We start from the raw sequence: 47,488 nt of genomic DNA, 5'->3' as shown, positions 1-47,488 counted from the left end.
CCGGCACAGCTCACCGCAGTCGTACGCACACCGCGGATCCTCGACGGACGCAACGCGCTCGACGTGCCGCAGTGGCGCCGGGCCGGTTGGACCGTGCGCGCACTCGGCCGCTCCCACCACTGAGACCGACACGAACGTATCGCCGCGCAGGACGAGCCCGCCCTTGCATGCCGATTGCTCTGACCGAGGAAAGTAGAATCCGTGTCAACGACAGAAGTCACAGTCCCACTTCACGATCGCATTAAACTCGAGAAGGTGATGAATCGGGGCCAGCAGCGGTGGTACCGGATCATCGTCGCCATCTGGGTGATATTGAACGCCTACTACTGGATCTGGTGGACGCAGGCGGGAAATGTCGGGGATGTGACGCTCTTCGTCATCCTCTCGCTGGCCATGTTCTACGTGTTCACGCTCTTGCCGTCGGCGTACCTGTTCTTCCTCGGTCGGATGCGTCATCCAGTGCCCGTCGGCGTGGCACGAGCCCATGAGAAGGGCATCCTCCAACGGGTCGCAGTGATCAGTCTCACGGTTCCGGGGGCCGAGTCCGTCGAGATCGTGAAGCGCCAGATGCTTGCGATGAAGCGAATCCGCTATCCGCACGACAGCTGGATTCTGGTCGACAAGGAGCACTCACCCGAGATCGCAAAGCTCGCGGCCGAGCTCGGGCTCAACTACTTCTCTCGGCACGACGTGGCCACATGGGGCGCGGAGCAGGTCCTCGCGTGGAACCAACCGCAGGCCCCCTTCGCCGCGAAGACCAAAGCCGGCAACGTGAACAGCTGGCTCGACGCCTTCGGTGGAGCGTACTCGCACTTCACCCAGCTCGACATCGATCACGAGCCGGTTCCTGCCTACCTGGATCAGGTCCTCGGCTATTTCGTCGACCCGGCCGTCGCATGGGTACAGGCCCCGAGCGTCTACGGCAACCACGAGCAGTGGACCGCCCGTGGCTCGTCCGAACAGGAGCTCGTCCTCCAGGGTCCGCTGCAGATGGGCTTCTTCGGCTTCAGTCGCACCCCCTTCATCATCGGTAGCCACTGCACCTACGACGTGAAGGCGATTCAATCGATCGGCGGCTTCCAGCCCACCCGCGCCGAGGATCATCTCGATACGGTGTGTCTCGCGGCGGAAGGCTACGAAGGCGTCTACATGCCGGAGATCCTGGCGACGGGTGACGGGCCCGAGGACTTCAAGACCTACCTCGCCCAGCAGTTCGCATGGGCATACTCGATGATCCAGGTACTGTTCTCGCACACACCCCGACTGATCCGCGAGTACACGCCTCGCCGAGGCCTGCAGTTCCTCTTCGTGCAGACCTGGTACACCTTCTGGTCGTTGTCGATGCTGGTGCTCTTCACTGCCCCACTCATCACCCTGGTGTTGGACGACCCGATCGCGAACGTGAACTACTGGGCATTCCTTGCCCACATCCTTCCGGTGTCGTTTGCGGCGAGCGCGACATGGTTCTGGAGCCGCCAATGGCAGTTCCCGCAGAATCTCAGGCTTTCCTGGCGGGGCGTCCTCCTGCATCTGGCACGATGGGTGGTCGTGCTCAGCGCGTTCATCCAAGTGGTGTTCCGCGTCAGGAAGCCGTACATGATCACGGTGAAGGGCATGGGCGCGAAGGGGATTCCTCGCTTTCCCCTCTCCGTCCTCGTGCCATACGTCGCACTCGTCGGGTTACCGCTGGGCGCGTGCTGGTTCTACCTCGGTGTCTACGGCGGAGGACCATCGCAGGGGTACCTGTTCTTTGCGCTCAAGGGCGCAGTGCTGTTCTGGTTGATGCTCGTCGTTCTCCTGGCCCATGACGTGTACTCCGTCACTCGGTCCGGAGTGCCGCTTCTGCAGACGCTGCAGGCCCGCGGCCGGGCGCTCATCACGGTTCTCTCGTTGACGGTTCTCGTGACTGTGACCGCGATGAGCTCGGCGGGACTCATCGTGGAGGCCCTGACAGCGTGAGCTCCTGGACCGTCGACGTAGCTGATCACCACTCACGGCTCGGGGGCCGGAAGGTCCGCAGAGCGGGCAGCGCGCAGCCGTGATCGTCGAACAACGTGAGGTTGGCGTACGGGTTGGGAGAGCCCGGCCCCCAACCGACCCCGTCGAGCCAGGCGGGTTCCCACACGAAGAACCCGAGGCCCCGGCCGCCGGGGACCTGCTGCAGGACCGCGCGGAGCGCCTCGAAGTACGCCGCCTGCCCGTCCGCCGTGGCCGGGTACGTCTCGGCGTCCGGCAACTGTTCCTCGCCCGTGCAGAACCGATCGGGCTGGCCGCGCGGATTTTCCAACGTCCACGGGTAGGAGGTCTCGGCGATGACGATGTCCTTGTCGTACCGCGCGGCGAGACTCGCGACGTTGCTCTGCAGACCGGCGAGCGGGCCGTGCCAGAACGGGTAGTAGGACAGGCCGATGACGTCGAAGCGGATGTCCTCGGCGAGGAGCCGGTCGTAGAACCGGCGGGCTCTGACGTTGTCGCCACCGCACTCTGTGTGGATCATGATCGTGGGTCGGTGGGCGTCCAGCGCGCCGGCGAGGGCGCCCGTGATCCCGGCGCGCAGCAGCGTCGTGAACCCGGACCAGGAATCGCCGTCCGGATGCCCGATCCGCCCGATCGGCCACAGGAATCCGCCGGCGATCTCGTTGCCGATTTGGAGCATGCTCACCGGTGTGCCCTGTTCGGCGAACCGCGCGACGACGTCGCGCGTGTAGCTGCGCACGGACTCCGCGAGGGTGCCGAGCGGCTGGCCCCGCCACGCCGCCGGGATGCTCTGGTTCGCCGGGTCGGCCCAGGTGTCGGAGTAGTGCAGGTCGACGAGGAGATGCAGGCCGGCCTCCCGCGCCCGCCGCGCCAGTACCAGAGCGGAGCCGAGGTCGCTCCAGCCCGGGATCGGGTCCACCCAGATCCTCAGCCGGACGTGGTTCGCGCCGTGCCGCGCGATGATCCGCTCGACCGGTTCGTCCGGCCCGTCGTCTCTGGTGGTGTTCCCGACCCTCTCCTCGAGCAGCGTGAACGACAGATCCGCTCCTCGGACCCGCAGGCTCCGGGACTCGCTCAGGACGGACCTCGATCCGCTCGGACGGACAGATGCACGATCGTCACGCGGGTGACGCCCCTCGAGTCTCCCGCGGGCGGCGGCCCCGCACCAGGCCGCGGGCCGAGCGTGGAACCGCACCGCGGGTCGCCGCCATGACCCGGGGTGACGCCCGGTCGGATCCCCAGCCGCGTGTGCTGTCGCGGCGACGACTGTTGTCGGCCATGTCCCTGCTGCCGCCGGCGGCGCTCGTCCCGGCGTGCACGGGGACGACCCCTGGGGGAACGCCCTTCGCGTCCGCCGGCCCGACCCTGCCCGCGATCCGGGGCGCCGACCTCTCGTTCCTCCTGCAGCAGGAGGCCACGGGCAGCACGTTCCGGGACGGCGGTCCGGACCAGCCGGTCGAACGGCTGCTGGCTGCGCGCGGTGCGAACCTCGTCCGGGTGCGGGCCTGGGTGGATCCGCCCAGGGGATACAGCGACCTCGGCTCGGCGCTCACGCTCGCCCGTCGCGCGCATGCGTCGGGCCAGGGGGTGTTGCTCGACCTGCACTACTCCGACTTCTGGGCCGACCGGTTCAACCAGGCCACTCCGACGTCCTGGGCGTCGCAGGACCTGAGTGAGCTGACCGCCACGGTGCGGTCCTACACCCGCGGGGCGGTCGCCGCGTTCGCCGAGCAGGGCACCCCCGTGCAGACGGTGCAGATCGGCAACGAGGTGACCTGCGGGATGTTGTGGCCGCTGGGGCAGGTCTACGGCGACCGGCACGAGCACTGGGACGGCTTCATCCAACTGCTTCGCGCCGGGCTGGACGGCGCGCGCGAGGCGGCGACCGGCCCGCTCCACACGGTGATCCATATCGATCGGGGTGGCGACCAGGGCGGAGCACGCTACTTCTTCGACCACATCGTGGAGGCGGGGGTGGACTTCGACCTCATCGGGTTGTCCTACTACCCGTTCTGGCACGGGCCTCTCGTGTCGCTGCAGCAGACCCTCGGTGACCTCGCGATCCGGTACGGCAGGGACATCGTGGTCGTCGAGACGTCCTACCCCTGGGTGCTGCCCACCGGCGACGGGGTCACCTACCACGCGGCCCGCGCCGACCAGCTCCCGGACGGGGACCGGTTCCCGGCGACGCCGCAGGGACAGGCCGCGTACTTCGAGGCACTGCGAGGGGTCCTGCAACAGGTTCCCGGCAGTCGCGGCCTGGGCTTCGTGGCGTGGGAGCCGGCTTGGCTGCCCGGCGTGGGCTGGGCCGACGGCGAGGACAACCCGTTCGGCAACCTCACCATGTTCGACCGGCAGGGCAACGGGCTGCCCTCGCTCGCGGCGTTCCGCCCCTAGGCGGGCGCCGACGTGAACGGGGCACGACGCGTTCGTGGGCGGCGTACGGGGCCGGCGGCGCGCGCAGCGAGCTCGTTGGCCTCCGCGGCGAAGGCGGCGTCCGCGGCTCGCGGGGCCTCAGAGCTCGACTCGCCGGGGCCGAGGACGCGGCTCCCGAGCAGCTCGTCGACGCGGCCGAGGGCCGCCGAGTAGCGGCAGACAGCGCGCCGACTCGTGGGGCCCTCATCGGGCTGAGGCCCGCCGCACATCATCGCTGTCAGCGGAGATCGAGGGCGGCGGAGAGGATCGCGTCCGCGTCGAGGCCGTGGTGGCGGTAGACGGACTCGAGGTCGCCGGACTGGCCGAACGTCGTGACGCCGAGGTGCGTCGCCCGCACCTGGTTGATGCCGGCCAGGAACGCGAGGGTGTGCGGGTGGCCGTCGAGGACGGTGACCAGCGGTGCGGCCCGGCGTCCGGGGAACGCCGCGTCGAGGATCCAGGTGTCGGCCGAACCCCTGCCGGCGCGGGCCTGCACGGCGTCGAACAGCAGGCCCGGGCTCGTCACGCACACGACGTCGACGGCCGTGCCCTGCGCCTCCAGCCGCTCCGCCGCCGCCAACGCCTCGGGCACCACGGCACCCATCGCCGCGATCGTCACGGCCGGCCCGTCCGACGAGGACCGCCGGATCGGGTACGCGCCCGCCACCACCTGCTTGCGGCGGCGCTCGCGGGCGGCGGGATCAGCCGGCACCGCGGCGAGGGACTGGTCGATCGGGCGGGTCGAGAGCCGCAGGTACGCCGAGGTCCCGTCCGGCTTGCCGAGCCGCCCGAGCGACGCCAGCAATGTCCACTCGGTGTCGATCGCGAACGCGGGCTCATAGGTGATGCAGCCCGGCTGCTCCAGGCCCACGGACGGCGTGGTGATCGACTGGTGCGCCCCGCCCTCCGGCGCGAGCGACACCCCGGACGGCGTCCCGACCAGGATCGACTGCCCGCCGGCGTAGATCCCGAACGACCAGGGCTCGAGCGCGCGCTCGACGAACGGGTCGTAGAGCACCCCGATCGGCAGCAGCGGCTGGCCCCACCGCGACCACGTCGCGCCGAGCTCGCCCAGCGCCCCGACCAGGTTGCCCTCGGCGATCCCGAGCTCCAGGTGCTGCCCGGTCGGCTTCTCGCGCCAGTGCAGGATCGTCTCGGGGTCGTCGTCGAACCAGTCCTTGCGTTCCGCCGGGGACCAGACGCCCACCTTGTTGACCCAGCCGCCGAGGTTGGTCGACGACGAGACGTCCGGGCAGAGCGTCACCACCCGCCGGGCGGCCTCGGGCGCGGAACGGGTCAGGTCCAGGAGCGCGCGCCCGAGCGCGGCCTGCGTGGTCGCCTTTCCCGACGGCGTCCGGCCGATGTCGGTGGGCAGCGCCGGCACCGGGACGGGCGCGGGATCCGCGCGCCGCAGCCTCGTCGCGACCTCGCCGCAGAGCTTGCCCGCCGGCGTCGCCTCGTCGAACGCGACCCACGGCGCGTCGAGGCTCATCCCGACCCGCTCCGCCAGCTCCCCCATCTGCTCCGCCGAGAGCAGCGACGAGTGGTTCTGGGGGTGCCCCTCCGACGCCAGCCCGTTGCCCTTCACCGTGTACGCGAAGATCACGGTCGGCCGGGTGTCGTCGATGGCCTCGAAGGCGTCCCCGACGGCGCGCATGTCGTGTCCGCCGAGGTTCCGGACGGCCGCGTGCAGCATCTCGTCGTCGAGGGAGTCCACGAGGGCCTGCAGCTCGTCGGAGTCCGGAAGACGGTCCCGGATCTGCCCGGGCGTGCAGCGCAGGAGCCGCTGGTACTCGGGGTTGGGCATCTCGTCGATCCGCCGGCGCAGCGCGTCGCCGCCGGGCCGTTCGAAGAGCTCGTGCAGCAGCCGCCCGTACTTGACGGTCAGCACCTGCCAGCCGGCCGCGGCGAACATGCCCTGCAGCCGCGTCGCGCCGATGTTCGGGACGACCCGGTCCAGCGACTGGCGGTTCAGGTCGACGATCCAACAGACCTCGCCCAGGTCGTTGACCATCGGGTCCAGGATCGCCTCCCAGACCGCGCCCTCGTCCAGCTCCGCGTCCCCGACCAGCGAGTACTGCCGTCCGGTGCCGACGGACTCGCCGAGCGTCGTCACGTAGCGCCGGGCCAGCGCGCCCCAGATCGGGGCGGTCGCGCCGATGCCGACCGAGCCCGTCGAGTAGTCGACGGGATCGGGGTCCTTCGAGCGCGACGGGTAGCTCTGCAGCCCACCGAACTCGCGCAGCGTCGTCAGGTAGGACTCGTCCAGCTCGTCGAGCAGGTGGTTGATCGCGTGCAGGACGGGCGACGCGTGCGGCTTGACCGAGACGCGGTCCCCGGAGCGCAGGTGCTCGAACCACAGCGCGGTCATGATCGTGACCAGCGACGCGCTCGACGCCTGGTGCCCGCCGACCTTCAGCCCGGTCGGGTTCGGCCGGACCCGGTTCGCGTGGTCGATGATGGCGGTCGAGAGCCACAGCACGCGCTGCTCGATCTCCCGCAGCACGCCTAGCCGCTCGTCGTCGAGTCCCATCACGACCTCCCCATCAGTGCGCAACCTGCCCGGACACCCCACCACCGAGCGTACGAGTGCACAAGCGGGCGCCGCGAGACCGTGCAGAATGCCCACGAGACGCGATCGCGATCGGGAGAAGGCGGGCAGGATGCGCACCACCATCGACGAGCTGGACGCCCGGTTGCTCCTGGCGCTCGGCGAGAACCCGCGCGCCACCGTGCTCGCGCTGGCCGAGCGGACGGGCCTGTCCCGCAACACCGTGCAGGCCCGGCTCGCCCGCCTCGAGGAGCGCGGGGTGCTCACGACCTTCGAGCGACGCGTCTCCCCGGCCGCTCTCGGTTACCCGCTCACCGCCTACGTGACGGTGACCGTGCTCCAGCGGATGCTCACCCCCGTCGCGGACGCGCTGGCGGCCGTCCCCGAGGTGCTCGAGGTGCTCGGCATGACCGGGGAGGGGGATCTCCTCGTGCAGTGCGTCGCGCAGGACGCCGACGAGCTGTACCGGATCGCGGGCCGGCTGCTGGCGATCGACGGCGTGGAGCGGACGACGACCGCGCTCGTCATGCGGACCCTCGTCGAATACCGGATCGCCCCGCTGCTGAAGGGTCTCGCGGGCCCCTGACCGGCCGCGTCATGCTCCGCGCGCCGCCGTCGTGGACGGTGGACGGCGTTCGGGGGAGCCGCCTCGGTGCCGGCGTCCGGAGCCCTCCATGAAGACCCTGATCGACGTCCAGCTGCGGCGCCGCCACGACCTCGTCCCGAACCTCGTCGAGACGGTCAGGGGGACGCCGCGCACGAGCCCGGGACCTTCGAGTCCGTGACCGCCGCCCGCACCGCGGCGATGAACGCGACCGGCCCGGCGCAGCAGGCCGCCGCCGAGAACGAGCTGACCAACGCGCTGAGGAGCCTCTTCGCCGTGGCGGAGGCCTACCCGCAGCTGCAGGCGGGGCGGAACTTCGCCGAGCTGCAGGGGGAGCTGAGCGACACCGAGAACCGGATCGCGTATTCACGGCATCGCCCTCGACGACGGTCGCTCCCGCCCGCTGACGTCGTACGCGGACATCGTGATCTAGCGGCTGCGCCGCATGTACGCGGAAACCGTTGCCCTGGCGACGGTTTCCGCGCACGAGCCCTTACCGTTCCGGAATGGCTCCCCTGCTGCCGTCGACCGAACGCACCCTGCTCGCCCGCGTCGCCCGTGCCCAGCGCGACGGGCGGTGCCCCTCGCTGGTCGCGGGGGTCGTGCGGGACGGTGCGCTGGTGTGGTCGACGGGCCGGGGTGACGTCGGCGAGCCGCACACGGACGTCCAGTACCGGCTGGGGTCCATCTCCAAGACCGTCGCGGCGATCACCCTGCTCCGGCTGCGGGACGAGGGCATCCTCGACCTCGACGACCGGCTCGACCAGCACCTCCCCGGCACCCCGCTCGGCGAGCGCACCCTCGGGCAGCTGCTCTCCCACCTCGGCGGGGCCGGGTCCGAGAGCCCCGGCCTCTGGTGGGAGCGGACACCCGGCGGGTCGCTGGACGAGCTCGGCCTGACCGACTCCGACCGGGTGCTGCCCGCGGCACGCCGCTTCCACTACTCCAACCTCGGCTTCGGCCTGCTCGGCGAGCTGGTCGCGCGGTCCCGCGGCCGGTCCTGGGACGAGGTTGCGCGGGACGAGGTGCTCCTCCCCCTCGGCATGACCCGCACGACGCCCCGCCCCGACGGCCGCGCGGCCCAGGGCTACGCGGTGCACCCCTGGGCGGACGTGCTGCAGGTCGAGCCGGAGCACCACGGGGGCGTCATGGCGCCGGCCGGGCAGCTCTGGGCGACCGCGACGGACCTCGGCCGGCTGGGTGCATTCCTGCTCGGCGACTCCGACGGTGTGCTCTCCCCCGACACGGTCGAGGAGATGACCCACCCTGCCGGGATCGACTTCTCCTCCCCCGGCTGGTCGTCGTACGGGCTGGGGGTCCAGGTCCAGCGCCTGAGCCAGGAAGGTCAGTCCGGTGTGACTCTGGTCGGGCACGGCGGCTCGATGCCGGGGTTCCTCGCCGGCCTCTGGGCGGACCGCGAGGAGGGCACCGCTGCCCTGGCCCTGGCGAACGTGACGTCCGGCCTCGACAGCGCCCTGCCGTCGCAGCTCCTCGCGGACGTCCGGTACGCCGAGCCCCGCGTCGTCGACGCCTGGTCGCCGAGCGGGACCGCGGTCCCGCTGGAGCTCCTCGGACCGTGGTATTGGGGCCCGTCGCCCTACGTCCTGCGCGCGATCGCGGGAGGGATGCTGCATCTCGGCGGTCTCGGGCGGCCGGGCCGCTCGTCGCGGTTCCGGGCGCGCCCGGACGGCACGTGGGTGGGCCTCGACGGCTATTTCTCGGGCGAGACCCTGCGCCTCGGCGAGGACTCGCTGAACCTCGCGACCTTCGTCTTCACGCGCACCCCGTACGACCCCGCGGCACCCGTCCCGGGAGGGGTGGACGAGCGCGGTTGGCACACGCCGTGACGTTCGGGTAACGATCCGGAGCCTGACCCAGCTCCCATCGGCGCAGGTCAGGTGGGTGTTTCTGCAGCTCGTCCCGCTGCGCAACCCGATGCGAGGCGCGAAACAAGCGGGGCCCCCGGTTGACGACGCCCGGAACGGGGCCGAAGGTGACGGGGCCAACGGACAACCCGGTCCGACGTGCGTATTCGCCCGTAGGCCCCGATCGACGTGAGGGGGACGCCCGCTCCGGCGGGAACGCCGCATGAGTCTCAAGGAACCCACCACCGGCCCGGCCTCGTCGGATCCACCGGAGCCGTCCGGGCCCGCCGAGGGAGCCGTGAGCGAGGCCGAGCAGCGCAAGCCGACCGACCGGATCGTCTTCGGCCTCGCCGCCGTGCTCGTCGTCGCGTTCATCGCCTGGGGCGTCTTCGGGACCGACTCGCTGAGCAACGTCTCCTCGGCCGCGCTCAGCGGCGTCATGAGCGGCGCGGGCTGGTTCTTCATCCTGACGGCCAGCGGCTTCGTGGTCTTCGCCCTGTGGCTGGCGGTCAGCCGCTACGGCAAGATCCCGCTGGGCCGTGACGACGAGCGGCCGGAGTTCCGGACCAGCTCCTGGGTCGCCATGATGTTCTCCGCGGGCATGGGCATCGGCCTGATGTTCTTCGGTGTCGCGGAGCCGTTGGCGTTCTTCACCGATCCCCCGCCGGGCACCGCGCTCCCGGGCACGTCGGAGGCCCTCGACACGGCCATGGCGACCACCCTGTTCCACTGGACGCTCCATCCCTGGGCGATCTACGCCGTCGTCGGGCTGGCCATCGCCTACGGCACCTTCCGCAAGGGCCGTAGCCAGCTCATCTCCGCCGCGTTCGCCCCGCTGCTCGGCACCCGGCGCACGGAGGGCCCGTTCGGCAAGGCGATCGACATCTTCGCGATCTTCGCGACCCTGTTCGGCTCGGCGGCGTCCCTCGGCCTCGGAGCACTGCAGATCGGCGGTGGGCTCAAGGCGGGCGGCTGGCTCGACAACCCCACCACCGGTCTGCTGGTCGCGATCATCGCCGTGCTGACGGTGGCCTTCATCGCGTCGGCGGTCAGCGGTGTCGCCAAGGGCATCCAGTGGCTGTCGAACATCAACATGGTGCTGGCGGCCGTGCTGGCGTTCTTCGTCTTCGTCGCCGGTCCGACGATCCTCATCCTCAACCTGGTGCCCGGCGCGATCGGCCACTACTTCGCCGACCTCGCGTCGATGGCCGCGCGCACCGGGGCCGACGGGGCGCCCACCGCGGAGTGGCTGCAGAGCTGGACGGTCTTCTACTGGGCCTGGTGGATCTCCTGGACGCCGTTCGTCGGCATGTTCATCGCCCGGATCAGCAGGGGCCGCACGATCAAGCAGTTCATCACCGGCGTCATCCTGATCCCGAGCACGGTCAGCCTGATCTGGTTCGCGATCTTCGGCGGCGCGGCGATCGCGCAGCAGCAGGCGGGCAACGATCTGGCGTCGGCCGGCACCGAGGAGCAGCTCTTCGGCCTCCTGCAGTCCTTCCCGCTCGGCTCGGTCCTCAGCGTCGTGGCGATGCTGCTCGTGGCGATCTTCTTCGTCTCGGGTGCCGACGCCGCCTCGGTCGTCATGGGCACGCTGTCGCAGAAGGGCTCGATCGAGCCCAGCCGCGGCATCGTGATCTTCTGGGGCACGGTCATGGGCGCGATCGCGGCGGTGATGCTGCTGATCGGCGGCAAGGACGCGCTGGCCGGCATCCAGAACATCACGATCATCATGGCGCTGCCGTTCGTGATCATCATGGTGCTGCTGTGCGTGGCCCTCTACAAGGACCTCCGCAACGATCCGCTGATCCGCCGCGACGACCGCTCGCAGGAGGCCATCGAGCAGGCCGTCGAGTACGGAATGAAGGAGCACGACGGGGACTTCGTCCTCAACGTGAAGCCGCTGACCATGGACGAGGGCGCGGACGAGGCGAACGCCCGCGGCCACACCGTCCTCCCGGGCGACGGCAGGCGGAACACGTCCCAGACGTAGGACCCGAGTGGCAGGAGAGCCACTTTCCCGCCGGATCCCGGCGGGAGAGTGGCTTTCCTGCCGTCAGGGGCCGGATGATCGCATCCTCCGGTCGGCGGTGTTGTGGGGCCCCCTTGCGCGCGTGCGGGAGGAGCCTGCCAAGGTGGACGACGATGCGTCTCGTGTTCGCCCCAGGGGACGACCAGGGGTACGCCGGCGCGAGGGACCGCCTCCTGGAGGCCTTCCTCACCTGGGCCCGCCGACAGCGGGTCGACGCCGACGTGTTTCTCGTCGCGGCCGCCCTGGACTACAAGTACGGCCTGGACCGCAGGCTGGGTCGATGGACCCGTGCCCACGTCGCCGACGCCCTCGGCATGTGGTTCCCCCGGCACGTCACCGTGCTGGACGCCGAGGAGGTCCCGACGGCGTTCCACGCGCTGATCGACTTCCTCGCCGCCTGCGACGGGCTGGACAACCGCTCTGCGTCGCCGGCCGCTCTGCACGCCCAGGTCGTGGACAGCACCCCCGCGCTGCACGACGGGATCGCGGACGAGCGGAACTACGACCTCGGCAAGTTCTGGGGCGTACAGCTGCGCCGCCACGGCGTTGACCCCGCGGACCCGGGCGCGGTGCAGCGGTTCCTGAACTGCGCCCGCTCGGGCGAGGTGGACATCGACCACGGCGCGCTCGCCGAGATCACCCGGCGCGAGGAGAGCTCCTCCCCCGAGCCCGAGCCGGCGCCCGAGCTGCCGCCCGTCCTGCTGCCCAGCGCCGCCTCGATGGTGGCGGCGGCGGAGGAGAGCGTCGCGCTGGACCTGCTGCGCAGGCTCACCCGCTGGGTGCGCGTGCAGCGCCGGCTCACCCGCGAGGGACGCCTGGTGCTCGCCGACGCCCTCTCCCTGGCCGACGAGCTCGGCCTGGACCAGCTCTACCGGGACTCCGCGCGCACGAGTGACGACCTGCCCGAGACCTCGTTGATGCTGCACTGGGCGAAGGCGGCGCGGCTGGTCCGCACGGTGCACGGCCGCCTGGTCCCGGTGAAGAGCGCCGCCCCGGTGCTGAACCGGCCCATCGAGCTGTGGCGACGGGTGTTCGGCTCGGTCGGCCGCCTCGGGGACCACCTCGGCGGCACGGACGTCTTCGGTGCGCCGTCGCTGTTCGGCATGTCCCTGGCGGACGCGTTCCCGATCCTCTGGCTGGAGCTCTACGCCGCCGGGGGCGGCCCGGTCCCCGTCGAGCTGTTCCACCGGCTGGTCCGCGAGGCGGTCAACACCGAGTGCGGCTGCGTCGTCGACGACCTGGCCGGTGACGTCGAGCAGCGCCTCTGGCGCCGCGACGTGACGGCCCTGCTGGACGCCCTCGAACTGCTGGGCGCGGTCGAGCTGGGCGAGACCCTGGACTCCGACGAGCTCGACGACCTGGTGGACCTGGCCGGCCGGGACGACCCGGACCCGACGCTGGTCTCGCTCACCCCGATGGGCCTGTGGGCGGTGCACGAGACGCTCGTGGACCAGGGCCTGCACGCGCCGCTGCCGGGCGAGCTCGCGGACGAGGACATCGAGTACGTGTGCGTGCGGATGTCGACGGTCCGCGCGGCCGTCGCGGAGGCGGAGCTGGGCGCGTGGGTCGCCGCGCGCGAGGCCCCCGTCGCCGCCCGCGAGCTCACCCGCTTCCTCGCCCGGACGGACGACCCGGTGCACCGCCGGCTGGCGCTGCACGCGCTCGCGCGCACCGGTTCCGTCGGCCTGACAGCGGCGAAGCGGCTGCGTGCCCGCGGTGGCGACCTCGGGCAGGCGGCGGCCGCGTGGCTCGCGGCCCCGCACCGGATGCCGGCGGTGCCGCAGGCGGGTCCGCCCGCGGAGGAACCCCAGGCGGACCTGCAGCGGAGCTAGTTCCTAGGGCACGAGCGCGGCTGGAGCCCGGCGCGGTTCAGCGCGTGGATCGCGGACGCCTGGACCCGGCTCCTGCTCGACGATCCCGGAGCAGGAGCGGGGGACGCCGGCGTCAGGGCGTGACGACGACCTTGCCCAGCACCGTCCGGGTGTCCAGCTGCGCGACGGCCTCGCCCGCCCGCTCCAGCGGGAAGGTGCCGCTGACCGGCGGGTTCACCGAGCCCGCCTCGAGGAACGGGATCAGCCGGTCCCACTCGGCGCGCGTGTAGCCCGGGCGCGGCATCGCGTAGGCGCCCCAGCCGACGCCCCGGACGTCGATGTTGTTGAGCAGCAGGCGGTTGACCTTCACCGTCGGGATGTCCCCGGCGGTGAAGCCGATCACGAGCAGCCGCCCGAGCGGGGCGAGGGAGCGCAGCGAGTCGGTGAAGCGGTCCCCGCCGACCGGGTCGACGACCATGTCGACGCCCTTGCCGCCGGTCAGCTCCTTGACCGCGTCCTTGAACCCGTCCGCCAGGACGGCCTCGTGCGAGCCGACCGACTTCACGAACTCGGCCTTCTCGGGCGTCGAGACGACGGAGATGACCCGGGCGCCCAGGGCCGCGGCGAGCTCGATGGTCGCCGTGCCGATCCCGCCCGCGGCGCCCTGCACCAGGACGGTCTCTCCCTTCTGCAGCCGGCCCCGGGTGATCAGTGCGAACCCCATGGTCAGGTAGTTCATCGGGAGGCACGCGCCCGCCTCGAAGGACACGTTGCCCGGCAGCGGGAACACGTTCCCCTGGTCCACGGCGACGAGCCCGGCGAACGCGCCGATCGCGCTGCTGAACGCCACCCGGTCCCCGGCCGTGAACTCCGAGCCGTCCGGGGCCTCGCGCACCACGCCCGCGCCCTCGCCCCCGAGGACGAACGGCGGCTCCGGCTTGTACTGGTACAGGCCCTTGGTGAGCAGCAGGTCCGGGAAGTTCACCCCGGCCGCCTTCACCTCGACGAGCACCTGTCCGTCACCGCGGGTCGGGTCCGCGACCTCGCCGACCTCGACCGCACCCGGACCCTCGAGCCGGACCACCTGGACTGCGCGCACTACGGGACTCCCTCGTCGTCGTCGACCACGTCATGCACCCGCATCGAATCACGGAACCGCGCACCCGTGGACGTGACGTCTACACCGAAACGCTCGCCGACGGCAGGTGGGCGTGCGAGTGCCGGACGATCACGGCGGTCCCGGTGAGCGCGACGAGCGCCAGACAGCCGAGCAGGACCGGGTAGCTCGCGACCCCGCTGAGCACCGCGAGCAACGACGGGACGAGGAAGCCGACGTAGGCCAGCGCGTAGTAGGCACCGGTCAGCCCGGCGAGCTCGTCCGGCCGCGCGAGGCGCTGCAGCTCCAGCAACCCCGAGACGACGGCGATTCCGTAGGCGGCGCCGAGCACGGTCGCGGCCCCGAGCGCGAGCCACGGCGAGCGGACCTCCGCAGCCACCGCGCTCACCGCCAGCCCCACGGACATCACGACCATGGAGACGACGACGGCGCGGGCGCTCGTCGTCCGGTCCAGGCGTTTGGCCAGGGGTTGGACCAGCGCGCCGGCGCCGAGCGTGCAGACCGTCACCAACGTCGAGTAGGCCAGCCCCCACGTCCCCAGCCGGTCCCCCACGAGCTGCGGCAGGATCGCGTAGGCCACGCCCGAGGCGCCGAAGACCCACGGCGCCATGGGCATGATCACCCGGCGGAACCGCGGGTGCCGGACGCCGGTGAGACGCCCACCGCCGGCGGCGGCGATGCGGGTCTCCGGAGCGCGCGTCAGGAACGGGAGCGCGACGGCCGTCAGCACGACGTGGACGAGGTACGGGAACGCCATCGGCCCCCCTGCCCACACCCGCGGACCCCACTGGGCCAGCACCCCGGCCACGCCCGCACCCAGCGCGAACCCGAGCGTCAGCCACAGCGCCGCCCGGCGGGCACCGGCGCCCGGGCCGGCGTCCGCGCCGAGCTCGGAGAGCTCCTTCACCCACGTCGAGCCGACGGCCATCGCGACCGCCACCCCGACGCCGGTCACGAACCTGCCCACCGCGATCCACCCCGCGCCGAGCGCGCCGAGCGCCAGCAGCAGGCTCGCGACCAGCGACAACACCGTGCCGGCGAGCATGACGGGCTTGCGGCCGTGGCGGTCGGAGAGGCCGCCCGCCAGTAGCAGACCCGGGACCAGCCCGAGGACGTAGGCACCCAGCAGCGCGTCGACGGTGAGGACGGACCAGCCCGCCTCCCGGTACATCACCAGCAGCGGGGTGAACTGGTTGCCACCCCAGCCGCAGCAGAACATCGCCGCCGCGACGGCCTTCCACCTGCCGCTCACCGCCGGTGGGTCCCGTCCAGGTGGGCGCGCAGGGCGAGGGCGAACGCGGCCTCGTCGCCCCGCTCGACGATCCCGATCAGCTCCGCGTGCTCGCGCAGCACCACGGGGATCTGATCGGGGACCGGACCGAGTGCGTCGACGCTCATCCGCCGCTGCCGGTCCGCGAGGGTGGCGTAGAAGCGCATGGTCAACGTGTTGCGCCCGGCGGCGACCAGCGTCCTGTGGAAGGCCTCGTCGGCCTCGGCTACGCCGTGCAGGTCCGCCACGTCCGCCCGCTCCTGCTGGACGCGCAGCGCCTCCCGCAGCGCCTCGACGGCGGCCGGGACGAGCTCCGGCCGGCGCAGCAGCCGACGGACGGCGGCGATCTCGACGGCCTCCCGGGCGTCGAGCACGTCCTCGGCCTCGCCGGGCGGCACCGGCACCACGACCGCGCCCCGCTTCGGGATCAGCTGCAGCAGGTCCTCGGCCTGCAGCCGCAGGAACGCCTCGCGCACCGGGGTCCGGCTCACGCCGAGCCGGTCCGCGATCTCGCCCTCGCTGAAGAGGTGCCCGCCGGGCAGCGCCCCGGTGAGCACGAGTTCCTTGGTCAGCGCGTACGCCCGGTCCGCAGCCGGGGGCGCCTTCTCCTCCGCGTCGGTCACGCGGGAAGGCTACGCGCTGAGATGCAAGCTTGTATCCAAGGGTGGTCAGAGGGGCGCGGCGTCTCCGTAGCGAACGACGGGCGCGCCGCCGGAGAGCTCGTCGCAGAGGTCGGAGAGCCGGCTGTCGATGCGCTGCTGGACGCGTTCGAGGGCGTCCAGCTCGCACATGACCTCCAAGGCCGTGCGCGGGCCGTCGAGGCCGCTCAGCGCCCGGCGGAGCTCGGTGCGCAGGTCTCCGATGCGGGTGCGGCAGTCCTCGGCGGTATGCCGGTGGGCGTCGAGCCGGGCCTGCTGGGAGGCGTCGAGGGACGAGGCGAGGGAGTCGATGCGGTCCTGCAGCCGGTGGGGATTCACGGGCGGGGGTCTCCTCGGGTGCTTGACGAGGGTCCGTGCGGCCGTGACGGCCGTCACGTGACGACGGACACAACGACCGTAACCGATCGGCCGGACGCCCGACAGCGGAAAGCCGGAAAAGGACCCTTCGGAGACGACGCCGCCCCCGCACGCGAGAGGCGTGCGGGGGCGGGACGGAGTCGTCGCGGCAGTGGTCAGGCGGAGCGGCGGTCCCGCTGCTCGGGGATGGCCGGGCGGACGCCGCGCTGCTGCGGGATCGCGGTCGGCAGGGCGCGCGTCGCGGGGGTCTGCTGGCGCGGGATACGCGATTCGAGGTACGCGCGGTGACGCTCGGCGACGAGGTCCGTCGTCAGGTGGAAGTGGCCGTGCCGCGAACGCTTGCAGACGTAGGCGCGCTGCGGGCGGGCACCGAGCTCCTCGAGCTCGCGGGCGGCGGCCTCGGCGGCGTCCCGGTCCGAGTAGATGACCTTGCCATCGGCTCCGCGGCCCTGCCGGCGCGGTGCCGCGCCCTCCAGCTCGGCGCGGCTCGGCTTGCAGAAGACCGGGCGGCCGGCCGGCAGCAGACGGGCGTACTTGAGCAGCACCTTCGCCCGGGCGACGTCCCGGACCCCCGCGTCCACGCGGCGCACGACGCCGTTCGCGTCCACGACACCCTCGGGTCCGATCGGGCCGGGCGAGACGTCGTCCGCCGGTCCTGCGTAGCTCTCGTCCACTGTCGCCTCCACGAGTCCGTTGCTTGTGGATCGTCCGGACGATCCTCTCCTGTTACGGCTGGGCGTGGGGGTCCCACGATCGTGTCATTGTCGACCCCCAGAACACGCAGAGTCACGTTTCCGGGGTCCCACATGGCCGTGCGTGAGCAGGGAGACTGTCCGCGTGTCCCGCTGGGTGCTCCACGTCGATCTCGACCAGTTCCTCGCGGCGGTCGAGCAGCTCCGGCACCCGGAGCTCGCCGGCCGCCCGGTGATCGTCGGCGGCTCCGCGGACCCCACGGACCGGGCGGTCGTGGCGACGGCGAGCTACGAGGCGCGGGAGTACGGCGTGCGATCGGGTATGCCCCTGCGGCTGGCCGTGCGCAGGTGCCCGGACGCGGTCCTGCTGCCCGCGGACAACCCGACCTACGAGGCCGCATCCGCCGAGGTGACGGCCGTGCTGCGGGAGTTCCCGGTGGTCGTCGAGGTGATCGGCTGGGACGAGGCGTTCCTGGGCTGGGACGGCGCGGGGTACGAATCGCCTGAGGAGCTGGCGTTCGCGGTCCGGGCCGAGGTGAAGGAGCGGACCCGGCTGTCCTGCGCGGTCGGGATCGGCGACAACACGCTGCGCGCCAAGATGGCCACGGGCTTCGCCAAGCCGGGCGGGATCCACCGGCTGACCGCGCACAACTGGTTCTCGACGCTCGGCGACTCCCCCACCGAGGCGCTGTCCGGGATCGGCGTCAAGACGGCCCGCAAGCTCGCCGACCTGGGGTTGCACACCGTCACCCAGCTCGCCGAGGCCTCCCCCACGGCCGTCGGGCGGACCCTCGGGCCGCGGATGGGGCCCTACTACGTCTCGCTCGGCCGCGGCATGGGCCGGACCGAGGTCGAGGGCACGCCGTACGTCCCGCGCTCCCGTAGCCGCGAGACGACCTTCCGGGAGAACCTCGACGACTGGTCGCGGGTCCGGGAGGAGGTCTCCGCCCTGGCCCAGCGCGTGGCGGACGACGTCCTCGAGGAGGGCCGGGACGTCGCCCGGGTGGGGGTGAAGGTGCGCTACGCCCCGTTCCTGACCAGGACCCGCAGCATCACGCTGCCGGAGGCGACCCGGGACGCCGCGGTCCTGGGGGCGGCGGCCGCGGAGGTGCTGGGGTGGTTCGACCCGGCGAAGCCGGTGCGGCTGCTGGGGGTGCGGGCGGAGTTCGTGGAGCCCTGAACGGCGTCGTGATCCGACCGGCCACCGATCGGCCGCCGACTTTTGTCGGGGGTCGGTGCCACTCTCGTCGCACCATCACCCGAGTCGTCCACCGCGGAGGCCGCGATGCCCTTCCACGACACCCCCTGGCCCACCGGAACGCCCTGCTGGGTGGACCTGGCCGTACCCGATCTGGCCAGGGCCACGGAGTTCTACGGCGCCGTCGTCGGCTGGTCGTTCGTCGACAGCGGCGAGGAGTTCGGACACTTCCAGGTCTGCCAGCGCAACGGTCGGGCCGCGGCCGGGATCGGCCCCGTCATGCAGGAGGGCCAGCCGAGCGTCTGGACGCTCTACATGGCGACCGAGGACGCGGACGCCATCGCGAAGCTCGCCGCGGACAACGGGGGCACCGTCCTCGCCGGGCCGATGGACATCCCCGGCAACGGCCGGATGGCGGTCGTCCTGGACCCGACGGGATGCGCCTTCGGCCTGTGGCAGGCGCAGGGCCAGAACGGTGTCGAGATCTACAACGAGCCGGGGTCCCTGGTCTGGGAGGACGCCCGGCTCCAGGACGTCGCCCGGGCCCGCGAGTTCTACACCGCGCTCTTCGGCTACACCTACGAGCCGGTGCCCGGCCTGCCGCTCGACGAGTACGGCACGTTCCACCGGGGCGGGGATCCGCTCGGCGGGATGGGCGGGATGATGGGCGCACCCGACGGAACGCCCGGGCACTGGATCGTCTACTTCGGAGTCGAGAGCGTCGACGCGGCCGTCGCGGCGGTACAGGAGCGCGGCGGGCAGGTGATGATGGGTCCGGAGGACACGCCCTTCGGCCGGATGAGCGTCGTCGTGGACCCGTTCGGGGCGCCGTTCGCGCTACACCAGCCACCCGAAGGCGGCTGAGGGTCAGCGGCGGCCGCACGGTCCAGGCGTCACCGCGGATCGACGTCGATGCGGAGCACCTCGGCGTCGATCGCGTCCGGGGCGTCGACCACGAAACCCGTCCGCGCGGGCAGCGGCGGGAAGAGGCGCACCGCGTAGGCGGCGATCGTGCGGCAGCCGATGCCGTCGACCGCCGCGCCGACGGGGCCGCCGACCAGGGGGACGAGCTTGCCCAGGTTGACCACGCCCTTCTGCCCCGCCTTGGTGACGAGCCGGAAACCGGCCCGTTTGTTGATCTCGATCAGGGCCCGTCCGGGGATGCGCGCGAACGCCGCCGTCGTCGACTGCCGGCCGATCTCGATGCCGGCCTTCTTCAGAACCTCGGTGCCGCTGCTGCCGAGCAGCGACACGAGGACGGCACTGCGGACCTCCTCGGAGTCCACGTCGTACCCGCGCAGGTGCGCGATGCCGGCGGCCATCCGCCCGGAGAGGATGTAGAGCCCGGCGAGGGCGGCCGGGATGGCGACGGGCAGGGTCGCGACGCCACCCAGGCCCGTCACGAACCCGGACGCCGCGGCGAGCCGGGTGTGGGTCGCGATCAGCCGCCGGATCGCGCGCTCGGGATCGTCCGGCGAGGTGGCGAGGTGTTCCTCGGCGACCTCGACCGAACCCTTGAACGGGCCCGCGCCGTTGATCCCGAGCTTCACGACCTGGCTGATCAGGTTCTCGCCGAGCGCGACGAGCGTGTCGTTCTCCACCGCCATGGGGTGATCGTGCCAGCGATCCGGCCGCGCGGCGCGGAGGCGGTCAGGAAGCGACGACGCTCGCGACCCGGAACGTCTCGCCCGGCATCTCCCGGCGGAGCTTCCAGGTGATCGCGATCGGCCTCTCCCCCTCGTGCTCCACGTAGTCGCAGAGCCCCAGGCAGAGGAACGGCGCCGGGCCGAGATCGTCCGTGGGCGCCTCCCGCACGAACAGCGCCACGTGCGTGCCCATCGCGCGGTGGTTCAGGTACCGCCGGCCCGTCTCGGAGGCCAGAGAGGTGGCGTTCTGCGATTCCCAGTGGAAGAGGTCCGGGCCGAGGGCGAAGTCCCGGTACATGGTGCTCGGCGAGAAGTCGCGCTCCGTCTTGCGGAGGTTCACCAGGAGCGCGTCCGTCCGCACCTCCGGCGCCCACGCGACGCCCTGCGCGTGGCCGTAGGCCTTGCGCGTCGTCGACGCCCAGTTCAGCGCCGCCAGGATCTCCTCGCGCCGGTAGTGGGCGTGGCTGCGCAGCGGCACGTGCTGCAGCCCCTCGCCCAGCGGCTTGGGCACGTGCCGGGCCCGATCCAGCGAGTACGCCGTCAGCTCCCGGATCTCCGCGCAGACCGCCGGGTGGAGCCTGAGGTGGGCGAATCCGTCGTCGTAGGACTCGAAGCCGCCGCGCTCGGGCCAGAGCTGGAAGAAGAGCATCCGGGCGATCCACTGCTCGCGCTCGGTCAGCTTCGCGTAGGCGGGCCCGTGCGGGTCGGCCAGTGTGGCGTAGACCGCGGCACGCTCGGGGTCGTCGACGTGGGCGAGCGTCCCGACCCGCTTCAGCAGCGCGGTCTCCGACGGTCCGGGCTCCGCGGTGGGCAGGCCGGCGTCGCGGCGCAGGCCCGTCCAGGAGCCGAGCTTCCTGTAGACCTCGGACAGCTCCCGTCCGGACTCACGCAGGTAGCCGGCCAGTGGCAGGTCGCCGTGGGACCGGACGTCGTGGATCAGGTCCTTACGGGTCAGGTTGAGCTGCTGGCGGACGTTGTCCAGCACGATCCGCTGCGCGACGCGGTCCAGGACCAGCGCGGATCCGGAAGGGAGGAACGGGAAGCCCTGGGCGACGTCGTCGAGGAGGCCCTTGCGGGTGCTGCCGGTCAGGGCGCGGTACCGGACGTCGAAGCGGAACTCCCGGCGGTGCTGGCCGATGAAGTCGAGCACCGTCAGGACCGCCTTGCCCTCGGCCCGGCGCAGGCCGCGGCCGAGCTGCTGGAGGAAGACCGTCGAGCTCTGGGTCGGGCGGAGCAGGAGCACGGTGTCGACCTGCGGGAGGTCGAGGCCCTCGTTGAACAGGTCGACGGCGAAGAGGCAGTTGACCTCGCGCTTCTCGAGCCGGCGCAGCGTGGCCTCGCGCTCCTCGAGCGGGGTCTGCCCGGACACGGCGAGGCTCGGGATGCCGGCGCGGGTGAAGACCTCGGCCATGTAGTGCGCGTGCGCCACGGAGACGCAGAAGCCGAGCGCGCGCATCTGCCGGACGTCGGTGACCTTGTCCTTGGTCTCGCGGACGACCTTGGCCGCCCGCGCGTCGTTGCCGGTGTAGACGGCGTCGAGCGACGCGACGTCGTACGCGCCGCGCTTCCACTCGACGCCGGTGAGATCGACGTCGTCGGCAATGCCGAAGTAGTGGAACGGCACGAGCAGGTCGGCGCTCAGGGCATCCCACAGCCGCAGCTCGAAGGCGCTCCGTCCGTCGAACTGGGCGCGCACGTCGACGCCGTCGCTGCGCTCGGGGGTTGCGGTGAGGCCGAGCAGCTCGCGGGGCTTCAGGTGGTCCAGCAGCCGCCGGTAGGTCGCGGCCTCGGCGTGGTGGAACTCGTCGACGACCACCACGTCGAAGTGGTCGGCCGGGATCCTGTCCACACCGTACGCGGCGAGGGACTGGACGCTGGCGAAGACGTGGGTCCACCGCTCCGGACGGTCGCCGCCGACGTAGGTCTCACCGAACGTGCCGTCGGCGAGGACCGCCCGGTAGGTACGGCGGGACTGTTCGAGGATCTCCCTGCGATGCGCGACGAAGAGCAGCCGGCTGCTCGGCAGCGTCTCCCGCAGCCGGGCGTAGTCCAGCGCCGCGACGACGGTCTTGCCGGTGCCGGTCGCGGCCACGACGAGGTTCCGGTGCCGGTCGTGGATGGTTCGTTCGGCTTCGAGCGCTTCGAGGATCTGCGCCTGGTGCGGGAACGGCTGGACCTCGACCCCGGTGCCCGCGGGGACGCCTCCGGCCGGTGGGAACGCCCCGGGCATCGCGCTCTTCTCGAGAGCCTCGCGCAGGCGCGCGGCGTCGGCCTCGTCGTCCGGGTCGTAGGACACGAACCCGGGTTCGGCCCAGTAGCTGTCGAAGGTGCTGACGAACTTGCGGATCAGGTCCGGCGTCGCCACCGACGACAGCCGCACGTTCCACTCCAGCCCCTCGACCAGTGCGGACCTGGACAGGTTGCTGCTGCCGACGAACGCGGTGTGGAAGCCCGACCGGCGGCGGAACAGCCAGGCCTTCGCGTGCAACCGGGTCGACTGGCTCGCGTAACTGATCTTCATCTCGGCGCCGTAGCGGCGGACGAGCTCGTCGATCGCGCGCTGCTCGGTCGCGCCCATGTAGGTCGTGGTGATCACCCGGAACGGGACGCCCCGCTCGTGCAGGAGATCCAGCTCGTCGGCCAGCACCCGGATCCCGTGCCAGCGAATGAACGCGCACAGCAGGTCCACGCTGTCCGCGGACATCAGCTCGGAGCGCAGCTCCGCCGAGAGCGAGGGTTCGCCCCGGGTGTTGGTGAGCAGCGCCGCCGAGGACAGTGGGGTGACGGGCCGCTCCAGCTTGTGCACCCCGGGCGCGATCTCCCGGCTGAGCACCACGAGGTGCTGGATCTCCCCCGCCAGCTGCTCGTCGTGCGCGGCAACGCTTGCCAGCAGGTCGTTGACCAGGGCCTGACGGCTATCCGCGTCCGGCTGGTCGAGCAGCGCCCGCCGCACCACGGCCGCGACGTGACGGGCCAGCACGTGCGCCTGGTCGGCGTCGTCGACCTTCGCGAAGCGCGGCACCAGCTCGGCGACCTGTTCGAGCTGCCGCTCCAACCGCGGTGTCCGCAAGGTCTCGTAGACACCGGATTCGAGAGGTTCGGTCACACACAAGTGGATACCGCACGACGGAAGGTCACGATCGCCCACCACCCGCGGACACGCTCTGGACATGCCGGTGGGCTCTCAACCCGGGTCTGTCCGCCCACTCGGCCGCCTCCTCCCGCACCGCCTCGCCAGGTGTTCGGAGGGGGACGTCGTCCTCCTCCGAACAGGCCTCGGCGAACTCGTCACCGTAGTAGGTCCCTGTAGGACGGGACGTCGTCGGAGCTGGCGTCGTAGGAGGACGGCGGGGCGGCTCACGGTTCCCCCGCCCGCAGCTACTGCTCCCGGACCGGCAGCAGGTGCGCGAGGTCCGCGAAGTAGGGCTGTGCCTGCCACGCGTCCCGGTTGCCGATCACATAGAGCCGCCGTCGGGCCCGGCTGATCGCGACGTTCAGCAGATTCGGCGCCGATGCTGCCCACTGCCGCGCTCGCGGGCTGCCCGGATCGCTACCGAGTATCAGCACGACGACGTCGGACTCCTTGCCCTGCGCCGTGTGGATGGTTCCGCCCCGCACGCCGGGGAACTGGCGGAAGATCCGCGTCGATCCGCGCGCGACGTCCCGGAACGGCCCGATCACCATCACCTGGGACATGTCGTAGTCATGGTCGGCCAGGTAGCAGAGCATCGTGCGCAGGCATTCGCCCTCGGCCGGTATCCAGTGTCGTTCGGCTGCCTGGCCGGCAACGTGCAGCCACTTCGTGTCCGGTAGCGCCCGCCCGCCCTTCGGCAAGGTGAGCTCGTCGCGGGGGCCGACCGCCGAGAGCATCAGGCCGTCGTAGGCGATCCGGTTGACGACGGTGAACATCGGGTCGTCACAGCGCCGGTGCACGCGCAGCGGCGCGCCGACCCACCGACGTCCCCCGTATCCGTCGGGCAGATATGTCCCGACCGACATCAGCGCGTCGGCCAGCGTCTGCACCGAGTTCCCTACGGGAAGCCAGCGTTCGGCGACGCCGGCGTCACGACGCAGCGACTGCTGAGCGCGGAAGGGCAGTGTCACCACCGGCTCGAGCTGCAACGGATCGCCCACGACCACGGCCCGACGGCACCGCCACAACGCCCCCACCGCGTTCTGCGGCGTGGCCTGTCCCGCCTCGTCGACGAACAGCCAGCCCAGCGATTCCGCCGTGAGGTGCGAGAACATCCGCCCGATGGAGGCGAACGTCGTCGACACCACGGGGATGACGAAGAACAGGCTCTGCCAGGCCGCCCGCGCCACGTCCTCGTCGAGGTCGCGGGGGGCGGAGCCGGAGAGGACGTCGACCGCGGCACCGAGGTTCTGCCGCATCGCGGAGGCCTGGTGGGTGAGGAAGTCGTGGTGCAGCCGCAGCGCGGCCAGGAAGACCTCGCTGCGCGCCCCGTTCCAGTCCGGATCGGACCACGGTGCGCGGAGTTCGCGACGGCGTTCGTCGGTCCGCCAGTCGGGACCAGGTACCGCCTCGCCCCAGGCCTCCCGGGCGGCGTACAGCACAGCCTCCTGCTCGCGGACCGTCCGGTCTGCGTCGGCGCGTCTACCGGCTGCCGAGATCTGCGCCTCGCGGGAGACCTCGAGCGCCCGGTCCAGTTCGTCGCGCTCGGCGTGCAGCCGCCGCTGCCCGGCCTCCGCCTCCCGGATACGGTCAGCGTGGGTTTCGTCGTCGGCCGACCAGGAGCGCAGCCTCCGGCGGTCGAACAGCGACCACAGGAAGCCCGGCCGGAATGCATGGTGCGCCGACCTCGCCTCCCGGTGCACGTGGACGTCCCGCTCCGCCCGGGCCGCCTCCGCCTCGAGGTGCCGTAGCCGCTCCTCGATCAGAGAGGCCTCCCGAGCCGCGTCGTTCCCCTCCCCCACGGCCTGTTCCCGGGCGCGGTGCCCGCGGGCGAGCACGGCCGGCGCATCGTGGGCGGCAGCTCGCTGATCACGCCCCTCCGCCGCCACAGCGACGGCGCGCCGGAACCGGGCGACGCACTCCGGCCACGAGGTCCCGGGGACCCTGGCCGCCCTCTCGTCCAGCTCATCGCGCAGGGTGGGCGGGGCGTCCTCCTCGCCGCTTCCGAACCAGGCGTTCGTGGTGAACCGGTCGCGGTTCTTCTTGTTCCCGAGCATCGCGGCCACCAGCGCCCAGGCCTCGGGTCGCTGCGGCGCACCCGGCGTGGCCGACCCCGCGGGCTCCGATCCCCTCCCTTTCGCCGCACGCAGCAGGGCGGTGGCGAGATCCCCGAAATGATCGATCTCGCCGAGCCAGCGGTCGTCGATCGCCTTCCGGCCCGGGATCTCCAGGGAGACGTTCTCCACCGCCCCGTTGTTAGACGACGCCACCACGATCTCGTGGCCGACGAGGTCCGACCGCCACACGTTCACGTGCAGCACCTTCTCGCGGGTCTTCCACGCTCGCCGCCCGGTGAACGCCTCGGACGGGTCCTGCAGAGAGGCGAGAGCCTCGGCGCGGCGCACGACGAGACCGGCGACGAGATCGCGCAGCATCGTGGTCTTGCCGGTGCCCGGCGGTCCGTTGACGGCGTAGATGCCGGAGTCCCCCGACGCTGCCATGATCTGGTTCACCGCAGACTGCTGGCTCAACGCCAGGGAATGCCGGGGGTTCGACGGCCAACGTCCGAGCGGCGTCGCCTGGGGCCGCGTCGCGGTCAGGGAGTGCTCGGGGTGCTCCCGGACGTCGACCCGCCGCGCCGGCTGTTCCCCGGAGAGATAGGAACGCAGGGCGACGCCGTACCGGCCGCTCCGCACGTTCCCGGCCACCCGGGCGAGGTCACCGACGATGAAGCTGTTGAGGAAGTCGTCGGCCACCTCTTCCGGCCGGCGTCGCGAGATCTCCGTGCTCTGGACCCGGATCTCGACGGCGTCGAGCGCGCCTGTGACGCCGAGCATTCCAGTGATCATGTCTCTGGCCGCCGTCAGCGCCTCGACGTCGAGCGCAGGCCGCGGACCTGCGTCGTCGGCAGCGGTGAGCGGGACGAAGAGCTCGCCGAGCCGCTCCGCCAGGCTCCGCTGGGCGCTCTCGAAGGCCTCGACGGCGAGCGAGCCGCCTTTCAGCAACCGGCCCGTCGCCCAGGCGCACGCGGACAGGATCGGCGAGCGACCGAGGAAGATCCCGTCCGCGCCCACATGGAACGCGGCGAGCGCGCTCTCCTGGTCCAGGCGGCCGTCGTAGCTCTGCGGGTCCTCGCCGTAGGCCTCGTTCAGCGCCGCGGTGACCCGCTCGAGGCGGTAGCACCCCAGGTAGACCGTGTGCCGCCAGGTCAGGTGCGGCTTGAGCCGGACCCCGGCCACGCGGTGCCCGTCCGTCCACGGCAACGGCGCGCCCGCTGCGACCCGGAAGACCTTCCGCTCGTCGTCCACCTTCTCGACCTGTTGCGGGGAGAACATCTCGACCGCACGCCAGAAGCCGACGATCTCGGCGCGCCCGCGATCGCCACTCGCCATCGGACCCCCTCCGTCGACCGCATACCGATGATCGACACCAGGCGTCGGGGTCACGGATTGTCAGCGGATCGCCACGTTCAGCACGTCACCTGGACGGAAGCTACCCGGGGCCACCGACACAACCGGCCGTCGTCCGCCCTGCCGGGTCGGGGCGGCGAGTGCTCGGCCACCACCCCGTGGCCCGCGCGCCCTCGCGCGAGGCAAGATGAGGCATGACCCTCTCGTCCCAGGCCGGGACAGCCACGTCCGAGCCCAAACCCTCCGGCCTCGACCTCCAGTGGATCGACCCGGGGGTGCGCCCGCAGGACGACCTGTTCACGCACGTCAACGGCGCCTGGCTGCGCACCTACGAGATCCCCGACGACCGCTCCCAGGACGGCGCCTTCCGTGTCCTGCGCGACCGCGCGGAGGACGACGTCCGCGCCATCATCGAGCGCGCCGCCGCGACCGAGGCCGCCCCCGGCAGCGACGCGCAGAAGATCGGCGACCTCTACGCCTCGTTCATGGACGTCGAGCGGGTGGAGGCGCTCGGCGTCTCCCCCCTGCGTCCGCTCCTCGACGACGTGGACGCCGCCCCGGACCGGGCCGCGCTCGCGTCGATCCTGGGGCTGCGCCAGCGCGAGGGCCGCGTCTCCCTGTTCGGCGCGTTCGTCAGCACGGACGCCAAGGACTCCACGCGCTACCTGGTGCACCTCTCGCAGTCCGGCCTCGGCCTGCCGGACGAGTCGTACTACCGCGACGAGGCCTCGGCCGAGATCCGCGCGGCGTACGTCGAGCACCTGGAGAAGCTCGCCGGGCTCGTCGGCCTGCCGGATCCCGCCGGGCTCGCCGCCACGGTGATGGACCTGGAGACCGCGCTCGCCGCCGAGTCCTGGGACCGCGTCACCAACCGGGACGCGGAGAAGACCTACACCCTGATGGAGCTCGCCGAGCTGCGCGAGCTCGCGCCGGGATTCGACTGGGACCCGTGGCTGGCGGCGCTCGGCGCCCTGGCCGGCTCGTTCGACGAGGTCGTGGTCCGGCAGCCGAGCTTCGTCGCCGCGGCCGCGAAGCTCTGGACCGAGCGCCCGATCGAGCAGTGGCGGGCCTGGCTGGCGATCCGCACCGCGTCGGCCACCGCGGACTACCTGAACGAGGCGGTCGTCGAGGAGGACTTCGCGTTCTACGGCCGCACCCTCTCCGGCACGCCGTCCCTGCGGGACCGCTGGAAGCGCGGGGTCGGGCTCGTCGAGGGCTCGGTGGGCGAGGCGGTCGGGCGGCTCTACGTCGAGCGGCACTTCCCGGCGTCGTCGAAGGAGCGCATGGTCACGCTCGTCGCGAACCTCGTCGAGGCCTACCGGCAGAGCATCTCCTCACTGGACTGGATGGGCCCGGAGACCCGGGACCGGGCGCTCGCCAAGCTGGACCGGTTCACGCCGAAGATCGGCTACCCGGACGTCTGGAAGGACTACTCCGCCCTCGACGTCCGCGCCGACGACCTGCTCGGCAACGTCCTGCGCGCCGGCGTCTGGCGGACGGACTTCGAGTTCGCGAAGATCGGCAGGCCGGTCGACCGCGACGAGTGGCTGATGACCCCGCAGACGGTCAACGCCTACTACCACCCGCGGATGAACGAGATCGTCTTCCCCGCCGCGATCCTGCAGCCGCCGTTCTTCGACCCGGAGGCGGACGACGCGGCCAACTACGGCGGCATCGGCGCGGTGATCGGGCACGAGATCGGCCACGGCTTCGACGACCAGGGCTCGCGCTACGACGGCGACGGCAACCTCACGGACTGGTGGGATGCCGCGGACCGGGCCGAGTTCGACCACCGCTCGAAGGCCCTGATCGCCCAGTACGACGCGCTGTCCCCGGCCGGCCTGCCGGACCACAAGGTCAACGGCGCGCTGACGGTCGGCGAGAACATCGGTGACCTGGGTGGCCTGACCATCGCGCTCAAGGCCTACACGATCGCCATGGGGGCCGCGGAGCCGCCGGTGATCGACGGGCTCACCGGGCTGCAGCGGGTGTTCTTCGGCTGGGCGCAGGTGTGGCGTGCGGTCACCCGCGACGCCGAGGCGATCCGCCGCCTCGCCATCGACCCGCACTCGCCGCCGGACCTGCGCTGCAACGCCGTCGTCACGAACCTCGACGCCTTCCACGAGGCCTTCGACGTCAAGGAGACGGACGCCCTGTTCACGGAGCCGGGCGCCCGCGTCCGCATCTGGTAGCCGCTGACGGACGCGCTCACGGGCCGACGCACACGTTCCAGCGTGTGCGTCGGCCCGTGCATCCGTGCGTCAGCGGGAGCGGAACTCGCGCAGGTTCCCGGCCAGCAGCATCAGGGCGGTCAGGGTGAGGACCCCGGCGAGCACCCACTGCGCGTTCTGGACGAGCCCGAAGAAGACCACCACGACCACCACCGCCGCGAGGACCAGCACCGTCAGCCCCGCCAGGTAGGCGAGCACCCGGCGGCGCAGCACGGCCTCCACGCCGACGAACAGCACGAGGAATCCGGCGAACCCGAGCAGCAGGAACGGCGCCGGCCTGGTGAGCACCACGCCGGTCGCGAGGATGAGCAGCGGCGCGCTGATCGCGGCCCACACCCGCAGGTACCTGGTGCGCCGGTCCTGGGCGACGACGTGGGGCAGGGGCTTGTGCCGCAGGTGCGCGTCGGGCGGGGTGGGCGGGCCGGGGCGGCCGAGGAACTCGCGGTGCGCGGCGCGTTCCTCGGCGAGCCGGGCCCGGTCCGCGGTGGCCGCGGCGAGCTCCCGCTGCCGTCGCTCCAGCTCGCCGGCCCGTTCGCGGCCCAGCGCCCGGGTGTCCTGGCGCGCGTTCAGCGACCGGACCTGTGCGTGCAGGCCGCGCAGCGCTCCGCGTTCGGTCTCGACGTCCCGGTCGATCTCGGCGAGGCGCTCGGTGAGCTCCTTGACCCGCTCGGCGAGCATCGCCCGTTCCTCGCCCTCGGTCGGCGGGACCTTCTGCAGCCCGGCCCAGCCGAGGGGGTCCGCCCACGACGACCGGACGGCCCCGTTGCGCTCGTAGCGCGGCCCCGCCGGCGCGCGCTCCCCGCCGAAGCTGTCCCGGGTGTCCAGGCCCCACAGGCCGCGGAAGTCCCGAACCCATCCGGTGTCGTCGTCGACGAGCACGGGCCGCCACGTCCGCGGATGCCCCGGCCCGACGACGTGTCCGTCGCCGCGGGCGTAGTCGACGTACGGGATGCCGAACCCGCCGGTCCCGGGCTCGGGCGCCCACGGCGCGAGCCGCCGCCGCCCGCGTTCCAGGAGGTCGATCACCCGGCGCAGCGCGGGAATCGCGACGGACACGACGTAGTCCCCGGGGATGAACGCGCCGGAGTGCGAGCCCGCGCCCGCGAAGACGACCGGATGGTCGCCCTCGCGCTGCAGGTCCGGGTCGTCCCAGCGGCGGCGGAGGTCGTCGCCCGCGTAGTCGTGCGAGGAGAAGGCCACCCAGGCGGGCCGGTCGGACCCGTCGGGTCCGGGCGCGAGGTAGACCGACACCATCTCCCAGTCCGCCTCGTGGTCGTTGACGCCGTGGAACGTCGTGCGCCAGTCGTTGCAGGCGTAGAAGTACCAGTACTGCAGGACGGTGTAGCCGCCCTCGCGCACCACCCGGCCGTAGTAGGGGCACTGCCCGTCGTCGAGGTGCTCGCGGGTCGTCCGCTCGGCCGCGGCGACCAGCCCGCCGGGCACCTTGCCGCGCACGAGCAGCGAGATCCGCAGCAGCGCGTCGATCAGCCGGGCGATGACGCCGACCGTCGCGAACCGGGCGGTGCCGCGCAGCCGCGAGCGCTCCTCCGCGTGCCACCTCCGCAGCTCCCGGGCGCGCATCGGCTCCTGGACGAAACGCAGGTGGAGCGGCCGCTCGCGGTAGCGCCGACCGGCCTCGCAAAGGCCGTCGAGGGTCAGCTCGCCGGCCGGGACGAGCGGGGTGTCGCCGGTGGACCACAGGCTGCACTGCGCCACGTAGGGCTCGACGGCGATCGGCAGGAACAGCTCGCCCTCGGTGTAGCGGACGACGGGTTCGTAGGCCTGCAGAAGAGCCAGGTCGCTCCCCTCCGGCGCCCGGGTCACCGAAGTCGACGTCACGCCCCGAGCGTAGGCGTCAGATCGGCCAGAAATACTCCCCGCCCGGGTCGTCGTCGGGGAACCGGGGCGCGTAGTGCTCGGGCAGCTTCGCCGCCAGGGCCTCCCGGTGGCTGCGGTGCAGGCGGTCGTCGCCGAGCCACTTCGGGAGCAGGCCGTCCTCCTCGAGCTCGGCCTGCGACCGGGGCGCGGGCAGGCCTGCGGCGGCGAGATCGGCGGTGATCGAGTCCGCGACGGTGTCCGCCTTGCCGCGGCCCGACCACTCCGCGCAGACCGCGAGCCCGTACGCCGCCACCGCCTCCGGGAAGCCGCGCCACATCCGTACTGCGGGATGGTGTTGCCACCCGTAGCCCTCCCGGACGAGCGCCCGGAGGACCTGCAGGGCCTCGACGCGCTGCTTGCCCAGGCGCCGGTCGTCGAGCGTGGCGGCGCTGGCGGCGAAGTCCGGGTAGGGCAGGAACGTCTGCATGATGGCGGGCAGGTACCCGCCGCAGCCGGCACCCACGCGTGCGAGAGTGCCGGTGTGGGCGAGGTCTGGACGAGTGCGCAGTGCGCCGAGGCGTGGGGCGTGAAGCCGACGACGTGGCTCGGCTACGTGTCCCGCGGCCAGGCGCCGAAGCCGCTCCCGGACGTCGACGCGCAGCGCCGCAGGCTCTGGGACGCCGACGAGGTCCGGGCGTTCCCGCGGCCCGGCGCCGGTCGCTCCCGCGCGGGTTCCACGCCGGAGGCCGAGGCACTGCTCGGCGAGATGACCGACGTCGCCACCCGGATCGACGAGCTGCGCGCCCGCCAACGCGCGCTGCTCACCGCCGGCCGGGAGCAGGGCCTGGAGATCCGCGCCATGGCCCGGGCGCTCGGGATCTCCCCGCAGACGGCGTACGGCTGGCTCGGCGAAGGCTGACCCGCGGGGTCGGCTCCGCGTTCGGCTAGTCGACGGCGAAGAGCCGCATCTGCAGCGCGAGGGTGGCGTAGTAGCCGACGACTGTGGCGATCTCGAACAGCTCCGCCTCGGACAGCGCCTCGCGGAGCTCCCCGTAGGTCTCGTCCGGGAGCCGTCCGCCGGCGAGCAGCAGGTCCGCCGCACGTTCCACCGCGGCCTCCGCCGGATCGTCGAGCGCAGGGACCCCGCCTTCCGCGAGCGTGCGCAGCTCGGCCTCGGTGAACCCCGCCCGCGCGGCGATCAGCTCGTGCGCCCGCTGCTCGAAGCCGCTCTCCCAGTGCGCGGCGACCTTCAGGATCACCAGCTCCCGGCAGCGGTCGGTGAGGATCCCGCGGTACCGGACGGCCGTGCCGAGCCGCTGCAGCGCGTCGCCCAGGGCGGGCTGCAGCAGCATCGCGCCGAACGGTCCGCGCAGGGCGCCGTCGTCGTCGGTGATCGGGAAGAGCTGCGGTCCGGCGGCGCGCGGGCCCCCGGCGACGGCGTCGTACACCGCCCGTTCGTCGGGGTCCAGCTCGTCGGGCGTGCGGCCCGGGATCCTGCTCACGTTCACTCCAGGGGCTCCTCGGTATCGGCGCGGCTGAGCCTAAGGTCGCGGGGTGCGATACGTGGTGATCGGTGCGGGTGCCGTCGGCGGCACGATCGGGGTCCGGCTGCACGAGGCCGGCCGGGACGTGGTGCTCGTCGCCCGGGGCGCGCACCTCGCGGCGATCCGCGAGCGCGGCCTGCGCCTGGACGAGCCGGAGCGCTCCCGGTCCGTGCGGGTTCCGGCGGTCGCGACGGTCACCGAGGTGGACTGGCGCGACGGCGACGTCGCCCTGCTCTGCACCAAGACCCAGGACACCCCGCCGCTGCTCGACGAGCTGCAGCGTGCGGCCCCGGGCGTCCCGGTGGTGTGCGTGCAGAACGGCGTGGAGAACGAGCGGCTCGCGTCCGAGCGCTTCGCCCACGTCCTGGGCGTGTGCGTGATGATGCCGACCGAGCACCTCGAGCCGGGCCGCGTGGTCGCCTACTCCGGCCCGGTCCCCGGGCGCCTCGACATCGGCGTCTATCCCGAGGGCACGGACGAGCTGAGCGCCGCGGTGGCGGCGGACCTCACCGCAGCCGGGTTCGCCTCCCGCCCGGACGCCGCGATCATGCGGTGGAAGTGGTGGAAGCTGGTGGTCAACCTGGAGAACGTGCCCGAGGCGGTCTGCGGGCTCGCCGACCCGGACCTTCGTGCCCTGGTCAAGGCCGCCCGCGCCGAGGGCCGCGCGTGTCTGCACGCGGCCGGCATCGCGTACGTGTCCACCGAGGAGTCCCGCGAGCGGCGGGTGGCGGGGATGGCGGTCCAGGCCGTCGACGGGCACGAACGGGCCGGCGGCTCGACGTGGCAGAGCCTGCAACGCGGCGCCGGCTCGGTCGAGGCGGAGTACATCAACGGGGAGTTCGTGGCGCTCGGCGAGAAGTACGGCGTCCCCACCCCGCTGAACAGCCTCCTGCTCGAGACCATCACCACGATGGCCGCGGCCGGGGAACGCCCCGGGGGGCACACGGCCTCGGAGCTGCTGGCCGCCGCGGGGCTGCCCGGCTGACCCCGTCAGGTCCGCGAGCGCTCCTCGACGTCGCCCCGCTCTCGGGCGAGCTCGCGACGCAGAGCGTCGAGGATCCGTGCCGCGCTGTCCCCTTCGCCGAACAGCCGCTGCACGATGTCCCGCTGCCGCAACCGCAGCGGGTCGGGTTCGCCGCCGAGGAACTTCTCCGCCAGCCGGCGCACGTCGTCGACGCGCGACACCGGGTGGACCCCGGCGACGACCTGCTCGCCGACGGTGTTGAACGGCCGATGGCCCTCGCGCTCGAGGAAGAGGACCGGCTTCTCGAACAACTGGTACTCCACCAGCATCGACAGGCCGTCGGTCACCATCAGGTCCGACGCCGCGAGTGTCGGGCCGTAGTCCGCCTCCGTCAGCACGGCGGTGTTCGGCAGTTCCCGCCACGTCCGCATCCACCGGTCGAACTGCGCGCGGCTGATCGGGGAGACGTCGGAGTCCGGCAGCGGCAGCAGCGCCGGATGGGGCATGAACACGAACTCGGTGTCGTCCGACTCCCGGGCCCAGGCGAGCATCTCGTCCGCGACGAGGTGGAAGAGGCCGAAGTCCGTCCAGCCCTGCGCGATCGTGTGGTGGGCGGACCAGACGATCCGACCCGGCCCGTCGTCGTCGGGCGCCGAGCCGACCGGCCACCGCGGTACCGCGGACCGGAGGTGGTCCGCCTTCGGATGCCCGACGACGCGGAACTGGCCCCCGTTGCGGGCGCCGTCCCGGACGGCGGTCTCGAGGACCGCCTCGTTGGCGCAGAACACCAGCCACGCCGCCCGGTGGTAGGCGCTGTCGACGGCGGTGTTGCGCGTCCTCGCGTCCGGCACGTTCTCGACGATGTTCATCGTCTCGTACGGGACGAGGCAGGTCCGGGCGAAGCCGAGCCGTTCGGTGGCGAGCTCGTCGGGGAGGTCGGCGTCCCACTGCGACTGGCGGAAGATCACGTCGGGCTCTATGGCCTTGATCATCTGCAGGATGTCGCCGTCGTCGCCGCCCGCGAAGCGCAGATGCGGAACGCCCTCCTCGAGCAGGCCCCGGTGCACGTCCTCCTCGCCGACGAGGCCGGCGGAGCCCAGGAACCGGTGCGGGATCGACGCGACGATCGGGGCGAAGTCCGCGCTGGCGGCCATCGCGTCCACCACCGCGCGGCACGAGCTCCACGAGCCCAGCACGTGGACCAGGAACAGGACCCGGGTACGGCTGCGCCACAACGCCGTCCGGCGGGCCACGAGATGCACGGAGTCCTGCAGCTCCGCGGTCCGGGCGCGGGTCACGTCGACCGTCGCCGTCACCGCGTCGAGGCGGGACCGCAGGTCGTCCACGTCCTCGTGCGCGGCCCGCACCACCGAGCCGATCGCCGTCAGATGCCGATCGAGCGCTTCGACCTGAGCGGGAAGCTCCAGCGCGCGGTGAATGCGGACACGAGTCCTCCCGACCCTCTCGCGGAGGCGCCGGGCGCGCCGCCCGACGCTCACCGTGGCCATCCGGTGAACGGGAGGTGGACGGACGTCGGACCCCCGCCGACGGGAACGCGAACGCTCATGCCGTCGCACGCTAGTTCGACCTCGGCCGCACCGTCGCATCGACGAACGGTCGATCGGTCTCGGGCACTCGTGTGCGGTGAACGGCGCCCTGGGCCCTGCCGGCGGACCACCGACCGGCAGGAAGGCCACTCCTGCCGAAGGCCGGATCAGCCGCAGACCGCTCCCACGCTGGCCGAGCCGACGAGCTTGGCGTACTTCGCCAGCACGCCGCGGGTGTATCCGTGCTGCTTCGGGGCCCAGCCCTCGCGGCGGGCCTCGAGCTCGGCCGGGTCCACGAGCACGTCGAGCAGGCCCTGGGAGACGTCCAGGCGGATCCGGTCGCCGTCCCGCACGAACGCGACCGGGCCGCCGTCCACCGCCTCCGGGGCGACGTGCCCGACGCACAGCCCGGTCGTCCCGCCGGAGAACCGGCCGTCGGTCAGCAGCAGGACGTCCTTGCCCAGGCCGGCGCCCTTGATCGCGCCGGTGATCGCCAGCATCTCCCGCATGCCCGGGCCGCCCTTGGGGCCCTCGTAGCGGATGACGACGACGTCCCCGGCGGTGATCGTGCCGTCGGCCAGGGCGTCCATCGCGAGCCGCTCGCCGTCGAACACGCGGGCCGTGCCCTCGAAGACGGCCTCGTCGAACCCGGCGGACTTCACGACGGCACCCTCGGGCGCCAGGGAACCGCGCAGGATGGTGATGCCCCCGGTGGGGTGGATCGGGTCGGACAGCGCGCGGATCACGGCGCCGTCCGGGGCGGGCGCGTTCAGCTCGGCCAGGTTCTCGGCCATGGTCCGGCCGGTGACGGTCATGGTGTCGCCGTGCATGAGACCGGCGTCCAGCAGCAGCTTCATGACGACCGGGATGCCGCCGATCCGGTCCACGTCGTACATGACGTGCCGGCCGAACGGCTTGAGGTCGCCGAGGTGCGGGACCTTCGCGCCGACCCGGACGAAGTCCTCCAGCGTCAGCTCCACCTCGGCCTCGTGCGCGATGGCCAGCAGGTGCAGCACCGCGTTCGTCGAGCCGCCGAGGGCCATGACGACCGCGATCGCGTTCTCGAACGCCTTCTTCGTCATGATGTCGCGCGCCGTGATGCCCAGCCGCAACAGCTCGACGACGGCCTCCCCGGAGCGGCGCGCGTACCCGTCGCGGCGACGGTCGACGGCCGGCGGCGCGGCCGAACCCGGCAGCGACATCCCGAGCGCCTCGGCCGCGCTGGCCATGGTGTTCGCCGTGTACATGCCGCCGCAGGCGCCCTCGGTCGGGCAGACGGCCCGCTCGATCGAGTCCACGTCCTCACGGCTCATCAGGCCGCGCGCGCACGCCCCGACGGCCTCGAACGCGTCGATCAGCGTGACCTCGCGCTCGGTGCCGTCGGACAGCTTGGCCTTGCCCGGCATGATCGAGCCCGCGTAGAGGAACACCGACGCGAGATCGAGGCGGGCGGCGGCCATCAGCATCCCGGGCAGCGACTTGTCACAGCCCGCCAGCAGTACGGATCCGTCGAGGCGTTCCGCGCCCATCACCGTCTCGACGGAGTCCGCGATCACCTCGCGCGAGACCAGCGAGAAGTGCATGCCCTCGTGGCCCATCGAGATCCCGTCGGACACCGAGATCGTCCCGAACTGCAGCGGGAACCCCTCCGCGGCGTGCACGCCCTCCTTGACCGCGGACGCGAGCCGGTCCAGGGAGAGGTTGCACGGGGTGATCTCGTTCCAGGACGACGCCACGCCGATCTGGGGCTTCTCCCAGTCGGAGTCGGAGAGGCCGACCGCCCGGAGCATCCCGCGTGCCGCGGTGGCCTCCAGGCCCTCGGTGACGTCCTTGCTGCGCGGTTTCAGATCGGCCACTCCGGGACCGTACCGCGATCAGGGGTACGGCCACGGGTTCTGCGTGCACCCGTTCAACCCCAGCGTCTGCTGCTGCATCACCGGCGCGGGCATGCCGGCGCCGGGGCACGGCTCGTGGCCGTGCCCGAGCACGTGCCCGACCTCGTGGTTGACCAGGTAGCGCCGGTAGCCGGTGGTGTTGCCGGCGTAGTCCTCCTGTCCGTTCACCCAGCGGTAGAAGTTGAGGACCGCGCGGGCGCCGGAGCGGCAGGAGAGCTCGCCGGTGGTGTCGATCGGGCTGCAGAGCCGGTCCAACGTGTCCGGGCTGGCGAGGAGCACCTGGATCGTCGCGTCGTCGGAGCCGGTCCGCACGAAGCTCATCCGGCCGCCCGCGCCCCAGCCGTGCGGATCGTCGAGCGTGTCCATGACGAACCCGGCGAAGCGCTGCGCATCCACGGGAAGGCCCTGCTCGGTCTCCACCCGGACCGTCGTCACCGGGCCGACGCCGGGCGCGGGGACGGTGCCGGGGACGGTGCCGGGGACGACGTCGAAGGTGCCGTTCAGGGTCTGCGGGACGTCCCGGCTCGTCAGCCCGGCGAGCTCGTCGGGCGCGGGCCCGGAAGGAGCCGCCCGGGTAGGGGGTAGGGCGTAGGCGGGCATGGCCGCAGCCTGCACGAGGAACGAGGGCGGGGCCTGGGGCACGTCGCGCCGCGTCACGGCCACCGCGGGCCCGCACGCCGCGAGCAGCACGAGGGCGGCCAGGGCCCGGCGGCCCCCCGATCGTCGACGCATGCCCGACCCCCGTCCCGGACCTGGGAACCGACCGTGACCGCGCGCACCTCACCGGCGGCCGCACCGCGCGGGTTCCCTGCTTGGGACACCCGGACACCCGTACGGGGCCGCGACCGCAGCGCGTGACCGGCGCGGGTCGACCGGTGCCATCCTCCTACCCGACCGGTCTCCCCCACAGGGGTCTGTTCACCCTCTTGTGGCGTCCGCGCATCCAGCAGGTTGAACGTTCTTGTCCGAACCTCGCCTATCGGGCGATGATGTGTGAGCACCGTCCGGATGTCACCGGTCACGGAGCGTGTTTCTGTCGGGGTACACGTGAAGGAGACAACGATGTCGATGGACCAGGACGTCAGCGGTGACTACGGATACGACCTCGCCCACGAGATGAAGATCGCCCTGGGCACGCCGATGACCACGCGTCGCCGTCGTACGGTCTCCGTACCTGCGCAGATCCTGCGTCGCGAGCTCGACCCGGACGCGGACTTCGGCTACGACAGCGCACACGAGATCTGACCTTCCACCCCGTCCCGAACTCGACGGGCCGGTGGTGCGGCGCCCTTCCCCCCAGCGCCCCGCCACCGGCCCGTCGTGGCACGTCGGAGGACATCCGGGCGCAACGGGCGCGAGGCGCCGGCCTGGGCTTCCCCGCTCAGGACGCCGCGATGACCCCGCGTCGCTGCAGCCCGCCGATCTCCGCGTGCCCGAGCCCGAGGATCTCCGCGAGGACCTCCTCGGTGTCCCGGCCGAGCGACGGGACCCGGCCCGCCGGCCCGTGCTCGCCGTCGAAGCGCAGGGGTGAGCGCGCGGTGATCGCGGCGTCCCCGGAGCCGGGCAGCGCCATGTCCGCGAGGATCGGGTGCGTGCCGGTCCGGTGCGCGGCGACGACGTCGGTCATCCCCTGGTAGCGACCCCACAGCACCCGGGCGGCGTCGAGCTCGTCGCTGACCTGCTTGAGGTCCCGCGCCGAGAACCACGGCCGCAGGATCGCCGCGATCGTCTCCCGAAGCCGGTAGCGCTCGGACTCCTGGGTGAGGTCGGCGTCCAGCGCCGCCTCCAGCGCCGCGAAGACCTCCTCGGTGCCGGTCACCTTCCGCAGCGCGGACCACTGCCCCTCGGTCAGCGCGACGACCATGACCCGCTGCCCGTCGGAGGTCGCGAAGTCCACCCCGAAGCTGCCGTACACGTGGTTGCCGTGCCGCGGCCGCTCGTGACCGCGCTCCTCCGCCTCGGACAGCCAGCCGAGGTTCGCGACGCCGGCCAGCGCGACGTCCGACAGGGCCAGCTCGATGAACGCTCCCTCGCCCGTCCGCGCCCGCTTGTGCAGGGCCGCGAGCACGCCCGTCGAGACGCTCAGGCCGGTGACGAGATCCCAGGCCGGCAGGACGTGGTTGACCGGCGCCCCGCCCTCCTCGGTGCCGGTGATCTGCGGGATCCCGACCTCCGCGTTCACCGTGTAGTCGACGGCCGGACGCCCGTCCGGGTACCCCTGCACCCGCAGGTGGATCAGGTCCGGGCGCTTCGCGACCAGCGCCTCGTGGGACATCCAGCGCCGCCCGACGACGTTGTCGATCAGCACCCCGCGGTCCTCGCCCGGAGCGGCGATCAGCGCGGTGACCAGCTCGCGGCCCTCGTCGGAGCGCATGTCGACGGCGACGGAGCGCTTGCCCTTGTTCAGCGACGCCCAGTAGTAGCTCTCCCCGTCCCGGGCCACGGGCCAGCGCAGATGGTCGCTGCCGCCGCCCACCGGGTCGATCCTCACGACGTCCGCACCGAGCTGCGCGAGCGTCATCCCGCCCGTCGGCCCGGCGACGAAGCTCGCGCACTCCACCACGTGCAGGCCCTCGAGGGGCCGGTCGGTCCCCGGCATCGAACTCACGCTCCTCCTGATCGACTCCCCCCATCCTGCTCCCGGGGCGGGGATCCGGCGCGCGCGGCCGAGCCGTTGACGGCGGACAGCCGGCCGCTCGAGGGCAGGCCCACCGTCGTCGTCAGCAGCCGGGGTGCGTCCTACGAACCCGGGACGCCCACCGAGGGCCGGGACCATGCGGTCCCGATGCTGAGGATCGTCCTCGGAACGGCGCTGGGCATGGACGTCGCGGTGATCACCACGAGCCTGACCCTCGCGGAGACCGTGCCCGCGCTCGCGGATCAGCGGGACCGGAGCCGCGACGAGCTCGCCGCGGCGCACCGGGAGGCGGCCGAGCTCGCGGCCAGGCTGGGCACCGCCTGACCTGCGGCGGTGCTAACGCGCCGGCCGGCCGGGGCGAATCACCGGGCATGGCCGACGCAGACCTTCGCCGGGACCGGCGATGAGACCCCGGCGCCCGGCCCCCACCCGGCAGCTGCGCCCGCTCACCGCGGGCGGCGCCGTGGTCGCCGTGGTGGGCGTGACGGTTCTCACCGCGGCCTCCGGCCCGATCGCCGCCGTCTACGGCGGGCGCGCCGGGGAGCTCGGCCTGCTCGCGCAGCCTGCCGTGACGCTCACGAACACCACCACCGCCGCCCCGTACTCCACGACCGCCGGCTCCGTCCTTCCGGCGAGCACCCAGCCGCAGCCCCCGGCACCGGTCGTCGATCCGGTGCCGGTCTCCTTCACGACGGGACTGCCGGACCGTCGCGCCACCACGGCCATCGCCGCGGCGATGGCCCAGATCGGACTGCCGTACGTGTGGGGCGGTGACGGGCCCACCGAGGGCGACGCCGGGTTCGACTGCTCGGGGCTGACCCACTTCGCCTACGACGTCGCCGGGATCGACCTCCCCCGCACCGCCCACACGCAGTACTACGAGGGCCCGCACGTGCCCGCCACGGCGGGGTTGCAGCCCGGTGACCTGGTGTACTACGGGGTTCCGGCCAAGGTTCACCACGTCGGCATGTACATCGGGAACGGCAAGATGGTGAATGCGCCGACCTTCGGGAAGCCGGTGCAGGTCGCCTACTACCGCTGGACGGGCGACGACTACCTGGGCGCCACCCGGCCCGCCACCAGCGGCGCACCCGATACCGGGCCGCTGCCCGTGGTGCCCGAGCCCCTCCCCGCGCCGCCTGCTCCGGAGATCTTCGAGGCGCCGGTCGCCCCCGCCCCGACCGAGGTGCCGAACCCGACGGTTCCGGAGCCGCCCCAGTCGGATACCGCGGCGCTGTCGATCGCGCAGTCGGCGACGAGCCCGGCCACGTCGCCCGATTCTTCCGGGGCCGCTGCGGTCGCACCCGGCTCCTCGGCCGCGGCGCCCGAGGCCCCGGCGGCGTCCTCGTCGGTTCCGGGCCTCGCCTCGGCCGTGCCCGGTTCGTCCGCCGTGGCAGCCCCGTCATCGCAGGCACCGTCTGGATCCGCCGAATCCGCGCCTCCGACCTCCGCGAGTACGACCTCCCCGACCACGACCTCGTCCGCTCCCGCCGCGCCGCCCGCAGCCGTCGTCCCGACGACGCCGCCGCCGGTCACTTCTCAGACCCCCACGCCTCCGCCCACGACGCCCGCCCCACTCACGAGCTCAGCGCCACCCACGAGCTCGGCCACGCCCGTGTCGTCCGCCCCGCCGGCGCCGTCGAGCAGCACGACGAGCGCATCACCCGCTCGCCCGAAGACCGTTACGTTGCCGGGCGGCACCGTCACCGTCACGTCCGCCCGCGTGAGTGCGGACGGCCTGCCGGTGCCCGGCGGTCTGGCGGCGATCAACGGCCGCAAGGTCCTCCGGCTCGCCACCGCCACGCCCGCGGAGGGGGCATCCGCGGGTAGCGCCGTGACGGTGACCGACACCGCCGGGGCGACGACGTCCTTCACGGTCGCCACCTCCACCGCCGTGACCGAGGCACGGGCCGCGGTACGGGCTGCGCCGGCCGGGAGCCTCGTCGTCCTCGTGCCAGCGGCAGGGGGCGGCTGGACGGTCCTCGTCGCCGCGTGAGCCCTGGGTCGGAGGGACCCGTGACGCCGCCCGATCAGCTCGGGACGCGGGTGCCGCGGAGTCGCGGCGAGCGACGATTCGGCACAAGCCTGTGGCTCGCCGAACGCCGGGACAAGATCACGCCCGGCGTCGGAGAGCCGGCGCGACCTCCTCGGCGAAGAGTGCCGCCATCCGTTCCAGCTCCCCGTCCGGGCACGCCGGGGAGAAGATCACCGTCTCCGCGCCGGCGTCCGCGTACTCCCGCTGGTCCGGACTGATCATGTAAGGCACGTGGAAGAGGACGTGCTCGCCGCAGGCGAGGAAGTCGTACCCCAGCAACTCGGCGCGCCGGGCCGACGGCACGACCTGCCCGAGGTCGAGCTGCGGCGGCAGCATCAGCCCGACCCGCACGAATCCTCCTCGGACCCGATCCGCGCCAGGACCGTGCGGGCCATCGCGATGTGCGCGGCGTCGACCATCTGCCCGTCGACGACGCCGACCCCGGCCTCGGCCGCGCGCAGCACGTCCCGGGCGTGGGCCACCTCGTCCGCCGAGGGGGTGAAGACGTCGTGCGCGACCGCGACCTGCGTCGGGTGCAGGCAGATCTTCCCCCGGTACCCGAGGTCCCGGCCGACCCCGGCGTCGAACCGGAAGTGCTCCGCGTCCCGGACGGCGACGACGGCCTGGTCCAGCGCCGGGGCTCCCGCCAGGTGCGCGGCGAGGCACACCTCGCTGCGCGCATACAGGACCTCGGTGCTGCCCGGCGTGCGGCGACCGCCGATGTCCGCGATGTAGTCCTCGGCCCCGAAGTACGCGGCGTCGGGGCCTTCGGCCAGTAGCGCACGGCTGTCCGCGACCCCGCGCACGCTCTCCAGCCCGACGACGACCCGGGCGCCCGCCGGCAGCGCCGACCGCACCGCGCGGAGCTGGTCCGGGTGCTCGTACTTGGGCAGGACGACCCCGTCCACGGCAGCGCCCGCTGCCGCGGCCAGGTCGTCCGCGTGCCACGGGGTGCCGGCCCCGTTGATCCGGACCAGCACGGTCCCGGCCCCCGGCCGTTCGGCGGCCAACGCGGCGAGGACGGCCCGTCGGGCCTCGTCCTTCTCGCCCGGCGCGACGGCGTCCTCCAGGTCCGCGACGACGGCGTCCGGGCACATCCGCGCGACCTTCGCGAGCATGTCGAGGCGCGTGGCCGGCACGAACAGCAGGCTGCGCGGGGCGAACCCGGTCACGAGCCGGCCGGCCGGCGATGCATCAGGCCCGTCCGGCGGGCGGTGCACACCAGCTCGTCACGCTGGTTGTAGGCGCGGTGCTCGAACACGACGAGGCCCTGCTCGGGCCGCGACCGCGACGCGCGGGCCTCGACGACCTCGGTGACCGCCCGGATCGTGTCGCCCGCGAACACCGGCGTGGGGAACCGCGCCTCGTCGATCCCCAGCTGGGCGACGATCGTGCCCAGCGTCAGCTCCGGCACCGACAACCCGACCACCAGCGCGAGGGTGAACATGCTGTTGACCAGGGGTTTCCCGAACTCCGTGTGCGCGGCGTAGTCCGCGTCGAGGTGCAGCGGTGCCGGGTTCATCGTCATCGTCGTGAACAGCACGTTGTCCGTCTCGGTGACCGTCCGCCGGGTCACGTGCGTGACGACCGTCCCCGCCTCGAGCTCCTCGAACCACCGTCCCGACACCGGCCGCCCCTCGGCGTCCGTCCGCGCCGCCACCCCGTCCATCCCGCTCAACCCCGGACCACCGCCGTCACGGCCTCCAGCGCGGACGGGTCCTCCATCGCGCTGACGTCTCCGGTCGCCGCGCCGTTGACGACCACGTCCCGGAGCAGCCGGCGCATCGTCTTGCCGGTCCGGGTCTTCGGCATCGCGGGGGTCACGTGGATCGCCGCGAGCCGGGCGTACCCACCCATCTCCCCGATCACCCGCGCCGCGATCTCCTCACGCACCGTATCGACGGTTGCCCCGGAGCCGAGGGTCACGAAGGCTACCGGCACGGTCCCCTTGGTCTCGTCGGGCACGCCGACGACAGCGGCCTCGACCACCGACGGGTGGGCGGTCACCACCGCCTCGATCTCCATGGTCGAGATCCGGTGCGCCGCCACGTTGATCACGTCATCGGCGCGGCCGAGCACCCACAGGTGGCCGTCGCCGTCGAGCACCGCCTCGTCATTCGTGGCGTAGCGGCCCGGGAACCGGCCGAAGTAGGTCGACAGGTAGCGGTCGTGGTCGTCCCAGACCGTGCGGGCCAGCGTCGGGAACGGGCTGGTGAGCAGCAGGTTCCCCTTGACGCCGGGCGGGACCCGCTCGCCCTCGTCGTCGACGATCTCGAACGAGTGCCCCGGCACGGCGGTGCCGACCGACCCGGCCTTGATCGGCTCGACGCCGTAGACCGGGTAGGCCCAGGTCGAGCCGGTCTCGGTCTGGCCGTAGGCGTTCACGATCGGGACGCCGTACGTCTCGGTGGCCCAGTCGAACGTGTCCGCATCGAACGGCTCGCCCTGCGCCGTGATCAGCTTCAGGTCGGGCAGCGGGTGGGCGGCGGCGAGGTCGCCGCCGAACTTGCGCAGCATCCGGATCAGCGTCGGGGCCGCGAGGATCTTGGTGATCCGGTGCTTCTCGCAGATCTCGTAGAACCGGGCCGGCGTCGGGGTGTCGAGAGCCCCCTCGTAGCAGGCGATGGTCATCCCGCAGGCCAGCCCGCCGACGACGGCCTGGATCGGGAAGGTCAGCCAGCCCACGTCCGCGGCCACCCAGTAGACGTCGCCGTCCTCGCGGCCGGCCTGCCAGTGCGCGTTGGCCCAGGTGCCGAGGAGGAACCCGCCCACGCTGTGCACGACCCCCTTGGGCCGGGACTCGGTGCCACTGGTGAAGATCAGGAACGAAGGCTCGTTCGGGTCGAGCGGAACGGCCGGGGTGCCGGCCCGGCCCTCCGCGAGCACCTCGGCGTAGGCGCGCTCGCCCTCGACGAGCGGCACGTCGTTCCCCGTCCGGTCCACCACGACCGTCAGCCGCACCGTGGGCGCCCGGCGGACGGCGGCCCGCAGCGTCTCCAGCAGCGGAACCGGCTTGGTGCGCCGGTAGATGGCGTCCGCGACGACGACGACCGAGGCGCGCGCGGCCTCGAGCCGCGAGGCGACCGCCTCCTCGCCGAACCCGGAGAACAGCACCGTGTAGATCGCGCCGATCCGGTTGCAGGCGTGGATGGTGGTGAAAGCCTCGACGAGGTTGGGCATGTAGACGGCGACCACGTCACCCTTGCGCACGTCGAGCGCGAGCAACCCGGCCGCGAGCCGCGAGACCTCGTCGGAGAGCTCCGCGTAGGTCAGCGTGCGAGAGTCCCCCGGCTCGCCCTCCCACACGACGGCCGGGTGGTCGGCCGTCGCCGGGTCCTCGGCCCAGCGGTCCACGCAGTTGTCCGCGACGTTGATCCGGCCGCCCTCGAAGTACCGGGTGTCGGTCATGCCGCCGCTGCGCACGCTCTGCCAGGGCGTGGACCAGCGCTGCTGCCGGGCGACCCACTCCCAGTAGTCGTCAGGCTCGTCGAAGGCGCGGGCTTCATGCAGTGCCTCGACCCGGTCGGGGACGACCCAGTTCGCCCGCAACGGGCGCAGCGGGGTCCGGATGAGCTGGGCGAGGCTGTCGTGAGCGTCGGACATCGTCGTCCTCTCGACTTCGTCGGGCTGTCTGTCAGACCGGGCTGATCAGGTGGTGGCGGCGGCCCGTCTCCCGGGTCCAGTGGTCGGCGTCGACCATCCGGGCGATGAGCTCCGCGCGCAGGCGTCCGGGCTCGACCACGGCGTCGACGACGAGGTCGCTGCCCATCCGCAGCAGGTTGATGTCCGCCTGCTGCTCCGCCGTGCGGGCGGCGACGAACGCGGCGCGCTCGTCCTCGTCGGTGATGGCGGCGATCTTGTTGGCGTACACCGCGTTGACCGACGCCCCGGCGGACATCGGGCCGATCGTCGCGGTGGGCAGCGCCAGGGTCGCGCGCGGCTCGAAGCCGGGGGCACACATCGCGTAGAAACCGGCCGCGTAGGCCTTGCGCAGCACCACCGAGTACTTGGGCACCTCGGCGGAGGCCAACGCGGCGATCCTCTTCGCGCCGTGCCGGATGATGCCCTGGCGCTCCACCTCGACGCCGACCATGAAGCCGGGAACGTCCTGCAGGAACACCAGCGGGATGTTGAACGCGTCGCACAGCGAGATGAACTTGGCCGCCTTGTCCGCCGAGTCGACGAAGATCGCCCCGCTGCGCACCTTGGGCTGGTTGGCCACGATGCCGATGACCCGGCCGTCGAGGCGGGCCAGCCCGGTGACCAGCTCCTGCGCCCAGCGCGCCTTGATCTCGAAGAACGTGCCGCCGTCGACGAGGCGGTCCACCACGTCCCGCACGTCGTAGCTGACGTTGGGGTCGACCGGCACCAGGCCGTCCGGCCACTCGGGCTGCTCGGGCTCGACCGCCTCGACCCGGGCCGGCGCGGCGCGGAAGTCGTCCGGCAGGTAGGACAGCAGCAGCCGGGCGGCGGCGACGGCCTCCCAGTCCTCGTCGAACACCTCGTCGCCGCAGCCGGAGACCTCGGCGTGCATCATCGCGCCGCCCATGGCCTCCAGCGTGGTGCGCTCGCCGGTCACCTTCTCCGCGACCCTCGGGCTGGCCAGGTACATCGAGGCGTTGCCGTTGACCATGCCGACCCAGTCGCAGAACGCCGGCATGTACGCCCCGCCGGCCGCCGACGGACCGTGCAGGCAACACAGCTGCGGCACCCGCCCGGACAGCCTGACCTGCAGGTTGAAGATCGCCGACGCGCCCCGGCGACCGGGGAAGAAGCCCATCTGGTCGGTCAGCCGGCCGCCGGCGGAGTCCACCAGGTAGACCACCGGCAGCAGGTCACGGTCCGCGCGCTCCAGGATCCGGATCTGCTTCTCGCAGGTCAGCTCACCCCAGGAGCCGGCCTTGACGGTGAAGTCGTGCGCGATCACCGCGACCGGCCGCCCGTACACCCGGCCGATCCCGGTGATCACCCCGTCGGCCGGCAGGTGGTCGGCGGCGGCCGAGGTGGCCAGCAGCCCGTCCTCGACGAACGTGCCGGGGTCGAACAGCACGGCCAGCCGGTCGCGCACCGGCAGCTTGTCCGGCCAGCGCGCCGGGTCGCCACCTTTCAACGCGCGCTCCGCGGCCCGCTCGACGTCCTCGATCCCGGGCGCCCCGTTCGTACTGATCGCCTCGGTACTCACACATCTCCCCTGGTCAAGCCATGCCCCTGGTCAGTATCTCCAGCTGGATCTCGTCGGTACCGCCGCCGATGCGCAGGATGCGGACGTCGCGGTAGTGCCGGGCGACGGGTGACTCCTCGACGAAACCGGCGCCGCCGAACAGCTGCACCGCGTCGTCCACGATCCGGTTGGCGGAGATCGCGGCGAGGTACTTCGCCCTGGCCACCGAGCGGGCCGCCTCCGGATGACCGGCGTCGAGCCGGGCCGCCGCCTGGTACGTGATCAACCGGGCGGCCTCCAGCTCCACCTCCATCGCGGCGAGCCGGTGCCGGATCGTCTGCAGGTGGGTCAGCGGCTCACCGAACGCCTCGCGCTGCCCGGCGTACTCGCGGGCCAGGTCCAGGCATTCGGCGGCGTGCCCGATGCCCATCGCGGCCAGCGCGACGCGCTCCAGCTGGAACGCCTCCATGATCTGGTAGAAGCCCCGGTTCTCGGTACCCAACACCGCATCGGCGGGCAGCGCGACGTCGTCCAGCAGCACCTCGCGGGTGTCCGAGGAGTGCCCGCCCATCTTCGCCCGCGGCCTGCCCAGGCTCAGCCCGTCGGTGCCGCGGCCGGCCAGGAACAGCGTCAGCCCACCTCGGCCGGCATCCCCGGTACGGGCCGCCCCGATTATCAGGTCGGCCAGCCCGGCGTTGGTGATGAACATCTTGCGGCCGTTGAGCAGCCCGCCGTCCTCGGTGCGCCGGGCGGTGGTGCCCACGCGTGCGACGTCGGAGCCGGTGCCCGGTTCGGTCACCGCGATCGCGGCCACCGCCTCGCCGGCCGCCAACGGGGCGAGGCAGCGGTCCTGTTGCGCCGGGGTGCCGTGCCGGATCACGTGCGGCGCCGCCATGTAGGCACTGACCAGCGCGGTCA

Annotated in this window: 37 protein-coding genes and 1 pseudogene; 15 read left to right on the top strand and 23 right to left on the bottom strand. The window is 72.6% G+C overall.

The window, feature by feature from the left end; genetic code table 11:
• Positions 1-258: 258 nt before the first annotated feature.
• Positions 259-1,959, top strand: a complete 1,701-nt coding sequence (locus tag JWP64_RS28965; protein ID WP_297503272.1) for a glycosyltransferase family 2 protein — start codon at positions 259-261, stop codon at positions 1,957-1,959.
• 25 nt (positions 1,960-1,984) lie between these two features.
• Here JWP64_RS28965 and JWP64_RS28960 read toward each other — a convergent pair whose 3' ends face one another.
• On the bottom strand, positions 1,985-3,172 hold the full coding sequence (locus tag JWP64_RS28960) for a glycosyl hydrolase 53 family protein (RefSeq protein WP_297503268.1): 1,188 nt from the start codon (positions 3,170-3,172) through the stop codon (positions 1,985-1,987).
• Positions 3,173-3,255: 83 nt separating this feature from the next.
• Here JWP64_RS28960 and JWP64_RS28955 point away from each other — a divergent pair, with 83 nt between their 5' ends.
• On the top strand, positions 3,256-4,374 hold the full coding sequence (locus JWP64_RS28955) for a glycosyl hydrolase 53 family protein (RefSeq protein ID WP_297503267.1): 1,119 nt from the start codon (positions 3,256-3,258) through the stop codon (positions 4,372-4,374).
• 256 nt (positions 4,375-4,630) lie between these two features.
• Here JWP64_RS28955 and JWP64_RS28950 read toward each other — a convergent pair whose 3' ends face one another.
• Positions 4,631-6,925: a pyruvate dehydrogenase gene (locus JWP64_RS28950; RefSeq protein ID WP_297503265.1), complete on the bottom strand. Its 2,295-nt coding sequence runs from the start codon at positions 6,923-6,925 to the stop codon at positions 4,631-4,633.
• 130 nt (positions 6,926-7,055) lie between these two features.
• Between JWP64_RS28950 and JWP64_RS28945 the strand changes: the two genes are divergently transcribed.
• From JWP64_RS28945 to JWP64_RS28925, 5 genes and pseudogenes are all read left to right on the top strand, one after another.
• Positions 7,056-7,529 carry an Lrp/AsnC family transcriptional regulator gene (locus JWP64_RS28945; protein ID WP_297503263.1) on the top strand — a complete coding sequence of 158 codons (474 nt, stop codon included), beginning with the start codon at positions 7,056-7,058 and terminating at the stop codon, positions 7,527-7,529.
• An 88-nt stretch (positions 7,530-7,617) separates the two neighbouring features.
• A pseudogene (locus JWP64_RS31750) lies at positions 7,618-7,865 on the top strand (LemA family protein); the annotation flags it as partial.
• Positions 7,866-8,053: 188 nt separating this feature from the next.
• Positions 8,054-9,394 carry a serine hydrolase domain-containing protein gene (locus tag JWP64_RS28935; RefSeq protein ID WP_297503259.1) on the top strand — a complete coding sequence of 447 codons (1,341 nt, stop codon included), beginning with the start codon at positions 8,054-8,056 and terminating at the stop codon, positions 9,392-9,394.
• Positions 9,395-9,635: 241 nt separating this feature from the next.
• The gene (locus tag JWP64_RS28930; protein ID WP_297503257.1) at positions 9,636-11,405 is read left to right on the top strand and encodes a BCCT family transporter; all 1,770 of its coding nucleotides are present in this window, start codon (positions 9,636-9,638) and stop codon (positions 11,403-11,405) included.
• Positions 11,406-11,557: 152 nt separating this feature from the next.
• Positions 11,558-13,276 carry a hypothetical protein gene (locus tag JWP64_RS28925; RefSeq protein WP_297503255.1) on the top strand — a complete coding sequence of 573 codons (1,719 nt, stop codon included), beginning with the start codon at positions 11,558-11,560 and terminating at the stop codon, positions 13,274-13,276.
• A 112-nt stretch (positions 13,277-13,388) separates the two neighbouring features.
• Here JWP64_RS28925 and JWP64_RS28920 read toward each other — a convergent pair whose 3' ends face one another.
• The 5 genes from JWP64_RS28920 to JWP64_RS28900 all read right to left on the bottom strand — a co-directional run bounded on the left by JWP64_RS28920 (position 13,389) and on the right by JWP64_RS28900 (position 17,332).
• Positions 13,389-14,354: an NADPH:quinone oxidoreductase family protein gene (locus JWP64_RS28920; RefSeq protein ID WP_297503253.1), complete on the bottom strand. Its 966-nt coding sequence runs from the start codon at positions 14,352-14,354 to the stop codon at positions 13,389-13,391.
• A 79-nt stretch (positions 14,355-14,433) separates the two neighbouring features.
• Positions 14,434-15,624 carry an MFS transporter gene (locus JWP64_RS28915; RefSeq protein ID WP_297503251.1) on the bottom strand — a complete coding sequence of 397 codons (1,191 nt, stop codon included), beginning with the start codon at positions 15,622-15,624 and terminating at the stop codon, positions 14,434-14,436.
• A complete protein-coding gene (locus JWP64_RS28910) occupies positions 15,621-16,265 on the bottom strand; it encodes a GntR family transcriptional regulator (RefSeq protein ID WP_297503249.1) in 645 nt (214 codons plus the stop codon). The genes JWP64_RS28915 and JWP64_RS28910 overlap by 4 nt, the downstream gene beginning before the upstream one ends.
• Before the next feature lie 45 nt (positions 16,266-16,310).
• On the bottom strand, positions 16,311-16,619 hold the full coding sequence (locus JWP64_RS28905; RefSeq protein WP_297503247.1) for a hypothetical protein: 309 nt from the start codon (positions 16,617-16,619) through the stop codon (positions 16,311-16,313).
• Positions 16,620-16,813: 194 nt separating this feature from the next.
• Entirely contained in the window at positions 16,814-17,332 is a 519-nt protein-coding gene (locus JWP64_RS28900) for a hypothetical protein (protein WP_297503245.1), read from the bottom strand.
• A 163-nt stretch (positions 17,333-17,495) separates the two neighbouring features.
• Here JWP64_RS28900 and JWP64_RS28895 point away from each other — a divergent pair, with 163 nt between their 5' ends.
• Together JWP64_RS28895 and JWP64_RS28890 are read left to right on the top strand one after the other, a co-directional pair.
• On the top strand, positions 17,496-18,530 hold the full coding sequence (locus JWP64_RS28895; RefSeq protein ID WP_297503244.1) for a DNA polymerase IV: 1,035 nt from the start codon (positions 17,496-17,498) through the stop codon (positions 18,528-18,530).
• A 105-nt stretch (positions 18,531-18,635) separates the two neighbouring features.
• A complete protein-coding gene (locus tag JWP64_RS28890) occupies positions 18,636-19,412 on the top strand; it encodes a VOC family protein (protein WP_297503242.1) in 777 nt (258 codons plus the stop codon).
• Positions 19,413-19,441: 29 nt separating this feature from the next.
• On the opposite strand, the gene JWP64_RS28885 is transcribed toward JWP64_RS28890, so the two are convergent.
• The 3 genes from JWP64_RS28885 to JWP64_RS28875 form a co-directional block, all read right to left on the bottom strand.
• Positions 19,442-20,155: an EcsC family protein gene (locus tag JWP64_RS28885; protein WP_297503240.1), complete on the bottom strand. Its 714-nt coding sequence runs from the start codon at positions 20,153-20,155 to the stop codon at positions 19,442-19,444.
• A gap of 43 nt (positions 20,156-20,198) precedes the next feature.
• Complete coding sequence (locus JWP64_RS28880) at positions 20,199-23,300, bottom strand: DEAD/DEAH box helicase (RefSeq protein ID WP_297503238.1); 3,102 nt, start codon at positions 23,298-23,300, stop codon at positions 20,199-20,201.
• A gap of 272 nt (positions 23,301-23,572) precedes the next feature.
• Entirely contained in the window at positions 23,573-26,719 is a 3,147-nt protein-coding gene (locus JWP64_RS28875; RefSeq protein ID WP_297503236.1) for an AAA domain-containing protein, read from the bottom strand.
• Between the two features lie 212 nt (positions 26,720-26,931).
• Here JWP64_RS28875 and JWP64_RS28870 point away from each other — a divergent pair, with 212 nt between their 5' ends.
• Positions 26,932-28,929, top strand: coding sequence for a M13-type metalloendopeptidase (locus tag JWP64_RS28870; RefSeq protein ID WP_297503234.1), 1,998 nt, complete (start codon positions 26,932-26,934; stop codon positions 28,927-28,929).
• Positions 28,930-28,998: 69 nt separating this feature from the next.
• Here JWP64_RS28870 and JWP64_RS28865 read toward each other — a convergent pair whose 3' ends face one another.
• A complete protein-coding gene (locus tag JWP64_RS28865) occupies positions 28,999-30,807 on the bottom strand; it encodes a hypothetical protein (protein WP_297503232.1) in 1,809 nt (602 codons plus the stop codon).
• Positions 30,808-30,823: 16 nt separating this feature from the next.
• A complete protein-coding gene (locus tag JWP64_RS28860; protein WP_366890768.1) occupies positions 30,824-31,309 on the bottom strand; it encodes an MSMEG_6728 family protein in 486 nt (161 codons plus the stop codon).
• Between the two features lie 18 nt (positions 31,310-31,327).
• On the opposite strand from JWP64_RS28860, the gene JWP64_RS28855 reads away from it, so the two are divergent.
• A complete protein-coding gene (locus tag JWP64_RS28855) occupies positions 31,328-31,705 on the top strand; it encodes a hypothetical protein (RefSeq protein WP_297503231.1) in 378 nt (125 codons plus the stop codon).
• A 25-nt stretch (positions 31,706-31,730) separates the two neighbouring features.
• Here JWP64_RS28855 and JWP64_RS28850 read toward each other — a convergent pair whose 3' ends face one another.
• Entirely contained in the window at positions 31,731-32,294 is a 564-nt protein-coding gene (locus JWP64_RS28850; RefSeq protein WP_297503229.1) for a carboxymuconolactone decarboxylase family protein, read from the bottom strand.
• Positions 32,295-32,340: 46 nt separating this feature from the next.
• On the opposite strand from JWP64_RS28850, the gene JWP64_RS28845 reads away from it, so the two are divergent.
• On the top strand, positions 32,341-33,315 hold the full coding sequence (locus JWP64_RS28845) for a ketopantoate reductase family protein (RefSeq protein WP_297503227.1): 975 nt from the start codon (positions 32,341-32,343) through the stop codon (positions 33,313-33,315).
• A gap of 5 nt (positions 33,316-33,320) precedes the next feature.
• Here JWP64_RS28845 and JWP64_RS28840 read toward each other — a convergent pair whose 3' ends face one another.
• The 3 genes from JWP64_RS28840 to JWP64_RS28830 all read right to left on the bottom strand — a co-directional run bounded on the left by JWP64_RS28840 (position 33,321) and on the right by JWP64_RS28830 (position 37,468).
• Positions 33,321-34,802, bottom strand: coding sequence for a hypothetical protein (locus JWP64_RS28840; protein ID WP_297503225.1), 1,482 nt, complete (start codon positions 34,800-34,802; stop codon positions 33,321-33,323).
• 206 nt (positions 34,803-35,008) lie between these two features.
• Positions 35,009-36,697 (bottom strand): dihydroxy-acid dehydratase, encoded by a 1,689-nt coding sequence (ilvD, locus tag JWP64_RS28835; protein ID WP_297503223.1) that lies wholly within the window; start codon positions 36,695-36,697, stop codon positions 35,009-35,011.
• 18 nt (positions 36,698-36,715) lie between these two features.
• The gene (locus tag JWP64_RS28830; protein ID WP_297503221.1) at positions 36,716-37,468 is read right to left on the bottom strand and encodes a DUF3152 domain-containing protein; all 753 of its coding nucleotides are present in this window, start codon (positions 37,466-37,468) and stop codon (positions 36,716-36,718) included.
• A gap of 330 nt (positions 37,469-37,798) precedes the next feature.
• On the opposite strand from JWP64_RS28830, the gene JWP64_RS28825 reads away from it, so the two are divergent.
• Positions 37,799-37,981: a hypothetical protein gene (locus tag JWP64_RS28825; RefSeq protein ID WP_297503219.1), complete on the top strand. Its 183-nt coding sequence runs from the start codon at positions 37,799-37,801 to the stop codon at positions 37,979-37,981.
• Between the two features lie 136 nt (positions 37,982-38,117).
• Here the strand turns inward: JWP64_RS28825 and JWP64_RS28820 are convergent, their stop codons facing one another.
• On the bottom strand, positions 38,118-39,335 hold the full coding sequence (locus tag JWP64_RS28820; RefSeq protein ID WP_297503217.1) for a CoA transferase: 1,218 nt from the start codon (positions 39,333-39,335) through the stop codon (positions 38,118-38,120).
• Positions 39,336-39,410: 75 nt separating this feature from the next.
• On the opposite strand from JWP64_RS28820, the gene JWP64_RS28815 reads away from it, so the two are divergent.
• Positions 39,411-39,698 (top strand): hypothetical protein, encoded by a 288-nt coding sequence (locus JWP64_RS28815; RefSeq protein ID WP_297503215.1) that lies wholly within the window; start codon positions 39,411-39,413, stop codon positions 39,696-39,698.
• Positions 39,699-39,777: 79 nt separating this feature from the next.
• Positions 39,778-41,370 carry an NlpC/P60 family protein gene (locus JWP64_RS31745; RefSeq protein ID WP_366890764.1) on the top strand — a complete coding sequence of 531 codons (1,593 nt, stop codon included), beginning with the start codon at positions 39,778-39,780 and terminating at the stop codon, positions 41,368-41,370.
• Between the two features lie 117 nt (positions 41,371-41,487).
• On the opposite strand, the gene JWP64_RS28805 is transcribed toward JWP64_RS31745, so the two are convergent.
• The 6 genes from JWP64_RS28805 to JWP64_RS28780 all read right to left on the bottom strand — a co-directional run.
• A complete protein-coding gene (locus JWP64_RS28805; RefSeq protein WP_297503213.1) occupies positions 41,488-41,760 on the bottom strand; it encodes a hypothetical protein in 273 nt (90 codons plus the stop codon).
• Positions 41,745-42,581 (bottom strand): CoA ester lyase, encoded by an 837-nt coding sequence (locus tag JWP64_RS28800; protein WP_297503210.1) that lies wholly within the window; start codon positions 42,579-42,581, stop codon positions 41,745-41,747. The genes JWP64_RS28805 and JWP64_RS28800 overlap by 16 nt, the downstream gene beginning before the upstream one ends.
• On the bottom strand, positions 42,578-43,078 hold the full coding sequence (locus JWP64_RS28795) for a MaoC family dehydratase (RefSeq protein ID WP_297503208.1): 501 nt from the start codon (positions 43,076-43,078) through the stop codon (positions 42,578-42,580). The genes JWP64_RS28800 and JWP64_RS28795 overlap by 4 nt, the downstream gene beginning before the upstream one ends.
• A 5-nt stretch (positions 43,079-43,083) precedes the next feature.
• Positions 43,084-45,012 carry an AMP-binding protein gene (locus JWP64_RS28790; protein WP_297503206.1) on the bottom strand — a complete coding sequence of 643 codons (1,929 nt, stop codon included), beginning with the start codon at positions 45,010-45,012 and terminating at the stop codon, positions 43,084-43,086.
• A gap of 31 nt (positions 45,013-45,043) precedes the next feature.
• Complete coding sequence (locus JWP64_RS28785) at positions 45,044-46,591, bottom strand: acyl-CoA carboxylase subunit beta (RefSeq protein WP_297503204.1); 1,548 nt, start codon at positions 46,589-46,591, stop codon at positions 45,044-45,046.
• 13 nt (positions 46,592-46,604) lie between these two features.
• Positions 46,605-47,488 (bottom strand): acyl-CoA dehydrogenase (locus tag JWP64_RS28780; RefSeq protein ID WP_297503202.1); only part of this gene is annotated, 884 nt, incomplete at its 5' end.

The organism is Pseudonocardia sp., assembly GCF_025465255.1.
Taxonomy (GTDB): Bacteria; Actinomycetota; Actinomycetes; order Mycobacteriales; family Pseudonocardiaceae; genus Pseudonocardia.
The sequence above is the reverse complement of the archived record's forward strand: the minus strand, read 5'-3'. Positions and strand labels throughout refer to the sequence as shown.

Excerpts from the sequence above, each read along its gene's own strand:
- JWP64_RS28965 (WP_297503272.1), top strand. The coding sequence starts at position 259 with ATGAATCGGGGCCAGCAGCGGTGGTACCGGATCATCGTCGCCATCTGG.
- JWP64_RS28955 (WP_297503267.1), top strand. The coding sequence starts at position 3,256 with ATGTCCCTGCTGCCGCCGGCGGCGCTCGTCCCGGCGTGCACGGGGACG.
- JWP64_RS28950 (WP_297503265.1), bottom strand. The coding sequence starts at position 6,925 with ATGGGACTCGACGACGAGCGGCTAGGCGTGCTGCGGGAGATCGAGCAG.
- JWP64_RS28945 (WP_297503263.1), top strand. The coding sequence starts at position 7,056 with ATGCGCACCACCATCGACGAGCTGGACGCCCGGTTGCTCCTGGCGCTC.
- JWP64_RS28935 (WP_297503259.1), top strand. The coding sequence starts at position 8,054 with ATGGCTCCCCTGCTGCCGTCGACCGAACGCACCCTGCTCGCCCGCGTC.
- JWP64_RS28930 (WP_297503257.1), top strand. The coding sequence starts at position 9,636 with ATGAGTCTCAAGGAACCCACCACCGGCCCGGCCTCGTCGGATCCACCG.
- JWP64_RS28925 (WP_297503255.1), top strand. The coding sequence starts at position 11,558 with ATGCGTCTCGTGTTCGCCCCAGGGGACGACCAGGGGTACGCCGGCGCG.
- JWP64_RS28890 (WP_297503242.1), top strand. The coding sequence starts at position 18,636 with ATGCCCTTCCACGACACCCCCTGGCCCACCGGAACGCCCTGCTGGGTG.
- JWP64_RS28885 (WP_297503240.1), bottom strand. The coding sequence starts at position 20,155 with ATGGCGGTGGAGAACGACACGCTCGTCGCGCTCGGCGAGAACCTGATC.
- JWP64_RS28875 (WP_297503236.1), bottom strand. The coding sequence starts at position 26,719 with ATGGCGAGTGGCGATCGCGGGCGCGCCGAGATCGTCGGCTTCTGGCGT.
- JWP64_RS28870 (WP_297503234.1), top strand. The coding sequence starts at position 26,932 with ATGACCCTCTCGTCCCAGGCCGGGACAGCCACGTCCGAGCCCAAACCC.
- JWP64_RS28840 (WP_297503225.1), bottom strand. The coding sequence starts at position 34,802 with ATGGCCACGGTGAGCGTCGGGCGGCGCGCCCGGCGCCTCCGCGAGAGG.
- JWP64_RS28830 (WP_297503221.1), bottom strand. The coding sequence starts at position 37,468 with ATGCGTCGACGATCGGGGGGCCGCCGGGCCCTGGCCGCCCTCGTGCTG.
- JWP64_RS28825 (WP_297503219.1), top strand. The coding sequence starts at position 37,799 with ATGTCGATGGACCAGGACGTCAGCGGTGACTACGGATACGACCTCGCC.
- JWP64_RS28820 (WP_297503217.1), bottom strand. The coding sequence starts at position 39,335 with ATGCCGGGGACCGACCGGCCCCTCGAGGGCCTGCACGTGGTGGAGTGC.
- JWP64_RS31745 (WP_366890764.1), top strand. The coding sequence starts at position 39,778 with ATGAGACCCCGGCGCCCGGCCCCCACCCGGCAGCTGCGCCCGCTCACC.
- JWP64_RS28795 (WP_297503208.1), bottom strand. The coding sequence starts at position 43,078 with ATGGACGGGGTGGCGGCGCGGACGGACGCCGAGGGGCGGCCGGTGTCG.
- JWP64_RS28790 (WP_297503206.1), bottom strand. The coding sequence starts at position 45,012 with ATGTCCGACGCTCACGACAGCCTCGCCCAGCTCATCCGGACCCCGCTG.